This window comes from Pseudomonas sp. NPDC098747 (assembly GCF_044760045.1).
Lineage (GTDB): Bacteria > Pseudomonadota > Gammaproteobacteria > Pseudomonadales > Pseudomonadaceae > Aquipseudomonas.
On the sequence record NZ_JBIWAL010000007.1, the window covers coordinates 131,472 to 179,255 of the forward strand.

At 59.8% G+C, this 47,784-nt stretch carries 41 protein-coding genes and 1 pseudogene; all 42 read left to right on the top strand.

What is annotated here, in order from left to right:
- Positions 1 to 786: a flagellar basal-body rod protein FlgG gene (gene flgG, locus ACIQVE_RS06790; RefSeq protein ID WP_042558187.1), complete on the top strand. Its 786-nt coding sequence runs from the start codon at positions 1 to 3 to the stop codon at positions 784 to 786.
- A 52-nt stretch (positions 787 to 838) separates the two neighbouring features.
- The gene (gene flgH, locus ACIQVE_RS06795; protein ID WP_402805901.1) at positions 839 to 1,534 is read left to right on the top strand and encodes a flagellar basal body L-ring protein FlgH; all 696 of its coding nucleotides are present in this window, start codon (positions 839 to 841) and stop codon (positions 1,532 to 1,534) included.
- A 27-nt stretch (positions 1,535 to 1,561) separates the two neighbouring features.
- Entirely contained in the window at positions 1,562 to 2,650 is a 1,089-nt protein-coding gene (locus ACIQVE_RS06800) for a flagellar basal body P-ring protein FlgI (RefSeq protein WP_186532077.1), read from the top strand.
- Positions 2,651 to 2,661: 11 nt separating this feature from the next.
- Positions 2,662 to 3,951 carry a flagellar assembly peptidoglycan hydrolase FlgJ gene (gene flgJ / locus ACIQVE_RS06805; protein ID WP_402805904.1) on the top strand — a complete coding sequence of 430 codons (1,290 nt, stop codon included), beginning with the start codon at positions 2,662 to 2,664 and terminating at the stop codon, positions 3,949 to 3,951.
- A 23-nt stretch (positions 3,952 to 3,974) separates the two neighbouring features.
- Positions 3,975 to 6,020: a flagellar hook-associated protein FlgK gene (gene flgK, locus ACIQVE_RS06810; protein ID WP_402805907.1), complete on the top strand. Its 2,046-nt coding sequence runs from the start codon at positions 3,975 to 3,977 to the stop codon at positions 6,018 to 6,020.
- Between the two features lie 13 nt (positions 6,021 to 6,033).
- A complete protein-coding gene (locus ACIQVE_RS06815; RefSeq protein WP_402805910.1) occupies positions 6,034 to 7,602 on the top strand; it encodes a flagellar hook-associated protein 3 in 1,569 nt (522 codons plus the stop codon).
- Between the two features lie 114 nt (positions 7,603 to 7,716).
- Positions 7,717 to 11,319, top strand: a complete 3,603-nt coding sequence (locus ACIQVE_RS06820) for a glycosyltransferase (RefSeq protein ID WP_402805912.1) — start codon at positions 7,717 to 7,719, stop codon at positions 11,317 to 11,319.
- Positions 11,320 to 11,632: 313 nt separating this feature from the next.
- On the top strand, positions 11,633 to 12,406 hold the full coding sequence (rfbF, locus tag ACIQVE_RS06825; protein ID WP_210553709.1) for a glucose-1-phosphate cytidylyltransferase: 774 nt from the start codon (positions 11,633 to 11,635) through the stop codon (positions 12,404 to 12,406).
- Positions 12,388 to 13,470, top strand: a complete 1,083-nt coding sequence (rfbG, locus tag ACIQVE_RS06830; RefSeq protein WP_402805915.1) for a CDP-glucose 4,6-dehydratase — start codon at positions 12,388 to 12,390, stop codon at positions 13,468 to 13,470. The genes rfbF and rfbG overlap by 19 nt, the downstream gene beginning before the upstream one ends.
- The gene (locus tag ACIQVE_RS06835; RefSeq protein ID WP_402805917.1) at positions 13,467 to 14,027 is read left to right on the top strand and encodes a dTDP-4-dehydrorhamnose 3,5-epimerase family protein; all 561 of its coding nucleotides are present in this window, start codon (positions 13,467 to 13,469) and stop codon (positions 14,025 to 14,027) included. The genes rfbG and ACIQVE_RS06835 overlap by 4 nt, the downstream gene beginning before the upstream one ends.
- The gene (locus ACIQVE_RS06840) at positions 14,024 to 15,250 is read left to right on the top strand and encodes a methyltransferase domain-containing protein (protein ID WP_402805919.1); all 1,227 of its coding nucleotides are present in this window, start codon (positions 14,024 to 14,026) and stop codon (positions 15,248 to 15,250) included. The genes ACIQVE_RS06835 and ACIQVE_RS06840 overlap by 4 nt, the downstream gene beginning before the upstream one ends.
- Positions 15,247 to 16,098: an NAD-dependent epimerase/dehydratase family protein gene (locus ACIQVE_RS06845; RefSeq protein ID WP_402805922.1), complete on the top strand. Its 852-nt coding sequence runs from the start codon at positions 15,247 to 15,249 to the stop codon at positions 16,096 to 16,098. Before ACIQVE_RS06840 ends, ACIQVE_RS06845 begins: the two co-directional genes overlap by 4 nt.
- The gene (locus ACIQVE_RS06850; RefSeq protein ID WP_402805925.1) at positions 16,095 to 17,165 is read left to right on the top strand and encodes a class I SAM-dependent methyltransferase; all 1,071 of its coding nucleotides are present in this window, start codon (positions 16,095 to 16,097) and stop codon (positions 17,163 to 17,165) included. Before ACIQVE_RS06845 ends, ACIQVE_RS06850 begins: the two co-directional genes overlap by 4 nt.
- A gap of 17 nt (positions 17,166 to 17,182) precedes the next feature.
- On the top strand, positions 17,183 to 17,920 hold the full coding sequence (locus tag ACIQVE_RS06855) for a cephalosporin hydroxylase family protein (RefSeq protein WP_402805928.1): 738 nt from the start codon (positions 17,183 to 17,185) through the stop codon (positions 17,918 to 17,920).
- 55 nt (positions 17,921 to 17,975) lie between these two features.
- Positions 17,976 to 20,891 carry a TIGR00180 family glycosyltransferase gene (locus tag ACIQVE_RS06860; RefSeq protein WP_402805929.1) on the top strand — a complete coding sequence of 972 codons (2,916 nt, stop codon included), beginning with the start codon at positions 17,976 to 17,978 and terminating at the stop codon, positions 20,889 to 20,891.
- Positions 20,892 to 20,920: 29 nt separating this feature from the next.
- On the top strand, positions 20,921 to 21,922 hold the full coding sequence (gene pseB, locus ACIQVE_RS06865; RefSeq protein ID WP_402805931.1) for a UDP-N-acetylglucosamine 4,6-dehydratase (inverting): 1,002 nt from the start codon (positions 20,921 to 20,923) through the stop codon (positions 21,920 to 21,922).
- The gene (gene pseC / locus ACIQVE_RS06870) at positions 21,919 to 23,082 is read left to right on the top strand and encodes a UDP-4-amino-4,6-dideoxy-N-acetyl-beta-L-altrosamine transaminase (protein ID WP_402805934.1); all 1,164 of its coding nucleotides are present in this window, start codon (positions 21,919 to 21,921) and stop codon (positions 23,080 to 23,082) included. The genes pseB and pseC overlap by 4 nt, the downstream gene beginning before the upstream one ends.
- A gap of 6 nt (positions 23,083 to 23,088) precedes the next feature.
- The gene (pseF, locus tag ACIQVE_RS06875; RefSeq protein WP_402805936.1) at positions 23,089 to 23,784 is read left to right on the top strand and encodes a pseudaminic acid cytidylyltransferase; all 696 of its coding nucleotides are present in this window, start codon (positions 23,089 to 23,091) and stop codon (positions 23,782 to 23,784) included.
- A pseudogene (gene pseG, locus ACIQVE_RS06880) lies at positions 23,781 to 24,911 on the top strand (UDP-2,4-diacetamido-2,4,6-trideoxy-beta-L-altropyranose hydrolase); the annotation flags it as partial. The gene pseF and the pseudogene pseG, both read left to right, overlap by 4 nt.
- Before the next feature lie 11 nt (positions 24,912 to 24,922).
- Positions 24,923 to 25,975, top strand: coding sequence for a pseudaminic acid synthase (gene pseI, locus ACIQVE_RS06885; RefSeq protein ID WP_402805939.1), 1,053 nt, complete (start codon positions 24,923 to 24,925; stop codon positions 25,973 to 25,975).
- A 226-nt stretch (positions 25,976 to 26,201) separates the two neighbouring features.
- Positions 26,202 to 27,128, top strand: coding sequence for a ketoacyl-ACP synthase III (locus tag ACIQVE_RS06890; RefSeq protein ID WP_402805941.1), 927 nt, complete (start codon positions 26,202 to 26,204; stop codon positions 27,126 to 27,128).
- Between the two features lie 87 nt (positions 27,129 to 27,215).
- Positions 27,216 to 28,505 carry a motility associated factor glycosyltransferase family protein gene (locus ACIQVE_RS06895; protein ID WP_402805944.1) on the top strand — a complete coding sequence of 430 codons (1,290 nt, stop codon included), beginning with the start codon at positions 27,216 to 27,218 and terminating at the stop codon, positions 28,503 to 28,505.
- Positions 28,502 to 28,768, top strand: a complete 267-nt coding sequence (locus tag ACIQVE_RS06900) for a hypothetical protein (protein ID WP_402805946.1) — start codon at positions 28,502 to 28,504, stop codon at positions 28,766 to 28,768. The genes ACIQVE_RS06895 and ACIQVE_RS06900 overlap by 4 nt, the downstream gene beginning before the upstream one ends.
- Before the next feature lie 243 nt (positions 28,769 to 29,011).
- Positions 29,012 to 29,863 (top strand): flagellin domain-containing protein, encoded by an 852-nt coding sequence (locus ACIQVE_RS06905; RefSeq protein WP_402805949.1) that lies wholly within the window; start codon positions 29,012 to 29,014, stop codon positions 29,861 to 29,863.
- 73 nt (positions 29,864 to 29,936) lie between these two features.
- Positions 29,937 to 30,293 carry a flagellar protein FlaG gene (locus ACIQVE_RS06910; protein ID WP_402805952.1) on the top strand — a complete coding sequence of 119 codons (357 nt, stop codon included), beginning with the start codon at positions 29,937 to 29,939 and terminating at the stop codon, positions 30,291 to 30,293.
- An 82-nt stretch (positions 30,294 to 30,375) separates the two neighbouring features.
- Positions 30,376 to 31,839 carry a flagellar filament capping protein FliD gene (gene fliD / locus ACIQVE_RS06915; protein ID WP_402805955.1) on the top strand — a complete coding sequence of 488 codons (1,464 nt, stop codon included), beginning with the start codon at positions 30,376 to 30,378 and terminating at the stop codon, positions 31,837 to 31,839.
- A gap of 130 nt (positions 31,840 to 31,969) precedes the next feature.
- Positions 31,970 to 32,365, top strand: a complete 396-nt coding sequence (fliS, locus tag ACIQVE_RS06920; RefSeq protein WP_402805958.1) for a flagellar export chaperone FliS — start codon at positions 31,970 to 31,972, stop codon at positions 32,363 to 32,365.
- Between the two features lie 10 nt (positions 32,366 to 32,375).
- Positions 32,376 to 32,672 (top strand): flagellar protein FliT, encoded by a 297-nt coding sequence (locus ACIQVE_RS06925; protein ID WP_402805961.1) that lies wholly within the window; start codon positions 32,376 to 32,378, stop codon positions 32,670 to 32,672.
- A gap of 172 nt (positions 32,673 to 32,844) precedes the next feature.
- Positions 32,845 to 34,320: a sigma-54 dependent transcriptional regulator gene (locus tag ACIQVE_RS06930; RefSeq protein ID WP_402805964.1), complete on the top strand. Its 1,476-nt coding sequence runs from the start codon at positions 32,845 to 32,847 to the stop codon at positions 34,318 to 34,320.
- A 110-nt stretch (positions 34,321 to 34,430) separates the two neighbouring features.
- Positions 34,431 to 35,642: a sensor histidine kinase gene (locus ACIQVE_RS06935; RefSeq protein WP_402805967.1), complete on the top strand. Its 1,212-nt coding sequence runs from the start codon at positions 34,431 to 34,433 to the stop codon at positions 35,640 to 35,642.
- 5 nt (positions 35,643 to 35,647) lie between these two features.
- Positions 35,648 to 37,039: a sigma-54-dependent transcriptional regulator gene (locus ACIQVE_RS06940; RefSeq protein ID WP_402805970.1), complete on the top strand. Its 1,392-nt coding sequence runs from the start codon at positions 35,648 to 35,650 to the stop codon at positions 37,037 to 37,039.
- A 127-nt stretch (positions 37,040 to 37,166) separates the two neighbouring features.
- On the top strand, positions 37,167 to 37,496 hold the full coding sequence (fliE, locus tag ACIQVE_RS06945; RefSeq protein ID WP_402805973.1) for a flagellar hook-basal body complex protein FliE: 330 nt from the start codon (positions 37,167 to 37,169) through the stop codon (positions 37,494 to 37,496).
- A gap of 15 nt (positions 37,497 to 37,511) precedes the next feature.
- Positions 37,512 to 39,299, top strand: a complete 1,788-nt coding sequence (gene fliF, locus ACIQVE_RS06950) for a flagellar basal-body MS-ring/collar protein FliF (RefSeq protein WP_402805976.1) — start codon at positions 37,512 to 37,514, stop codon at positions 39,297 to 39,299.
- Complete coding sequence (fliG, locus tag ACIQVE_RS06955; RefSeq protein WP_402805978.1) at positions 39,292 to 40,311, top strand: flagellar motor switch protein FliG; 1,020 nt, start codon at positions 39,292 to 39,294, stop codon at positions 40,309 to 40,311. Before fliF ends, fliG begins: the two co-directional genes overlap by 8 nt.
- A gap of 4 nt (positions 40,312 to 40,315) precedes the next feature.
- Entirely contained in the window at positions 40,316 to 41,122 is an 807-nt protein-coding gene (gene fliH, locus ACIQVE_RS06960) for a flagellar assembly protein FliH (protein WP_402805981.1), read from the top strand.
- Positions 41,112 to 42,470, top strand: coding sequence for a flagellar protein export ATPase FliI (fliI, locus tag ACIQVE_RS06965; RefSeq protein ID WP_402805984.1), 1,359 nt, complete (start codon positions 41,112 to 41,114; stop codon positions 42,468 to 42,470). The genes fliH and fliI overlap by 11 nt, the downstream gene beginning before the upstream one ends.
- 6 nt (positions 42,471 to 42,476) lie before the next feature.
- Entirely contained in the window at positions 42,477 to 42,926 is a 450-nt protein-coding gene (gene fliJ / locus ACIQVE_RS06970; RefSeq protein ID WP_402805987.1) for a flagellar export protein FliJ, read from the top strand.
- A gap of 69 nt (positions 42,927 to 42,995) precedes the next feature.
- Complete coding sequence (locus tag ACIQVE_RS06975) at positions 42,996 to 43,301, top strand: STAS domain-containing protein (RefSeq protein WP_402805990.1); 306 nt, start codon at positions 42,996 to 42,998, stop codon at positions 43,299 to 43,301.
- Between the two features lie 5 nt (positions 43,302 to 43,306).
- Complete coding sequence (locus ACIQVE_RS06980; protein ID WP_402805993.1) at positions 43,307 to 45,010, top strand: SpoIIE family protein phosphatase; 1,704 nt, start codon at positions 43,307 to 43,309, stop codon at positions 45,008 to 45,010.
- Between the two features lie 31 nt (positions 45,011 to 45,041).
- Complete coding sequence (locus tag ACIQVE_RS06985; protein WP_402805995.1) at positions 45,042 to 45,389, top strand: Hpt domain-containing protein; 348 nt, start codon at positions 45,042 to 45,044, stop codon at positions 45,387 to 45,389.
- Between the two features lie 105 nt (positions 45,390 to 45,494).
- Positions 45,495 to 46,862 carry a flagellar hook-length control protein FliK gene (locus tag ACIQVE_RS06990; RefSeq protein ID WP_402805998.1) on the top strand — a complete coding sequence of 456 codons (1,368 nt, stop codon included), beginning with the start codon at positions 45,495 to 45,497 and terminating at the stop codon, positions 46,860 to 46,862.
- A 369-nt stretch (positions 46,863 to 47,231) separates the two neighbouring features.
- Positions 47,232 to 47,735 carry a flagellar basal body-associated protein FliL gene (gene fliL / locus ACIQVE_RS06995; protein ID WP_150602913.1) on the top strand — a complete coding sequence of 168 codons (504 nt, stop codon included), beginning with the start codon at positions 47,232 to 47,234 and terminating at the stop codon, positions 47,733 to 47,735.
- The last annotated feature ends 49 nt before the right edge of the window (positions 47,736 to 47,784 follow it).

Here is a 47,784-nt window from a genome sequence, read left to right on the forward strand (position 1 = left end):
ATGCTTCCGGCTCTATGGGTTGCCAAAACGGGTCTGTCCGCTCAGGACACCAACCTGACCACCATTTCCAACAACCTGGCGAACGTCTCGACCACGGGTTTCAAACGTGACCGCGCCGAGTTCCAGGACTTGCTCTATCAGATCAAACGCCAGCCAGGCGCCCAGTCGACTCAGGACAGCGAACTGCCGTCAGGTCTGCAAGTGGGTACCGGTGTGCGCATCGTCGGCACCCAGAAAAATTTCACCGCCGGCAGCCTGCAAACCACCGAGCAGCCGCTGGACATGGCCATCAACGGTCGCGGTTTTTTCCAGATCCTGCAGCCGGACGGCACCACTTCCTACACCCGTGACGGTACGTTCCACCTCGATTCCAATGGCCAGATCGTCAACGCCAGTGGTTTCGCTCTGGAGCCTGCGATCGTTATCCCTAACGACGCGCAAACCTTCACCGTCGGCAATGACGGCACGGTTTCCGTCACGCTGCCCGGCAACGCTGCCTCGCAAGTGATCGGCAACCTGCAGACCGCTGACTTCATCAACCCGGCCGGTCTGCAAGCCGTGGGCAACAACCTGTTCCTGGAAACCGCCGCTTCCGGCGCGCCGCAAGTCGGTACTCCGGGTCTGGCCGGTTTCGGTACCACGCTGCAGAACACACTGGAAACATCCAACGTCAGCACCGTTGAAGAGATGGTCAACATGATCACCACTCAGCGCGCTTACGAGATGAACTCCAAGGTGATCTCCACCGCCGACCAGATGCTCTCGTTCGTAACGCAGAATCTGTAATCAAGTCTATGAGGCGGCCATGAGGTCGCCTGCAATACCGTGAGGTAGGGTCATGAATCGCTTTGTATCTGTTCTGGCATTGAGTGGGGTCGTCTCGCTCGCGGGCTGCGTCGCCCCGACGCCCAAGCCCAATGACCCTTACTACGCTCCGGTGTTGCCGCGCACGCCGTTGCCGGCGGCTGCCAATAATGGCTCGATCTATCAGGCCGGCTTCGAGCAGAACCTGTACAGCGACCGCAAGGCATTCCGGGTCGGTGACATCATCACCATCACCCTGAACGAGCGCACCCAGGCGAGCAAGAACGCCAACTCGCAGATGGACAAGAACAGCGACAACTCGGTCGGTCTGTCCTCGTTGTTCGGTTCCAGCCTGACCACCAACAACCCGATTGGTGGCGGCGACCTGAGCCTGAACGCCGGCTACAGCGCCGACCGTTCGACCAAGGGTGACGCCAAGTCGGGGCAGAGCAACAGCCTGACCGGTTCGATCACCGTGACCGTCGCCGACGTGCTGCCCAACGGCATCATCGCCGTGCGCGGCGAGAAGTGGCTGACGCTGAACACCGGTGATGAGTTGGTGCGAATTGCCGGCATGGTCCGTGCCGATGACATCGCTACCGACAACACCGTGTCGTCGACCCGGGTCGCCGATGCACGCATCACCTATTCGGGTACCGGCGCGTTTGCCGACACGAGTCAGCCAGGCTGGTTCGACCGCTTCTTCCTCAGCCCGCTGTTCCCTTTCTAGGTGGCTACGTTGAATTTCAAGAGCCTCATGCTGGCCGCCGTTATGTTGTCGGTGACCTTCAATGCACAAGCCGAGCGGCTGAAAGATATCGCCAGTATTTCTGGCGTGCGTTCCAACCAATTGATCGGCTATGGCCTGGTGGTCGGGCTTAACGGCACCGGCGACCAGACGACGCAGACGCCATTTACCCTGCAGACCTTCAACAACATGCTCTCGCAGTTCGGTATCAAGGTACCGCCGGGATCGGGCAACGTGCAGTTGAAGAACGTCGCGGCGGTTTCGATCAGTGCCGATCTGCCGGCGTTTGCCAAGCCGGGTCAGCAGGTCGACATCACCGTTTCGTCGATCGGTAACTCCAAGAGCCTGCGCGGCGGCACACTGTTGCTGACCCCGCTCAAGGGTATCGACGGCAACGTCTACGCCATCGCTCAGGGCAACCTTGTCGTCGGTGGTTTCGACGCCGAAGGTCGTGACGGTTCGAAGATCACCGTCAACGTTCCGTCGGCCGGTCGCATCCCTGGCGGTGCGTCGGTTGAGCGTTCGGTGCCGAGCGGTTTCAACCAGGGCAACAGCCTGACGCTGAACCTCAATCGCTCCGACTTCACCACCGCCAAACGCATCGTCGACAAGATCAACGACATGCTTGGCCCTGGCGTCGCACAAGCCATCGACGGCGGTTCGATTCGCGTGACCGCGCCGCTCGATCCGAGCCAGCGAGTCGACTACCTGTCGATCCTGGAAAACCTCGAAGTCGATCCGGGTCAGGCCGTCGCCAAAGTCATCATCAACTCGCGTACCGGTACCATCGTCATCGGCCAGAACGTGAAGGTTTCGCCTGCCGCCGTGACTCACGGCAGTCTGACCGTGACCATCACCGAAGACCCGATCGTCAGCCAGCCTGGCCCGTTGTCCAACGGCCAGACCGCTGTCGTGCCGCGTTCGCGAGTGAATGCCGAACAGGAAGCCAAGCCGATGTTCAAGTTCGGCCCGGGCACCACCCTCGACGAGATCGTCCGTGCGGTGAACCAGGTCGGCGCGGCACCGGGTGACTTGATGGCGATTCTTGAAGCACTGAAGCAGGCCGGCGCGTTGCAAGCCGACCTGATCGTGATCTGAGGACGGCCACTATGGATATGCGCAAAAGCGGTCTGGTCGGTAGCAGCGATTCGGGTTCCTACTCCGACCTCAATCGTCTGAATCAGCTCAAGGTCGGCGACAAGGACAGCGACACGAACATGCGCAAAGTTGCGCAGGAATTCGAATCGCTGTTTATCGGTGAAATGCTCAAGTCGATGCGCTCGGCCACCAATGCGTTGGGCGAAGATAATCCGCTGAACACGCCGGCAGCCAAGCAGTATCAGGAAATGTACGACCAGCAGTTGGCTGTTTCCATGTCCCGCGAGGGCGGTGGTATTGGCCTGGCCGACGTGCTGATGCGCCAGATGTCGAAGAACAAACCGATGGCGCCGGGCGAGGCTGAAGCCGCTTCCGCCGCCAAGCAGGCAGCCGCGAAAGCCGCTGCCGCTAATGTCGCCACACCGATTGCCGCCGGCACCGTCGGCACTGGCCCGTTGTCACGCCTCAATGGTGAGCGTCCGCTGTGGGCCTCGCGTTCGGTGCATGCGCCGAACACCCAGCTCGCGCACAGCAATGACATGGCGCTGATCAACCAGCGTCGTCTGGCCTTGCCGCCGAAACTGGCTGATCGTTTGCTCGCAGGGCTGGTGCCGTCGGCCACGCCTGCCGCAACAACTCAATTGCCGCAACGCGCCACGACTGCTGCCATCACTGGTGCAGGCCCGCTGTACAACGGCGACTGGCTGGCGCGTGCCGAGGCTGAAAAAGCCTCCGGCGAGCAGATGCAGGTTTACGGCCGTGCGATGGCGCAGATTCCGCTGGCGCCAGCGAAAAAAGCCTTCAGCTCTGCCGACGCATTCGTCAACACCATGCTGCCGATGGCCAAGGAAGCCGCCGACCGTATCGGCGTCGATCCGCGTTACCTGGTGGCGCAAGCCGCACTGGAAACCGGTTGGGGAAAATCGGTCATGCGCGCACAGGACGGCAGCAGCAGCCACAACCTGTTCGGCATCAAGGCGAGCAGCAACTGGCAGGGCGATTCGGCCCGGGCAATCACCAGCGAGTTCCGCAATGGCGCGATGGTCAAGGAGACGGCCGAGTTCCGTTCCTATGCCTCCTACAAGGACAGTTTCCACGATCTGGTGACTTTGCTGCAGTCCAATAATCGCTATCAAGAAGTGCTGAAGTCGGCCGATAACCCAGAACAGTTTGTACGCGAGTTGCAGAAGGCCGGTTACGCAACCGACCCGAACTACGCGAGCAAGATTTCGCAGATAGCCAAGCAGATGAACAGTTTTGAAAACTACGCTGCGGCGGGCGTTTCCACCACGCCTTTATAGGCACAAGGTATAAGGTCTGAACCATGAGTTTGCTCAATATCGGGATGTCGGGGCTGTCGGCTAGCCAGTCCTCTTTGGCTACGACAGGCAACAACATTGCCAACGTCGACACCGCCGGTTATTCGCGCCAGCAAACCGTGCAGGGCACCAAATCCTCGCAGCAGTTCGGCAGCGTTTTCATCGGCACGGGCACAACCCTGGCCGACGTGCGCCGGGTCTACAACTCGTACCTGGAAACCCAGTTGCACACCGCGACTTCGCTCAGCAGCGAATCGGCGTCGTATCTGGCGCAAGCCAAACCACTGGACGGCACGCTGTCCGACGTCAACACCGGCCTCACCGGTGTGCTGCAGAAATTCTTCACCTCGATGCAGGGCGTATCGACTTCGGCCACCGATGACACTTCCCGTCAATCGGTGCTGACCGGCGCACAGGCGCTGACCGGTCGCTTCAACTCCATCGCCAAGCAGTTGACTGACCAGAACACCACGATCAACGGCAGCCTGAGCGACATGACTGCCCAGGTGAACAAACTGGCCAACTCGATCGCCGCGCTCAACCAGAAGATCGGCGAAATTTCCACCAGCGGTGGCGCGCCGAACGATCTGCTCGACAGCCGTAACGAGGCCGTGCGTCAGTTGTCCGAACTGACCGGCGCGCAAGTCGTCGAGCGCGGCACCAGTTTCGATGTGTATGTCGGCAGTGGCCAGCCGCTGGTCATCGGCAACACCACCAACTCCCTCAGCGCCGTGCCGAGCAAGGATGACCCGACGCGCCTGGGCATCCAGATGGATCGCGGTTCGAGCACCATCGACATCACTTCGGTGATCAGCGGTGGCGAAATCGGTGGCTTGCTGACCTATCGCAAAGAAGTGCTCGACCCGTCGCTCAACGAGCTGGGGCGTGTGGCGCTGGTCGTCGCCGATCAGATCAACAGCCAGCAAGCCCAGGGCATCGACAAGAACGGTGACTTCGGCGCGGCGATTTTCAACAATATCAACAGTGCCGCGCTGATCAGCCAGCGCAGCATTGCGCAGTCGGGCAACAGCGCAGGCTCGGGCAACCTTGACGTCACCATCAAGGACACCGGCAAGCTGACCAGCAGCGACTACCAGGTGACGTTCACCAGCGCCACCGATTACACCGTCAAGCGTTCCGACGGCACCGACATGGGCGCCTTCAGCACCAACACGACGCCACCGCCGGTGATCGACGGCTTCAGCCTGGCCCTCAAGGGTGGCGCGTTGAGCGCGGGCGACAGCTTCAAAGTGACGCCGACCCGTAACGCGGCAGCGAGCATCCAGACCGTACTCACCGATCCGAAGAAAATCGCTGCAGCGGGTCCGTTGACCGGTGTCGCCAGCGCCAACGGTCTGGGCACTTTTACCCAGCCGACGCTCAGCAGCAAGATCGATATCTACAACCCGACTGCCCAGGCTGACATGCAGGCAGCGCTGAAGAATTCGACGCCGGTCAAGCTGGTGTTCGGTGCGGTCTCCGGGGGCAGTCAGTCTTACACCTTTGTGGATGCCAAGGGCGGTCTCATCAGCAGCGGCACTATCGTTCCTGGTCAATCGAACACGCTGGACCTGAAAGTCGGCATCGTTGATGCCAGCGGCAACCCGGTGCTGGACACCAGTGTTACGCCGAACGTACAGAAAACCTTCTCCGTGCAGACCACCGTCGGCGGCACGCCGAAGCCCGGCGAAACCTTCACCATGAACATGACCGGCGCGTCGTCTTCGGATAACCGCAATGCCCAGGCGCTGGTTGGCCTGCAAACGAATCAGACCGTCGACACCGGTTCGGCGAGCAAAGGCATCAGCCTCACCGACGCCTACAACAAACTCGTGACCAACGTCGGTACCAAGACCGCCCAAGGCAAGTCCGACGTTGAAGCCACCACGGCGATCCTGACGCAGGCTGCCGGCGCGCGGGATTCGCTGTCCGGGGTCAACCTGGATGAAGAAACCGGCAACCTGGTCAAATACCAGCAGTACTACACAGCGTCTTCGCAGATCATCAAAGCTGCGCAGGAAACTTTCGCCACGCTGATCAACAGCCTTTAAGGAGTCGTAATTCATGCGCATTTCCACCGCCCAGTATTACGGAACGCAAGCTGCGGACTATCAGCGTAACTTCAACAAGGCGCTGGCCACTGCCAGCGAGGCGAGCAACCTGCAACGCATCAACACCGCTGCTGATGATCCGGTCGGTGCCGCACGTTTGCTGCAACTGGGCCAGCAGGCGGCGATGCTGGATCAGTACACCACCAACATCAGCAGCACGAAGAGTGCGCTGACCGTGCAGGAATCCACGCTGGATGCCATCACCACGGCGTTGAGCCGCGCCAAGGAAATCTCTCTGGCCGCCAACAACGGTACGATCACTGACAAGGACCGCCAGGCGTACGCGTCGGAACTGGGCGAGATCCAGAAACAAGTGCTGGGCCTGATGAACTCTAAGGACGCCAACGGCAACTACCTGTTCTCCGGTTCGAAAACCGACACCGCACCGTATTCGCAAAATACCGACGGCACCTACTCCTACAACGGTGACCAGACCACCATCAATCTGGGCATCGGCGATGGCCTGGCGGTCGGCACCAACACCACTGGTTGGGATGCGTTCCAGCAGACCATCAATACCGGTCGCACCAACACCACCATGACTGCACCCGCGGTGGATGATGGTCGCGTCGTACTGTCCAACGGTACCGTTGGCACCGCTGCCACCTATAACTCGACGTTCACCAGTGGTCAGCCGTACACCGTGGCCTTCGTCAGCAGCACGCAGATGAAGATCACCGACGCCCAGGGTAACGACGTGACTGCTGACGCCAGCAAGAACGGCGTGATCAGCAACACCAGCGGCAGCAACCAGAGCTTCAGCTTCCGCGGTGTCGACATGAAGCTGAACCTCAACCTGAAGGCCGGTGACACCAACCCGGATGCGGTCATTGCCGGGCACAGCTTTCAACTGGCGGTGACACCGGACACGTTCACCACTTCGCGTAGCCCGGGCAATGCTTCGACGGCGGTGATCACCGGTTCCAGCATCACCGACCAGGCGGCCTATACCGCGGCATTCCCGCAGGGTGGGGCGATCCTCAAGTTCACCAGCGCCACTGCGTTCGACCTGTACGCTGCGCCGGTAACCGCTGACAGCAAGCCTGTGTCTTCGGGCACTGTGGCCGGTAGCAACGCGACGGCAGCCGGTGTGACATTCGCCTTGGGTAGCGCCCCGGCAGCCGGCGATCAATTTTCGATTCAGCCGAACAACCACCAGACTCAGAACGTACTCGACACCCTGGGTCAGATGATTACCGCGCTGAACACGCCGATCGATGGCGACCCGGTGGCCAAGCAGAAGCTGCAAGGCGCCATGGAGGCCGGTATCGGCAACATCGACGCCGCCGCCAATCAGATCGGCACCGCTGTCACTTCCATTGGTGCCCGTGGCCAGTCGCTGGATATGCAGTCGGTCACCAACGACAGCCTGAGCACAGCGAACACCACGACCCAAGGCTCGATCCGTGATTCGGATCCTGCTGAAGTCATGACCCGCCTGACCTTGCAACAGACCATGTTGCAGGCCGCGCAACTGGCGTTCAGCAAGATCAGTCAGTTGGGCCTGTTCAACAAGATCTGACGGTAACGGGCGCGCAAGCGCCCGCTAGCTCGGCTCTTTAGTTTCCAATGTCTTTTTTCGCGGTTTCAGAGGGCTCGCAGTTCCGGGCGGGTTCCCGCCGCTTGCGAGTCCGCCGTGAATTCACTTCCCCTTGTCAGCCTTGTCATTCCTGCGTTCAATTCGCGCTTTTTCGAGCGGGCATTGCGCAGCGCCGTCAGTCAGGGCTATGGCAATCTTGAAATCATTGTGTGCGATGACAGTCGCGGCAGTGAGATCGAAGACATCGTTACGTCGGTTGTCGAGCAGGCCGGCGTCGCCGTGCGTTATGTGCGTAATCCGCACACGTTGGGAATGGTCGGCAATCTGAAAGCCTGCCTGGATCAGGTGCAGGGCGAGTTCATCAAGTTCTTGTGTGACGACGATCATCTGTTTGCCAGCTGTGTCGAGTATCAGGCTCGCGTGCTGGCCGAGCGTGACGAGGTCAATCTGGTGCTGGCCCAGCGTCTGCTTTGGGACGCCGACGATATGGTGCTGCCTTCACGTCTGGAAAATACGCCACTGTCACCGATCAGTGGTTTGTTCAAGGGTGACGACTTGCTGGCAATCTTCGAGGCGTTCCCGGCGAACATCCTCGGTGGTTTCAGCAGTGCCATGTTCCGTCGCACCGATGTTCTGGAGTTGTTGCCGGCGCTGACGCAGCCCGAGCACTGCTTTGTGGCTAGCCTCGATTTTGCGCTGTTTGTGTGTTTGATGCGGCGCGGCAACGTGGTCGTGTCCAACCATGTATTGAGTGTCGAACGCCTGTATCCCGATCGTCTGAGCGGCCAGCAAGCCATGAAGGACGCGCTCGAAATCGAGCGGCAATGGCTGACGCAAATGCTCAAGGCGCGCGCCGGAGAATCCGCGCCTGCAAAGGGTTGGGTGCGTTATGTGCCGTTGCCCAAGGCAGATGATTCGCCACGGGTCTGGGAAGAATTGCCGCTGAGCCGCACGCTCGGCACGAAACAGAGCGCTCAGATATGGGCGGTCGGCAGTAGCAGCCTGAGTTTTTCCGAACTCTATACGCAATGGCTGGAGTGCCGCACGCTCAGTGACGTCCAGCGCAGACTATTGCCGGACACGCTGGCAGGCTGGCCGTCAACGCCGCGAATCGTGCCAGTCGTGGTTGATGAACAGGGCAGTTCCGCGGCGCTGGAACGTACGCTGGAGAGTCTCGCCGCGCAGGTCTATGCGCCCGAGCTGACACTGGTGTTGTCTTCCACTTGCGCTGAGCCGGTACTGGACGGACGTGTATTCCATTTGCCGCTGCAGGATGATCGCCTGCAACAGATCAATGAATTGCTGCCACAGTTGCAGGGAGCCGACTGGTTTTATCTGCTGCGTGCCGGTGATCGTCTGGTGCCCCCTGCCTTGCTGATGATGGCCGAGCGAATCGCCTTCAACAGCGATTTGCAGTGTCTATACAGCGATGAAGGCAGTTTGCGGGCGGGTGAGTCGGTGGAGCCGGCATTCAAACCTGACTTCAACCTCGATCTGATGCGCACCTACCCTTATGTCGGCCGCACCCTGGCGTTTCAGCGCAATGCCTTTGTGGCGCTCGGCGGTTTCGATTCGACGTTCACTGAGTTGGCGCCTCACGACCTGTTGTGGCGGATGGTCGAAGATCAGGGCACTCAGGTGGTCGGGCATCTGGCCGAGATTGCTATCGAGTCGACATTCGATTTGGCCGAGTGGCTATCGCTGCCGCAAGTGACTGAAAACAACCCGCGATTGCTGACGGCCCATCTTGATCGTCTGGGGATCGCCCACGACATGCGTCGCGGCAGCGTCGAGCTGCTCAATCGAGTCGATTACCGGCATGTGAATCGGCCGTTGGTCTCGATCATCATTTCTACCCGCGACAAGATTTCAGCGTTGCAACGTTGTGTCGAGAGCCTGCTGGAAAAAACCGCGTACAGCGAGTACGAGCTGTTGCTGGTCGACAACGGCAGCGAGACAGCCGAGGCCCAAGCCTGGCTGGCCGGTATGGCGCAACTGGGCAGCGATCGGGTGCGAGTGCTGACGTACCCGCAGCAGGGTAACGTCGCAGCCTTGCGCAATTTTGCCGCTGCCCAGGCGCGGGGCGAGTACGTGCTGCTACTCAACCCCTTTTCGGTGATCACTCAAGGTGACTGGCTCGACGAGTTGCTCAACCACGCCCAGCGTCCGGAAGTGGGCATCGTCGGTGCCAAGCTGTTCAATCCCGATGGCTATGTTTTGCATGCCGGGCTGGTGCTGGGCTTGCAGGGGCCGGCCGGTGTGCCGTTCTATGGTCAGGCGATGCAGTCCGCGGGGTACATGTTCCGGTTGCAGGCGGTTCAGGACCTCAGCGCCGTCGGGGCTGATTGCCTGATGGTGCGCAAGTCGGTGTTCGATGCGGTTGACGGTCTGGATGAGCAGGGCCTGCCGCGCACGCTGCACGAAGTGGACCTGGCCCTGCGCGTCGCCCGGCAAGGGTATCTGGTGGTCTGGACCCCGTACGCGGTGCTGGCGCTCGGCGCGCAGCCAGTCGAATCGGTCATTGATGAAGCAGCCATCTCACACAGCGAGCAGGAAAAAACCTTCTACAAGCGCTGGCTGCCGGTGGTTGCCCGTGACCCGGCCTACAACCCCAACCTATCGTTGAATGGGGCCACCCGTTCGAGTTTCACGCTCGAGCCGGGTTTGCGCAGTGGGTGGAGCCCTTTGCGCAATAACACTTTGCCGAAGATTCTCGGGTTGCCAATCAATGCCTCCGCCGTCGGTCACTATCGTGTCACCCAACCGCTGATTGAACTCGAAGCCGCAGGCAGGGTGCAGGGGCAGATTCGCTATAGCGTGAACCTGCCACCGATTGTTGAAATCGAGCGTCTGTCACCTGATGTGATTGTTCTGCAAGGCCGTTATTCCGAAGCGCCGATCAACGAGATGCCAGTGCTGCGCGACTACTTCAATGCGCGGCGAATCTATGAGCTGGATGACTACGTCATCGATGTTCCCCATCGCAATGCGCATATCCGCAACATGCCGGACAAGCATCAGATGGAGCGCCTGGTTCGCCGTGCGATCGGCATGTGCGATCGCGTCGTCGTCTCGACTCAGCCGTTGGCCAACGCATTGGCGGATATGCATCACGACATTCGTGTGGTGCCAAACATGTTGGCCAAAGAATTCTGGAGCAGCCTGAGCAGCCAGCGCCGGACCTCGAAAAAACCGCGCGTCGGCTGGGGCGGCGGCACCAGCCACCACGGTGACCTGGCGGTGATCGCGGATGTCGTGCGCGAACTCGCGGATGAAGTCGACTGGGTGTTTTTCGGCATGTGCCCGGACGACCTGCTCCCGTACATGCATGAGTTCCACGGGGTAATCGCCCTCGACGCGTATCCGGCGAAACTGGCCAGCCTCAATCTCGATCTGGCCTTGGCACCGCTGGAATTCCACATCTTCAACGACTGCAAGAGCAATCTGCGTCTGCTGGAGTATGGCGCTTGCGGTTACCCGGTGATTTGCACCAACACCGAGGCCTACCAAGGCTATCTGCCGTGCACGCGGATCAAGACCAACACCACGGATGAATGGCTGCAGGCAATCCGCATGCACCTGGCCGACCCGGATGCCAGCTATCGCATGGGTGACGATTTGCGCGAAGTCGTGCTGCGCGACTACATCTTGCGCGGCGATAACTTGCGTTATTGGGAAAGCGGCTGGCTGGCGGATTGATGCCCGCCAAGAGTGATGCGTTTGCCATGTTTGGCTGATAACTAAATCCAGCACTGTCGATCCTGCAATGGGGTTGATGACAAGCAATGCTGCGTAGGGCGAACCCGATTTCGGGTTCGCCTTTTTTTGGCCTGGCGCCCAGCGACACGGAACTCCTGTAGCTGGCGCGTTTCCTGCAAGTCCCCCTCAAATCGCCATAAAACGAGCGCTCGCGGGTATCCCACCTGCGCCCGAACCGGCAAAAAGGTTAGCCAGTAGGCCGCAAAGCTCAAGAAAGCTGTGCGCAGCCCGGTGACGAACGAGAGGGGAGACGATGAAGGCAGTTATTTTGGCGGGTGGCCTCGGCACGCGCATCAGTGAAGAGTCGCACCTCAAGCCCAAACCGATGATCGAGATCGGCGGCAAGCCAATTCTCTGGCACATCATGAAGCAGTATTCCGCCCACGGAATTCACGACTTCGTGATCTGTCTTGGCTACAAGGGCTACGCGATCAAGGACTTCTTCGCCAACTACTTCCTGCACACCTCCGACGTCACCTTCAACATGCGCGAAAACCGCATGGACGTGCACCAGAATTACAGCGAGCCATGGAGCGTCACGCTCATCGACACCGGCGAAGAAACCATGACCGGTGGCCGTCTCCTGCGCGCCGGTCGTTACCTGCAGGATGAAGAGGCGTTTTGCTTCACCTACGGCGACGGCGTTTCCGATCTGAACATTCGCGAACTGGTCGATTACCACAAGGCTCACGGTCGCTTGGCGACTGTCACTGCGGTGCAGCCACCCGGTCGATACGGTGCCCTCGAACGCCAAGGCGATCAGGTCCTCGGTTTCACCGAAAAACCCCGTGGCGACGGTGGCTGGATCAATGGTGGTTTCTTTGTACTGTCGCCAAAAGTGTTGCCGTACATCGCGGGTGATCAAACCACTTGGGAAGCCGAGCCATTGGCCCGCCTGGCCCAGGACGAACAGCTCAAAGCCTTCGAGCACGATGGCTTCTGGCAACCCATGGACACCCTGCGCGACAAGAATCACCTCGAAGCGCTGTGGCAGAGCGGGGAGGCCCCATGGAAGCAATGGGCCTGAGTGCGGATTTCTGGCGCGGCAAGCGTGTGCTGGTCACCGGCCACACCGGTTTCAAGGGCAGTTGGCTGACCCTGTGGCTGCAAAGCCTCGGCGCGCAAGTCAGCGGCTTTTCACTGGACCCGTCGACCGAGCCGAGCCTGTTCGAACTGGCGCGGGCACACGAAGGCATCAACGATCAGCGCGGTGATCTGCGTGATCTCGGCGCCTTGCTCGAAATCATCGCTGACACCGAGCCGGAGATTGTCCTGCACCTGGCGGCCCAGCCGCTGGTGCGCGAAGGCTATCGCGACCCGCTTGGCACGTATTCCAGCAACGTCATGGGCACGCTCAACCTGCTCGAAGCGATTCGTCAGGTTGGCTGCGTACGTGCCTGTGTGCTGGTGACCACCGACAAGGTTTACGCCAATAAGGAATGGCTGTGGCCGTACCGCGAGGACGAAGCACTCGGTGGCCATGATCCTTACAGCAGCAGCAAGGCCTGCTGCGAACTGTTGGCGCAGTCTTACGCGGCGTCTTTCTTCCCGGCAGACAAGTACTCCGAACACGGTCTGGCCCTGGCCACGGCGCGTGCCGGCAATGTTTTGGGCGGCGGTGACTTTGCCCCTGAGCGACTGATTCCCGATGTACTCAAAGCGTGGACGGCAGACGAACCGGTAACCCTGCGTTATCCGCAAGCCGTGCGCCCATGGCAACACGCGCTGGAGCCATTGGCCGGTTATCTGCAACTGGCTGCCGGCCTCTACGAGCAAGGCCCGGAGTACGCCGGTGCGTGGAACTTCGGCCCTGGCGAGGCGGACATGTGCAGCGTCGGCGAAGTGGTCGAATTGCTCGCCAGCCGCTGGCCGCAAGCGCGCGGTCTACGCATCGAGCCGAGCGAACTGCACGAGGCCGGTCTGCTGCGTCTGGACAGCAGCCGCGCACGCCAACTGCTCGGTTGGCAACCGCGCTGGACCTTGCAGCAATGCCTGACCCAGACCCTCGACTGGCATTTGGCATGGCAGAACGGCGACGACATGCGCGCCGTCACCCTCGGCCAACTGAACCTGTACCGAGGCGCGCTGTGAGCGAGTTTTCCTTGCAGGCATTGCCGCTGGCCGGGTTGTTCAGCGTTCAGCACAAACGCTTCGAAGATCAGCGCGGGCACTTCGCCCGGTTGTTCTGCGAGGGCAGTCTGAGTGCGTTTGGCAGTGAGTTTCATATCCGTCAGATCAACCATTCCTGCACTCGCGAGAAGGGCAGCGTGCGCGGTCTGCATTATCAGAACGCGAATGCGCCGGAAGCCAAACTGATCACCTGCCTGCGCGGCGAAGTGTGGGATGTGGCGGTCGATTTGCGTCCGGACTCGAAAACCTTTTTGCACTGGCATGCCGAGCACCTCAAAGCCGGCGATGGTCGCAGCCTGTTGATCCCGGCCGGGTTCGCCCACGGTTTCCAGACGCTGACCGAAGACGCCGAATTGCTTTACCTGCACAGCGCCGATTACGCGCCTGCGCATGAGGGCGGTCTGTCGGTGAACGATCCACGGCTGGCGATTGCCTGGCCGTTGCCTGTCAATAATTTGTCAGCGCGTGATTCCAGCCATCCCGCGCTCGATCAACACTTTGCTGGAGTGCGTCTATGAATTGCCGTGGGTGCGCCGCACCGCTGAGTCTGCCGCTGATCGACCTCGGCACCTCGCCACCGTCCAACGCCTACGTGCATGCCGATCGGCTTGAGCAGGCCGAGCAATGGGTGCCGCTGAAGGTCGCCGTGTGCCAGCAATGCTGGTTGGTGCAGACCGAGGATTACACCTCCGCCGACAGCCTGTTCGATGCCGAATACGCCTACTTCAGTTCGTTCTCCAGCACCTGGCTGGCCCATGCCGAGCGCTATGTGGCGGAAATGGTCGAGCGCTTCGGCCTGAGCGCTGACAGCCGCGTGGTCGAAGTTGCGGCCAACGACGGTTACCTGTTGCAGTACGTCGCCGGTCGCGGCATTCCGTGTCTGGGCGTCGAGCCGACCCGCAGTACTGCGCAAGCGGCGCGGGAAAAGGGGGTGGAAATTCGTGAGCTGTTCTTTGGTCGCGACACCGCCGCACAACTGAAAAGCGAAGGCTGGGGTGCTGACCTGATGGCCGCCAACAACGTGCTCGCGCATGTGCCGGACATCAACGATTTCCTCGGTGGCTTCGCCACCTTGCTCAAGCCAACTGGCGTGGCCACGTTCGAATTCCCGCAACTGCTGACGCTGATGGCCGGCGCGCAGTTCGACACGCTCTATCACGAGCACTATTCGTATCTGTCGCTGACGGCCGTGCAAACCCTGTGCGAACGAAACGATCTGGAAGTATTCGACGTCAGCCAGTTGAGCACTCACGGCGGATCGCTGCGGGTGTTCGTGCAGCGCAAGGACGGTGAGCGTCGCCCGGTGCAACCAGCGGTGCAACAACAGTTGCAGGCTGAATTTGATGCAGGGGTGAAAACGCCCGAGTACTACGCGACCCTCGCGCCTGCCGCCGAACGGATCAAGCATCAACTGCTGCGCTTTCTGTTGCAGGCCAAGGCTGACGGTAAACGTGTGGTCGGTTACGGCGCGGCGGCGAAGGGCAACACCTTGCTCAACTACGCCGGGGTCAAACCGGACCTGCTCGCCTGGGTGGCCGATGCCAACCCGCACAAGCAGGGCAAGTTTCTGCCGGGCAGTCGCATCCCGATTGTTGCGCCGGCGCAGATCGATATCGAAAAACCGGACTACGTGCTGGTGCTGCCATGGAACCTACTGCACGAAGTCAGCCAGCAACTGGCGCAGGTGCGTCAGTGGGACGGCCGCTTCCTGATTGCGGTGCCTGAGTTGACAGTGCTGTGAAGGTCCTCGTAACGGGAGCCACGGGCTTCGTCGGTCGGCATCTGGTCGCGGCATTGCTGGCGCGCGGTTGCGCTGTTCGTGCTGTGGCGCGCAACGCAGAAACGGCGCAAGGCATGCCATGGATCAACGACGTCGAATTCGTCGCGGCGGATATTCACGCCGACGATCTCGATCTCGCCGCGTTGACCGAGGGCGTCGATGCGCTGGCGCATCTGGCCTGGCCGGGGTTGCCGAACTATCGGGCGCTGTTCCATTTCGAGCACAACCTGATGGCCGATTACCGCTTTATCAAAAGTGCGGTCGAGGCGGGGGTGAAGCAGGTTCTGGTTACCGGCACCTGCTTCGAATACGGCATGCAAAGCGGCCCGCTCAGCGAAAACACTGAGCCAAGGCCGAGCAATCCGTACGGTCTGGCCAAGCACACCTTGCACCTGTTTTTGCAGAACTTGCAGCAAGCGCATCCGTTCACTCTGCAATGGGCGAGGCTGTTTTACCTGCATGGCGAGGGGCAGAACCCCAACAGTTTGCTGGCGGCGCTGGACCGTGCGATCGATGCCGGTGAGGCGTCGTTCAACATGTCTGCGGGCGAGCAGTTGCGCGATTTTCTGCCAATCGAGACCGCTGCCGGTTACCTCGTCGCGATCTTGCATCAACGCGACTTCGACGGCGTGATCAACTGCGCCAGTGGCCAGCCGGTCGCGGTGCGTTCGCTGGTCGAACAGCGCCTGCGTGAACGCGGCAAGTCCATCGAACTGAGCCTCGGCCACTACCCATACCCGACCCACGAACCACTGGCGTTCTGGGCGGTGACCGAACGTTTGCAACAGTTGTTGGGAGCGTCGCAATGAGGCACGAGTTGTATCGGGTCACTGACCTGCCGGTGCTGCAGAACCGCACCTTTGCCGACGCCGAGTCGGCGCAGGCTTCGGCCAGTGCCGACATGCTGCTGGTGCAGGACGAGCGCAGCGGCTTGATCTTCAACGCCGCATTCGACGCCGACAAGCTCAGCTACGACGCCGATTACCAGAACGAGCAAGCGCATTCCGGCCAGTTCCAGAAGCACCTGAGCGATGTTGAAGGCATCATCGCCAAGCACTTCAAGGGCCAGGAACTGATCGAGGTCGGCTGCGGCAAGGGCTACTTTCTTGAGTTGCTCAAGGGCCTTGGTTACTCGATCACCGGCATCGACCCGGCTTATGAAGGCGAGAACGCCGACGTGATCAAGGCGCCGTTCACCCGTGGTCTTGGCCTGGCGGCTGACGCCATCGTGCTGCGCCATGTGCTGGAGCACATCGAGGATCCCGTGAGTTTCCTCTCGGTGATCGGCGAAGCCAATCAGGGTGGGCAGATCTACATCGAAGTGCCGTGCTTCGACTGGATCCTTGAGCACAAAGCCTGGTTCGATCTGTTCTATGAACACGTCAATTATTTCCGCCTCGATGACCTGCGCCGGATGTTCGGCACTGTGCATGAGGCCGGTCACCTGTTCGGTGGCCAGTACCTGTACATCGTCGCCGACCTTGCAACCTTGCGATTGACTCCGGGACAACCGGTGCCACGCCTGACGCTGCCTGAAGGTTTCACCGCCAGCCTCGACCGCGCGGTGCAGATCATTCAGGCCGCGCCCGAGCAGGGTTCGGCTATCTGGGGTGCCTCGTCCAAAGGCGTGATCTATTCGCTGTTCCTGCAACGTGCGGGCGTGGCGGTGGATCGTGTGGTGGATATCAACCCGGCCAAACAGGGTCGTTATCTGCCGTTGAGCGGTGCCCGCGTGTCCTCGCCGCAAGAGGCCATGGACGCATTGCCCGAAGGCGCCAACCTGTTTGTGATGAACTCCAATTACCTCGAAGAAATCAAGCGGATGACCGGTGGACGCTACGTCTATCACGCCGTCGATAGCGCTTCGTTCCAGTGACCATTGAGACTTTGAACATGACCGACAACAGCATCAACCAAGCCTTCGAAGCCGAATGCCGCGAACAGATCGCCCAGCAAGGCGACGACCAGAAACTCACCGGCCTGGCCCGGGATTTCTTCAACGAGTCCGCTAAACACAAGTACAGCTACCACTTTTCGTGGATGGGTCGCCCAATCATCCAGCTACCACAAGACATGATGGCGATGCAGGAGATCATCTGGCAGGTCAAGCCGGATCTGGTCATCGAGTGCGGAATCGCTCACGGTGGTTCGATCATCTATTACGCGTCTCTGCTGGAGCTGCAAGGCCACGGCGAAGTGCTGGGCATCGACCTCGATATTCGTCCGCACAACCGTGAAGCGATTGAAAGCCACCCGATGGCCAAGCGCATCAAGATGATCGAAGGTTCGAGCATCGACGCGGCCATCGCCGCCCAAGTGCAGGCTGCCGCCAAAGGCAAGAAAGTCATTCTGGTTCTCGACTCCAACCACACCCACGATCACGTCCTTGAAGAGCTGCGCCTTTACGCACCACTGGTGTCGGTCGACAGCTACTGCGTGGTCATGGACACCGTGGTTGAAGATATGCCGGTCGATTTCTTCCCGGATCGTCCGTGGGGCCCGGGCGATAACCCGAAAACCGCCGTGTGGAAATACCTCGAAGAGAACAAGGATTTCGAGATCGATCAGCAGTTGCAAAACAAGCTGCTGATCACCGTGGCGCCGGACGGCTATCTGCGTCGCGTTCGTTAATTCGCAACATCATCAATGCGCTATTTCGGCGAGTCGCCGGTTGTGGAGAGAAGTTATGCAAGGCAAGTACAGTTCTGAACCAGCGCTGCCGCTCAACGAGCTGTTGACAGTGGTACTGATTACTCACAATCGGCCGGCGTTTCTGCGTCGGGCGGTGAAGTACTACAGCAGTTTGCCCTGCAGAATCCTGGTTCTTGACTCCACACCTGATCGGCCGGAAGGTGATTTTTCCTCGGTCGATTATCACCATGTGCCGCAGTTCGCCTATTGGGGTATGCAGGCCAAACTGGCTTACGGCGTGGAGCAATTGACCACGCCGTACATGGTGCTGGCGGCCGACGACGATTTCATCCTGCATGAATCTTTGGCCGAGTCGGTCAACTTCCTGGAAGCCAACCGCGACTATGGTCTGTGCCACGGCTACTGCCTGATGTACCTGGCGCTGGCCGGTAGCGTCAGCTACTACCGCCGCGACAAGAAAATCTGCGAAGACTACGCGTCGGAGCGTGCCGAGGATCGTGTTCTCGACTTCATGCACCAGTACGTGCCGCCGTTCTATGGCGTGTGCCGTACCTCGATCATCAAGGACTGGTACGCGGCATTGCCGCCGGGCACCAGTTTCGAATGGCAGGAGATCGGTCACACCTACTACCTGCTGGCGAACGCCAAGGCGCGCATCCTGCCGATTCCGTATGTCGTGCGCGAGATCAACATCGGTTTCTCCGACCACAACACCGAGGTCTACCACGTGCTGTCGTACACCGATACCAAATCGGTGACCGAGCGCGAAGCCTTCGCCGAATTCCTCGCCTCTTTGCCGACCGGTATCACCGATCTCGATCAGGCGCAGCGCAAGGCGTTGGCCCTGGAAAGCTTCGCGGCCATGACGGACAGCCTGGAATCCGGGCGTGCGTTGACGACCGAGCTGATTTTCGAGTCCACCTGGAGCAACTTTACCAAGGCACCCGAGCGCAAATTCGGGCCACGCCAATACGTCGAGATGCCTTTCTACAACGAGCGCTTTTTTGACTTGCTGACCCAGTTCGAGTTTTTGCTGCACGCGATGCCGGCCGGTCGCATTCAACTGGAAAAACTCGAGGGTGTCTGGACCCGGCAGGAATACCTGCTGCAGGCACGCAATAACGATACGGCGGAAAGTGTCGTCGACCGGTTGTGGCAGGCCCATGACAGCAACGCGTTCAACCGCGCTGTGCTCAAGCGTCTGTCGGCGCAACTGCAATCCCTCGGCGAAGACGAGCAAGCGCAGAAGATAGCTGAGTGGGATGCTCGTCTGGGGGCAGTGGCGGACACCGATCATTACCCGGTCTTCAGCAAGATGCGCTCGGGCCGTTTGCTCGACTGGCTGGCGGCCCGCAAGCCGGACGCCGAACAGGCAGCATTGATTGCCAAGCATCTGGCGGCGAACAATGGCGGTCCACAATTCGGCATTTTCCTGCTGGATCTGGACAACAACGTCGAGAAGCTGCAAGTGACACTCGACAGCCTCGTCGAAGGTCACAGCAAGGCTTTCAAAATCGTCGTCTTCACCACGGGCGAGCCGCAGAGTGCGACCACCGCACAGAACACCTTGCACTTTGTCCGGGTTACGCCGGGCAACCTCGTCGACAAACTGAACCTGAGCGCCGCGCAGTCTCCCTGCGACTGGTTGCTGCTGGCGAACGTGGGTGATGAATTCACGCCGAGTGGCCTGTTGCGCGCCGGTCTGGAGTTGATGTCGGCCACAGGGCTTCGCGCGGTGGCCACTGATGAGATCCAGCGCACTGAAGAAGGTGCGCTTGTGGACGTATTCCGCCCGGGCTTCAACCTGGATTTGCTGCAAAGCATCCCGTCGCTGATGGCACGCCATTGGCTTGTCCGTCGCGACGTGCTGCTGGAGGTTGGCGGTTATCAGGCCGACTTCAGCAAAGCGCTGGAGCTCGACCTGCTGCTGCGCATCATTGAGCAAGGTGGCCTCGACGGTCTGGCGCATCTCGACGAGCCGTTGTTGATCACACAAGCCGCAGCGCTGGAAGAAAACGCCCACGAGCGTCAGGCGTTGTTGCGCCATCTGGGCAATCGCGGCTACCAGGCCAAGGTGACTTCGGCGGCGCCGGGCACTTGGCAGATTGATTACCGCCACACTGAGCAACCGATGGTGTCGATCATTTTGCCGGTCATTGATGACTTGCCAGTGATGCGCCGTTGCCTGGAAGGCCTGCTGCTCAGAACCCGTTACAACCGCTATGAAGTACTGGTGGCGGCAAACGCTAATCAGTCGGCAGCGGTCAATGACTGGCTGGGTGCATTGCGCCATCCGAAAGTGAATGTCTTGCGTGCTGATCAGCCGCTCGGCGAGGTGGCGTTGTATAACGCTGCCAGCGAGCAGGCGCAGGGTGAATATCTGGTGCTGCTGGCCGCTGACGCAGAAGTCGTCAACCCGAACTGGCTCGATTCGTTGCTCAACCACGCCCAGCGTCCGGAAGTCGGGATCGTCGGTGCCAAACTGGTCAGCCGTGACGGGAAAATCGCCCAAGCGGGTTTGATCCTCGGCCTGAACGGTGGCGTCGGTTCGGCGTTCATCGGCGAGAAGCACAGCGCTGCGGGCTACATGCATCGTCAGGCAGTCGAGCAGAATTATTCCGCCGTGTCGAAGGTTTGCCTGATGGTGCGCAAAGAGTTGTTCAACGCAGTGGGTGGTCTGGACGAAGTGACCTTCGCCGACGGCTTCAGCGATGTCGATCTGTGCCTCAAGGCCGGGCAGGCCGGTTTCCTCACCGTGTGGACGCCGCTGGTCCAGGTGTTGCACACCGGTGAATTGCCGCAAGCCCCTGAAGCGCTGGCCGCATTGCGTGAGAAATGGAGCAGTGCTTTTGCCCAGGATCCGGCTTACAACGCCAATCTGGCCCTGACCGGCAAAGGCTTTACCTTGGCTGAAAACACTTCGATCAATTGGTCGCAGTTGCTTGCTTGAGTCCGTCGGACAGGGAACAGGAATTACACATGTTCAACGGAAAATCGATCTTCATCTCCGGCGGTACGGGCTCGTTCGGGCGCAACTTCATCCGTCGCTTGCTGGAGCAATACCAGCCCAAGCGCGTGGTGGTGTTCTCCCGTGATGAGCTCAAGCAATACGAAATGCAGCAGACGTTCAACGCGCCGTGCATGCGTTACTTCATCGGTGACGTGCGTGACGCTGACCGTTTGCGTCAGGCCATGCGCGGCATCGATTACGTGGTGCATGCCGCCGCGTTGAAGCAAGTGCCGGCGGCGGAGTACAACCCGACCGAATGCATTCGCACCAATGTCAACGGCGCGGAAAACATCATCGCTGCGGCCATCGACAACGGTGTGAAAAAGGTCGTGGCGCTGTCCACCGACAAGGCTGCCAGCCCGATCAACCTGTACGGCGCGACCAAGTTGCTCTCGGACAAATTGTTCGTCGCCGCCAACAACATCGCCGGCGAGCAGGAAACCCGGTTTGCCGTGGTGCGCTACGGCAACGTGGCGGGTTCGCGGGGCTCGGTGGTGCCGTTCTTCAGCAAGCTGATCGCCGATGGCGCGCAAGAGCTGCCGATCACCGACGAACGCATGACACGCTTCTGGATCACCCTCGATCACGGTGTGCAGTTCGTCCTCGACAGCTTCGCGCGGATGCACGGTGGCGAAGTGTTCGTGCCGAAGATCCCGTCGATCCGCATCGTCGATCTGGCGCGGGGCATGGCCGAACATCTGCCGCACAAAAACGTCGGCATTCGTCCGGGGGAAAAACTCCACGAGTTGATGGTGCCGCTGGACGATGCGCGGATGACTATTGAATTCGAGGATCACTACACCATCCAGCCGTCGATTCGCTTTACCAGCGTCGATGTCGATTTTGCCGTCGACAAACTCGGTGAGCGTGGGCGGGCGGTGAGCGAAGATTTTGAGTATCGCTCCGACACCAATCCGCACTTCCTCTCGGTCGGGCAGATCAGCGATCTGCACGCGAAGCTCTCGGTATGATCCCTTACGGTCGGCAGAGTCTCGATCAGTCGGACATTGATGCCGTCGTCGAGGTGTTGCAATCGGACTGGTTGACGCAAGGGCCGACCATCGAGCGCTTCGAGCAGGCGATGGCCGAGCGTTGCCAGGCCGATTTCGCCGTGGCGGTGTGCAACGCCACGGCGGCGCTGCACATTGCGTGTCTGGCGGCGGGGCTTGGCCCGGGCGACCGTCTGTGGACCACGCCGAACACCTTTCTGGCCTCTGCCAACTGCGGGCGTTACTGCGGCGCCGAGGTGGATTTTGTCGACATCGATCCGCTGACCTGGAACCTCGATGCTTACGCGTTGGCAGCGAAACTGGATCAGGCTGAACAGGACGGCAAACTGCCAAAAGTCTTGGTGGCGGTGGCCTTTTCCGGGCAGAGCTGCGACATGCGGCAGATTGCCGAACTGGCCGAGCGCTACAACTTCACCGTGATCGAAGATGCCTCCCACGCGGTCGGCGCTTCTTACGCCGGACGCCCGGTCGGTTGCGGTGAATTTGCGGCAATGACGGTGTTCAGTTTCCATCCGGTGAAGATCATCACCAGTGCCGAGGGCGGCATGGTCCTGACCAATCGCCCGGCGCTGGCCGAGCGTTTGCAACGCTTGCGCAGCCATGGCATGACCCGCGACCCGCAGCAGATGACCGAGCCCAGCCATGGCCCTTGGTTCTACCAGCAGATCGAGCTGGGCTTCAATTACCGGATCACCGATCTGCAAGCCGCGCTGGGCTTGTCGCAACTGGCAAAACTGGACGACTTCATCGCTCGACGCCGCGAGTTGGCAGCGCGGTACGAGCAGTTGCTGACGTACTTGCCGGTGACTTTGCCCAGCGCTCAACCGGACGCGGAATCAGCCTGGCATTTGTATGTGGTGCGCTTGCAGACCGAACGCATCAGTCTCAGTCATCGCCAGGTCTTCGAAGGCTTGCGCGCAGCCGGGATCGGCGTGAATCTGCACTACATTCCGGTGCATCTGCAGCCTTACTATCAAGCACTTGGTTTTGCCGAGGGCGACTTTCCCCAAGCCGAGCGCTATTACGCCGAAGCGATCAGCCTGCCGATGTTTCCGCTGCTGACCGAGGAGCAGCAGGATTACGTGGTCGAGCAATTGCGCCGGCTGCTGATTGAGGAGTAGGACAACGTGAGCAACATTGCAATCATCCCGGCGCGCGGGGGCAGCAAACGCATCCCGCGCAAGAACCTGGCGCTGTTCGCTGGCGTGCCGATGATTGTCCGCTCGATTCGTACGGCGCTTGATTCGGGCTTGTTCGATCAAGTCGTTGTCAGTACCGATGACGAGGAAATTGCCGAGGTCGTGCGGGCGCACGGCGCTGATGTGCCGTTTTTGCGTCCGGCCGATCTGGCGGATGATTTTACCGGCACCGCCGCAGTGATCGTGCATGCCTTGCAGCAACTGCCGAGTTTTGAATATGCCTGCTGCGTGTACGCCACGGCGCCGTTGTTGCAGGCGCGTTATCTGCGCGAGGGTTTTGAGCTGCTTGCACAGCATCCGGATAAATCCTTCGCCTTCTCCGTGTGCAACTTCGGGTTCCCGGTGCAGCGTGCGCTGACGCTGGACGGGGAGGGCGCGTTGACGGCGCTGTATCCCGAGTTTCGCAACAGCCGTTCGCAGGATCTGCCCGAGGCGTTTCAGGATGCCGGGCAGTTTTACTGGGGACGCAGTGATGCGTGGCTGCGCGGCGAGGTGGTCTATTCGCCGGCCAGTCTGCCGGTGATTCTGCCCCGGCATCTGGTGCAGGACATCGACACACCCGAAGACTGGAAGCGTGCCGAATACCTTTACGCCGCGCTCAAGGCCGGCGGAGAGTTGCAATGAGAATCCTGATTCGCGCCGACGCTTCACCGACCATCGGCAGCGGCCACATTGCCCGTTGCCTGACCCTGGCCCGGGTGCTGCGTGCGCAAGGCAGTCATGTCGCGTTTGCCTGTCGTGAGTTGCCGGGGCATCGGCTCGATGCACTGAGCGCTGAGGGATTCGAAACGTTCGCACTGCCTGAACGCTATCCCGATGAAGACCCGCGACAAGCCATCGAATCGATGCTGCCGTGGCAGGCGGATATCGACGCCTTGGGCGCGGTGCTGGAGGGGCGCGCGGAATTCGACTGGATCATCGTCGATCATTACGGCCTCGATCATCACTGGCAGACCGCCGCACGGCGTTGGGCGCCGCGTATTGCTGCGGTCGACGATCTCGCCACTCGGCGCTACAGCGTTGATCTGCTGCTCAATCAGAATTTGTCCGGTCTCAGCGAAAATTACGCGCCGTTGTTGCCCGAGGGCTGCCGCACATTGCTCGGCCCGCGCTATGCCATGCTGCGTGAAGAGTTCAACTGCCCGGCGATCCAGATCAAGCCCAAGGCCCGGCGCGTACTGGTGAATTTCGGCGGTTTCGATGCGGCGATGCAGACCCATCACGCCATGCTCGCGCTGACGGACTTCCCTGAGCTGGACGTTGATTTCGTCGCCGGTGTCGACAACCCGGCATGGGCGCAGATGCAGGCACTGGCGCAAACGCGGCCGAACTGGCGTCTGCACAGTTTTGTCAGTGATTTCCAGCAACGCATGACCGAGGCCGATCTGTTTATCGGCGCCGGTGGCGGCACCAGTTGGGAGCGCGCGGCTTTGGGCCTGCCGACGATCTGTATAGCGGTGTCGAATAACCAGCAGGTCAACGGTGAAGTCATGGCGGCAGCCGGCGCGCATGTGTTCATGGGCGCGCGCGAGCAGGTCAGTGTCGCGCAGTTGCGTGATGCGATCAGCTTTGTCGCAGGCAACTTTTATCTGCGCCAGAGCCTGGCCGAACGTTCTCGGCAAATGGTCGACGGACGCGGTGCATTGCGAGTCGCCGCTGCATTGGCCGATGCTGTGCTCAAGTTAAGTCACACCACGCTGGACGATGCGCAGCTGTTGCCCGACGGGCTGAACGCCAGTTTGAATAAAAGGGAACACCGTTCATGAGTAGTTTCAAGATTGGCGACCGTCTGATCGGTGCCGACGCGCCGCCGTTCATCATTGCCGAGATGAGCGGCAACCATAACCAGTCGCTGGACGTCGCCCTGCAAATCGTCGAAGCCGCCGCCAAGGCAGGCGCGCACGCCTTGAAGCTGCAAACCTACACCGCCCAGACCATGACTCTGGATCTGGCGGAGGGCGAGTTCTTCATCAAGGACCCGGGCAGCCTGTGGGCCGGCACCTCTTTGTATGACTTGTACGAGCAGGCCCACACACCGTGGGAATGGCATGCGCCGATCTTCGCCCGCGCCAAGGAACTGGGGATGCTCGCGTTCTCGACTCCGTTCGACGACACCGCCGTGGATTTCCTCGAAAGCCTCGACGTGCCGGCGTACAAAATCGCCAGTTTCGAAAACACCGATCTGCCGTTGATCCGTCGTGTTGCCGCCACTGGCAAACCGCTGATCATCTCCACCGGCATGGCCAGCATCGCCGAACTCGATGAAACCGTGCGCGCCGCCCGTGAGGCCGGTTGCAAGGATCTGGTGCTACTCAAGTGCACCAGCACTTATCCGGCGACTCCGGCAAACAGCAATGTGCGAACGATCCCGCATCTGCGTGAATTGTTCGGTTGCGAGGTGGGGCTGTCCGATCACTCGATGGGTGTTGGCGTCTCGGTAGCGGCCGTGGCGCTCGGTGCGACGGTGGTGGAAAAGCACTTCACCCTCGACCGTTCGGCGGGCGGGGTTGATGCCAGTTTCTCGCTGGAGCCGGCCGAGATGGCCAGTCTGGTGCTGGAAACCGAACGTGCCTGGCAGGCGTTGGGCAGGGTGCAATACGGCGCTACCGAAGCCGAACTCAAGTCGGTGGTTTATCGCCGCTCGCTGTACGTGACCGCCGACATGGCCGTCGGTGAGCCCTTTACGCGGGACAACCTGCGCGCCATTCGCCCCGGCCTCGGTCTGCCGCCCAAGCACACCGATGCTGTCCTCGGGCGCTGCGCTCGCGCGCCGATCAAGCGCGGTACGCCGCTGGATTGGTCGCTGGTCGAATAACCCAATCTGTAGTGGATTCGGCAAAATAGCGTGACCTGCGAGTCATAACGCGCATCTTCACTGTATTGTATTGATCGGGGAGATGGCGCCTGGCCCGTTTTCGGTTCCAGTGATAGCCCTTTGCGCTCCCCTTGGTTGCCCGTCGTGGCAACCATTTTCTGTTTGTCGGCGCCCCTCGAATCCTTGCGAGCGGTGGTCTTGGGCTGTTTTTTATTGGGAAGCCGTAATGATTGGCATAAAAAGCATTGCGAGCTACGTTCCTGTAGCCGGCGTGGACAATTACGCACAAGGTGCAAAATTCGAGAAGGATGAAGACTTCATCCTTGGCAAGATTGGCTCGGCGTTCCTGCCTCGCAAAGATGCTGAACAGGAAACTTCCGATCTGTGCGTGGAAGCGGCCAATGCGCTGTTTGCCAGCAACCCTGAACTGAAGCGTGAATCGATCGATGCCTTGATCGTCGTCACCCAGAACGGTGATGAAGAAGGCCTGCCACACACCGCAGCTATCGTGCAGGACAAGCTCGGTTTGCCGACCACTGTCGCCGCGTTCGATATTTCCCTGGGCTGCTCCGGTTACGTCTACGGCATCTACGCGATCAAGGGCTTCATGGAAGCCGCAGGCCTGAAGAACGGCCTGCTGATTACCGCTGACCCGTATTCGAAAATCGTTGACCCGGAAGATCGCAACACCACCATGCTGTTCGGTGATGCCGCCACTGCAACCTGGATGGGTGAGGATCCGACCTGGGCGCTGGGTAAGGCCAAGTTCGGCACCGACGGTTCCGGCGCGCCACACCTGAAAGTCACCGATGGCGTGTTCTTCATGAACGGTCGTCAGGTGTTCAACTTCGCGCTGCTCAAAGTCCCGGCGCACTTGCACGAGTTGCTTGATGATTCTGGCCTCAAGGCTGATGACATCGATGCGTTCTGCATTCACCAGGGCAGTGCGGCGATTGTCGATGCCGTGGCGCGGCGCTTTGAAGGCGAGCCTGAGAAGTTCATCAAGGACATGGTCGAGACTGGCAACACCGTGTCGTCGAGTATTCCGCTGCTATTGGAAAAACACGTACTCGATTCCGCCTGGCAGCGCGTTGCGCTCAGTGGTTTCGGTGTCGGTCTGTCGTGGGGCTCGGCGATCATCTTTCGCCCCTGAGCCTGATTAAAAACGGCGGATACAAAAATAGCGTTCAAGGTTAACCTTGAACGCTATTTTTTTGCCTGAAACGGAGCGCGAGGCGCCATGAGCGAGTTTTTCCAAGCCAACGCCGAAGTCCTTCAGCGGCGCTGGCCGGTGCTGTTCGAACGCTTGATGGCCGAAGACAGTGCGGCGGTTCAAGCCGACTTGATTCAGGGGCTGGGCTCGACCCTGAGCGTCAATGGCGTTCAACTCACCAGTCGCCATGACCGCAATCATGAAGCCCGTGTTCAGGCAGCCAGCCTGGTGGATAAAGCGCAATTGCATGTCTACGGCACCGGCCTCGGCGATTTGCCTGCGGTGTTGCTGGAGCGCGCCGGACTTGAGCGGTTGTACGTGCATATCCTCAATGGCGCGTTGTTTGCGCTGGTCGTGCAGTTGCTCGATCAGCGTCAGTGGCTGGAGGATCCGCGCGTGGAGCTGTTTTACGCCGGTGATCTGTCTGACATCTGCACGCCGTTTTTTGCCCTGCCGACCGAGATGCTGCTGGCCGATGACTTCAACGCAAAGATCCGTGATCGACTGGTCAGTGAAGTGCACCTGACTTTCAACAATCGTGAATTCGATCCGCAGTCGCCGGTCATTCAGCAGCGCTTGCAAGATTGCTTACCGGTGTTGCTCGGCGATGACGATGTGGCGCAACTGTTCGGCACTTGCACCGACCGAGAGGTCTACGTGATTGCCACAGGGCCGACCCTGGAGGGGCATTTCGAGCGGTTGGCAGCGCTGCGTCAGCAAGCGGATCGGCCATTGTTCATCTGTGTCGACACGGCCTATCGGCCGCTACGTGAACACGGGATCGCGCCTGATCTGGTGGTGAGCATTGATCAGCTCATCAGCTTCCGTCATCTGCCATTTGAAGAGTCCGAAGGTATTCCTCTGGTGTACCTGCCCATGAGCGATCCCGAGGTTTTGCGCGCCTGGAAGGGCAAGCGCTACGGCGGCTATTCCGCAAGCCCGGTTTATGCCGCATTGCGCGAGGCATATCCGCGAGGCGAACTGCATGTCGGCGGCAGTGTGATTCACCCGGCGGTAGACTTGGCCGTGAAACTGGGCGCGACGCGCATCACCCTGTTCGGCGCCGACTTCGCCTTCCCGATGAACAAGACCCATGCTGGCTGGAATGACGGTGAGCTTGGGCCGAGTGTGCATCAGGCACGGCATTGGGTGCGTGACGGGAATGGCCAGCGCGTCAGCACCCAACTCAACTTTCGCGGCTATTTATGCGTTCTCGAACGCTATATCGCCGCCCATCCCCAAGTTGAGTTTTTCAATAGCAGCAGAGCGGGCGCGCTAATTGCCGGGACGCGGTTCAATCAGGAGTTTGTGCAATGACGGTGATGGCGCAATGCATCAATGAGTGCCGTCAGTGCGCGGGCCTGTTTCGAATGGGACGTGATGTCGAGGCAGCGCTAAACATGGTCGACGTCTTTGAGAGTGCGCAGCGATTGCTGCAGTTCGCGCCTGCGGATACCCGGCAGGTGTGGGCACAGTTGCTGACGCAAATGCTCGATTGTCAGGAGCGCCAGGATTGGTTGGGGCTCGCCGACTATATGGAGTACGAACTGATCGAACTGCTGCAAACGGTGCCGGCCTGAAGGCGGGCAACCGCGCTGGCCCGCAGGTTTGCGCAGTGGTCGGTTTAATGGCGTCATTTTTTCGAAAGTGAGGGGCGGCTAAGCCTTTGTTTTCTCTGGGGTGGCAGGGTGATGGCAAATATTTTTTAAAAAGCCCTCAAGCAACCTGCATTCCCGACGATAACTATTACGAAGGTTCTCTAGGCCATACCCGGCGGTTGCCAGGGCCGGAAGCCGCAGTACCCAACCAACGAGGAATTCGTCATGGCTTTAACAGTAAACACCAACACCACATCGTTGAACGTTCAGAAAAACCTGAACAAAGCTTCTGACGCTCTGTCGACTTCGATGCAGCGCCTGTCTTCCGGCCTGAAAATCAACAGCGCTAAAGACGACGCCGCTGGCCTGCAGATCTCCACCCGTATGCAATCGCAAATCCGCGGTGGCAACCAGGCTATCCAGAACGCCAACGACGGTATCTCCGTTGCCCAGACCGCTGAAGGCGCTCTGCAAGCGACTACCGACATCCTGCAGCGTATGCGTGAACTGGCTGTTAAAGCACGTACCGGCACCAACGGCACTGCTGACCAGAAAGCAACCAACCTTGAATTCGCCGACATGTCCGACGAAATCAGCCGTATCGCTGCTTCCACCAACCTGAACGGCAAAAACCTGCTGGACGGTTCGGCTGGTACTGTGACTCTGCAAGTTGGCGCAAACACCGGTACTGCCAACCACATCGACCTGGTACTGAGCTCCAAGTTCGACGCCGTGAGCCTGTCCGTAGACAAAGGCACTCTGGCTCTGACCGGTGCTGACGTTGCAACCGCTGGTACCAACATCGACAACGCTATCACTGCAATCGACGCTGCTATCGCTGCGATCGGTGATACCCGTGCCAGCCTGGGTGCTTCGCAAAACCGTCTGACCAGCACCATCTCCAACCTGCAGAACATCGTTGAAAACACCACTGCTGCACAGGGTCGTGTACAAGACACCGACTTCGCCGCAGAAACTGCTAACCTGACCAAGCAGCAAACTCTGCAGCAGGCTTCGACCTCCGTTCTGGCTCAAGCCAACCAACTGCCTTCCGCTGTACTGAAACTGCTTCAGTAATTTCGGAACAAGTTTGGGCGGGGGAGTGCGCTAGTCGTGCTCTCTCGCCTTTTTACGTCAGGAGGTGATGAGCATGGACATGAGCGTCAAGCTTAACCTGTCTTATCCGGCTCCCAAGCCAGTAACGCCGGTTGCTGACAAACCGTCAGAGACGCCTGAAGTTACCAAGGCTCAAGCTCCGGTCGCTGCCAAGAGTCAGGATACGGACGATGCCAAGTTGAAACTGGCAGTGCAGGAGATCGAGAAGTTTGTTCAATCGATCAAGCGCAATCTGGAGTTCTCTATCGATGAGCATTCCGGGAAGGTCATCGTCAAGGTGATCGCAAGCGAGACGGGTGAAATCGTTCGACAGATTCCCTCCGCAGAAGCCCTCAAGCTGGCAGACAGCCTCGCCAACGCAAGTCACGTGTTGTTCGACGCCAAGGCCTGATAGCTGGCATGAATAATGTTTGTACGTTCTCAAGATGCGTGTAACGGTCAAAAGAATGGCAACAATCTGAAGGGAGATGCACATGGCAAGTCCAATTCTACCGGGTTCCGGACTGGGTTCCGGCCTGGACATCGGGGCGATCGTTACTGCGCTGGTCAATGCCGACAAGGCACCCAAGCAGACGCAAATCGATACCGCGACCAAAGCCAACACACTGAAGATTTCCGGTGTCGGTTCGTTGAAAAGCGCGCTGACCGCGTTCCAGACGGCGATGAACAATCTGGGTAGCAAGACCAATCCTGCGTTTGCCGGCTTCACTGCGACTTCGGCCAATACCGCCGTTCTGAACGCCACCGCCGATAGCACCGCGGTTTCGGGTAATTACAGCGTTGTCGTGAACCAGCTGGCCACCGGCTCGAAAATCGCCAGTGCCTCCTTCGCCGGCGGCGCCGCCAGTGCCATTCCGACTGGTACCTTGAAAATCAGTCAGAATGGCACTGATTACAACGTCGACATCCCGGCCAACGCCACTTTGCAGACCACCCGTGACGCCATCAACAAGGCTCAGGGCGCCAACGGCATCTCCGCCAACATTGTGACCGACAGCACCGGTGCTTCGCGTCTGGTGATCAGTTCGAACAAGACCGGCGAAGGCTCTGACCTCACCGTTAGCGGTATTGCCGGTCTGGAAATCGATGGCACCCAGCCGCTGGGGTCTAACCCTGCACCAGGTGCTGCGGGCGCCGTCAACGGCGTCGCACAAAATGCCAAGTTGACCATCGACGGCCTTCAGGTCACCAGCAAGAGCAACACGGTGACCGGTGCAATCAGTGGCCTGACCCTGAATCTGACAACGGTCAGCGCTGGCGCGCCAGCGGCGGGCACCCCGACTGTTATTGGCGTGGATGCCAACACCAAGGGGCTGCAGGCATCGATTCAGTCGTTTGTCGACGCTTACAACACGTTGAAAACTACCATCGATACCTTGTCCAAGGCGACGCCGGACGAAGATGGCAAGCTGACCGTGCAAGCGGCGTTCACTGGCGATGCGATGCCGCGCTCGCTGATTGCCAGCGTTCGTGCCGAGTTGACGGCAACGGGTGCTGGCGGTCCGTTGGCCGTACTGTCCCAACTGGGTGTGATGACCGACCGCAACACCGGTAACCTGAAGTTTGATACCGCCGCCTTCACCAAGACCATGGATCAGCCAGGCATGACGGGTCAGGTCCAGCAATTGTTCACGGGTACCGACGACACCAATGGTCTGTTGGCGCGTATGAGCAAAGCGGTGGATCCGTACCTCAATCCGCCAGCGAATGATAAACTCGGCACCAGTTTGCTTGATCAGCGCATGGCCATCCTCACCAAGAACACACGCAGCCTGACCAACCAGCAAGTGGCGTTGGACGTGCGTGTCGCCAACCTGACCAAGGTGTTGACTGCCAAATACAACGCCATGGACTTGCTGGTAGGGCAGATGAAGGCCACAGCCAGCAACATCACGTCATTCTTTAGCACGCTGAACGCTCAGCAATCCGCGAAGTAACACGCAAACACGACAAAAACCCGGCTACGCTTTATCGGCGTGCGCCGGGTTTTTGTCTTTTTGATCTAAAGTTCTGTGATTCGTTGGCGATACACTGGTTATACGAGTCATTGTGGCAATGAGGTAGAGCATGAATCCAATGTTAGCCCTTCGGCAATATCAGAAAGTCGGCGCACACGCGCAGACGTCCGAAGCGAGCCCGCACCGTCTGGTGCAAATGTTGATGGAAGGTGGCCTGGAGCGCATCGCTCAGGCCAAAGGCGCCATCGAACGCAAGGATATTTCTGCCAAGTGCACAGCCATCAGCAAGGCCGTTGGCATCATCGGCGGCCTGTGTGAAGGCTTGGATCTGGAGAACAGTGCCGATTCGGTGGGTGAGCTCAACCAGCTTTACATCTACATGATGAAGCGACTCGCTGAGGCCAACGTCAAGAGTGATCCGCGTATTCTCGACGAAGTTGCCGGTCTGCTGCGCACCGTAAAGGAAGGCTGGGACGGCATCGCTCCATCAGGCCCCCAGTTTTAAGGAGATCACCATGAGTCTTGTATTGCAGCGAATTGCCGATACCCGTGAAGCGTTGGTCGGTGCCTTGGCCGAGCGCAATTGGGAGGCCATTGGCGAGTTGGATCTGGCTTGCCGTTCCTGCATGGAAGACGTCTTGAGTGAGGCTTCGATGGATGAGGTCGCGTTGCGCGACAACCTTGAGGAGTTGCTCCACGTCTACAAAGAGCTTCTTGAGGTGGCCATGGGTGAGCGGCAGGCGATAGCCAACGAGATGTCGCAGATCACCCAAGCGCAGAAGGCGGCAAAGGTTTACCATCTGTTTGGCTAATTAACCTCCAGTTAATCCAAACATGTGCGCCATAAATTTGACTGTGCACGGTTTTTTGACTTAACTAGTGGCTGTTTTCAGATTTCAGGCGTCTACAGGCACATGGTGTCCTGCAAGCGTCTCGCTTGCCCCATTTTTCGGGCATTGAGTTGACTAGGGAAGTTGCTATTGCATGTGGCGTGAAACCAAAATTCTGCTGATCGATGACGATAGCGTTCGCCGCCGCGACCTGGCGGTGATTCTAAATTTTCTCGGCGAAGAAAATTTACCCTGCGGCAGCCATGACTGGCAGCAGGCAGTCGGCTCTTTGTCGTCTAGTCGTGAGGTCATTTGCGTACTGATCGGGACTGTAAATGCTCCTGGTGCGCTTTTGGGCTTGTTAAAGACACTCTCAACCTGGGATGAGTTCCTTCCGGTTTTGTTGATGGGCGATAATTCTTCCGTTGACTTGCCTGAAGACCAGCGTCGCCGAGTGCTTTCGACCCTTGAAATGCCGCCCAGCTACAGCAAATTGCTCGACTCCCTGCACCGTGCCCAGGTCTATCGCGAGATGTACGACCAGGCCCGAGAGCGCGGCCGTCATCGCGAACCCAATCTGTTCCGCAGCCTCGTCGGTACTAGCCGGGCGATTCAGCACGTGCGTCAGATGATGCAGCAAGTGGCCGACACCGATGCCAGCGTGCTGATCCTCGGCGAGTCCGGCACCGGCAAGGAAGTGGTTGCGCGCAACCTGCATTACCACTCCAAGCGCCGCGACGGGCCATTCGTACCCGTCAACTGCGGGGCGATCCCGGCCGAGTTGCTGGAAAGTGAATTGTTCGGCCACGAGAAGGGCGCCTTCACTGGCGCCATCACCAGTCGTGCCGGTCGCTTCGAACTGGCCAACGGCGGTACGCTGTTCCTCGACGAAATTGGCGATATGCCGCTGCCGATGCAGGTCAAACTGCTGCGCGTGCTGCAAGAGCGTACCTTCGAACGCGTGGGCAGCAACAAGACCCAGAGCGTCGACGTGCGCATCATCGCCGCGACCCACAAGAATCTCGAAAGCATGATCGAGATCGGCACATTCCGCGAAGACCTCTACTATCGTCTGAACGTGTTCCCGATCGAGATGGCGCCGCTGCGTGAGCGTGTCGAAGACATCCCGCTGCTGATGAACGAACTGATCTCGCGCATGGAGCACGAAAAGCGCGGTTCGATCCGTTTCAACTCGGCGGCGATCATGTCGCTGTGCCGTCACGGCTGGCCGGGCAACGTCCGCGAACTGGCCAACCTGGTGGAGCGCATGGCGATCATGCATCCGTACGGGGTGATTGGCGTGGTCGAGTTGCCGAAGAAATTCCGCTACGTCGACGACGAAGACGAGCAATTGGTCGACAGCCTGCGCAGCGATCTCGAAGAGCGCGTGGCCATCAACGGCCATACGCCGGACTTCACCGCCAACGCCATGTTGCCGCCCGAAGGTCTGGACCTGAAGGACTATCTCGGTGGTCTTGAGCAAGGCCTGATTCAACAGGCGCTGGACGATGCCAATGGCATTGTGGCGCGTGCGGCAGAGCGCTTGCGTATTCGTCGTACCACGCTGGTGGAGAAGATGCGCAAGTACGGCATGAGCCGGCGCGATGGCGACGAACAGGCAGATGATTGACGCCTGTTTTTCAACTCCTTCATTTATAAGCAGTTTTTTTTAGGCACGGGTATTGCTACATCCCTCGCAACGTTCCGTTTAACTGACGGTCAGCCAAGCGAGAGAGCACAATGCCCCAAGTCGCCCAGATCTCTTCTGCCTCCAATCCCGAGGGGCAACCCTCGTCCGTAGAGCAGACAAGCCGCCAGGGTCTTGAGCAGGCATTCGAGCTGTTCAACCAGATGTCGAGTCAGCTGACTGATTCCTACAGCATGCTGGAAGCACGGGTCACCGAGCTCAAGGGTGAGCTGGCCGTGGTCAGTGCCCAGCGCATGCAGGAACTGGCGGAAAAAGAACGTCTGGCCAACCGTCTGCAAAACCTCCTTGATCTGTTGCCCGGTGGCGTCATCGTGATTGACGGTCACGGCATCGTGCGCGAAGCCAATCCTGCCGCCATCGACTTGCTCGCTCTGCCGCTGGAGGGCGAGTTGTGGCGCCATGTCATCGCCCGCTGCTTCGCCCCGCGTGAAGACGACGGTCACGAAATTTCCTTGAAAAACGGTCGGCGCCTGTCGATTTCCACGCGCTCGCTGGATGCTGAGCCTGGGCAATTGGTGTTGCTCAACGACCTGACAGAAACCCGTCATCTGCAAGATCAACTGGCGCGGCACGAACGGCTGTCGTCGCTGGGACGAATGGTTGCTTCGCTGGCTCATCAGATCCGCACGCCGTTGTCTGCCGCTTTGCTCTACGCCAGTCATTTGACTGAGCAGGAGCTGCCGGTCGCCACCCAGCAACGTTTCGCCGGGCGTCTCAAAGAGCGGCTGCACGAACTGGAGCATCAGGTGCGCGACATGCTGGTCTTCGCTCGCGGCGAATTGCCGCTGACTGATCGCCTCACGCCCAATGCCTTGATGCAGGCGCTGCAAGCTGCGGCGCTGACCCACGTACAGGATCTGCCGATTCGCTGGCAGTGCGACAGCCATGCCGGCGAGTTGCTGTGCAATCGTGACACGTTGGTCGGAGCGCTTTTGAATCTGATCGAAAACGCGATCCAGGCCAGCGCCGGCGAGGTGCGCTTGAAGGTGCATTGCTACACCCGCGACAACACCCTGCGTCTATGTGTCAGCGATACCGGCAGCGGGATCGAACCTGCGGTGCTGGCGCGGCTCGGCGAGCCTTTTTTTACGACCAAAGTTACCGGCACCGGCCTGGGCCTGACCGTGGTCAAAGCAGTGGCGCGAGCACATCAGGGAGAATTGCAGCTGCGTTCGCGAGTCGGGCGCGGCACGTGCGCGCAGGTGAGCCTGCCGCTGTTTTGCGCTGTACACGGAGCTGAGTAAAAGACATGGGCATCAAGGTTTTGCTGGTCGAAGATGACCGTTCTTTGCGCGAAGCGCTGGCCGACACGTTGCTGTTGGCCGGCCATGATTATCACGCGGTCGGCAGCGCTGAAGAGGCGTTGACGGCGGTGGCGCGCGAAGCGTTCAGTCTGGTGGTCAGCGACGTCAACATGCCCGGTATGGATGGTCATCAATTGCTCTCGCTGCTGCGTGCGCGTCAGCCGCAGTTGCCGGTGTTACTGATGACTGCCCACGGTGCCGTCGAGCGCGCCGTCGATGCAATGCGTCAAGGTGCTGCGGATTATCTGGTCAAGCCGTTCGAGCCCAAGGCCTTGCTCGATCTGGTGTCGCGACATGCGCTGGGCAGCATCGGTGCAACGGATGTCGAAGGCCCGATTGCAGTCGAGCCGGCCAGTGCTCAGCTTCTCGAGCTGTCGGCGCGAGTTGCCCGCAGTGATTCCACGGTGTTGATCTCCGGCGAGTCCGGTACCGGCAAGGAAGTGCTGGCGCGCTACATTCATCAGCAATCCCATCGCGCCGCTCAACCGTTCATTGCAATCAACTGCGCCGCGATCCCCGACAACATGCTCGAGGCCACGCTGTTCGGTCACGAGAAAGGCTCGTTCACCGGCGCCATTGCTGCGCAGCCCGGCAAGTTCGAACAGGCTGATGGCGGCACCATTCTGCTCGACGAAATTTCCGAAATGCCCCTCGGCCTGCAGGCCAAACTGCTGCGAGTGTTGCAAGAGCGTGAAGTCGAACGGGTCGGTGGGCGCAAACCAATTACCTTGGATATCCGTGTGGTCGCCACGACCAATCGGGATCTGGCCGCAGAAGTGGCGGCGGGGCGCTTTCGTGAAGACCTTTTCTACCGTCTATCGGTTTTCCCCCTGGCGTGGCGTCCACTTCGCGAGCGCACTGCCGATATCTTGCCGCTGGCTGAGCGGTTGCTGGCCAAACACGTCAATAAAATGAAGCATGCCGCGGCGAAACTTTCGCCTGAGGCGCAAGCATGCCTGACCGCGTACCCATGGCCGGGCAATGTGCGTGAGCTGGATAACGCGATTCAGCGTGCGTTGATCCTGCAGCAGGGGGGCGTGATCCAGCCGCAGGATTTCTGTCTGGCGGGGCCAGCGATGTTTGCTGCATTGCCTGTGTCAGCACCGACGCCCGCAGTGATTCGTGAAATCGAAATCGATGCGGATTCGGCCGGTGCCTTGGGTGATGACCTGCGCCGCCGGGAGTTTCAGATGATCATCGACACCCTGCGCAGCGAGCGCGGCCGACGCAAGGAAGCGGCGGAAAAACTTGGCATCAGCCCGCGCACCCTGCGCTACAAGCTGGCGCAAATGCGTGATGCGGGGATGGACGTCGAAGGTTATCTGTTCGCCACTTGATCGCTGGCGCAATGTTTGAACACGCTTTTCTGAAAGGGCCGGCCTTGAGCTGGCACCCTTGTTGCTAATACCTGTGAACCCGCCGAGTGAGTGTCAAAAAATTGCGGGCCGCCCAAGAGAGTAGACCATGAGCCAAGGTATTGAATTCAATCGATTGATGATGGACATGAAGGCTATGAAAATAGACGCCATGTCTGCGCCCAAATCGACTGCCGCTGTCCCTGAACTGGCGGGCAGCAGTTTTTCCGACATGCTCGGTCAGGCGATCAACAAAGTCAGCGGTACCCAGCAGGCGTCGACTCAGTTGGCCAACGCATTTGAGGTGGGCAAAAGCGGCGTCGATCTGACGGACGTGATGATCGCTTCGCAAAAAGCCAGCGTGTCGTTCCAGGCTCTGACCCAGGTGCGCAACAAACTGGTTCAGGCTTACCAAGACATCATGCAGATGCCGGTTTAAGGACGAGATTGAGTCATGGCAGAAGCAGTCGCCGATAACGTTCCGGCCAAGGCCACCCCGATAGACGGCAAACCGCCGCTGTTCGGCTTGTCCTTCCTGGAAAACCTCTCCCAGATGACCGTGCTGCGTCAGGTGGGCCTGTTGGTCGGCCTGGCTGCGAGCGTGGCGATCGGCTTTGCCGTGGTGCTGTGGTCGCAGCAGCCGGATTACCGTCCGTTGTACGGCAGCCTTGCCGGTCTGGACGCCAAACAGGTCATGGAAACCCTGGCCGCAGCAGACATTCCTTACACCGTCGAACCGAACTCCGGTGCCTTGCTGGTCAAGGCCGATGACTTGTCCCGTGCGCGGCTCAAGCTCGCAGCCGCTGGTGTCACTCCCAGCGACGGCAACATCGGTTTTGAAATCCTCGACAAGGAACAGGGGCTGGGCACCAGCCAGTTCATGGAAGCGACACGTTATCGTCGCGGCCTCGAAGGTGAACTGGCGCGAACCATCTCCAGCCTGAACAACGTCAAGGGTGCCCGCGTGCACCTGGCGATCCCGAAGAGTTCGGTGTTCGTGCGTGATGAGCGCAAGCCGAGCGCTTCGGTTCTGGTGGAGCTGTACTCCGGTCGTTCGCTGGAGCCCGGTCAGGTAGTGGCGATCATCAATCTGGTGGCGACTTCCGTTCCAGAATTGAGCAAATCGCAGATCACCGTCGTCGACCAGAAGGGCAATCTGCTCTCTGATCAGGCGGAAAACTCCGAAATGACCATGGCCGGCAAGCAGTTCGATTACAGCCGCCGCATGGAAAGCATGCTGACCCAGCGCGTACACAATATTCTGCAACCTGTACTGGGCAACGATCGCTACAAGGCTGAAGTCTCGGCCGATATCGATTTCAATGCTGTCGAGTCCACTGCCGAACAGTTCAACCCGGATCAACCGGCGTTGCGCAGCGAGCAGTCGGTGAACGAACAACGCACCGCCAGCAATGGCCCGCAAGGTGTGCCGGGTGCCTTGAGCAACCAGCCACCGTCGCCGGCTTCGGCGCCGCAAACCACTGCGGGTGCAGCCGCTCCGGCCGCCATGGTGCAGCCAGGTCAGCCATTGGTTGACGCCAACGGCCAGCAGATCATGGACCCGGCCACCGGTCAGCCGATGCTCGCGCCATACCCGGCAGACAAGCGTCAACAGTCCACCAAGAACTTCGAGCTTGATCGTTCCATCAGCCACACCAAACAGCAGCAGGGTCGCCTGAATCGCCTGTCGGTGTCTGTGGTAGTCGACGATCAGGTCAAGGTCAACGCGGCCAACGGTGAAACCACCCGCGCGCCGTGGACCGCCGACGAATTGGGGCGCTTCACGCGTCTGGTGCAGGACGCGGTCGGCTTCGATGCCAGCCGTGGCGACAGCGTCAGCGTGATCAACATGCCGTTCTCCGCCGAACGCGGTGAAGTGATTGCCGAAATTCCGTTCTACTCCCAGCCATGGTTCTGGGACATCGTCAAACAAGTGCTGGGTGTGTTGTTCATCCTGGTGCTGGTGTTTGGTGTGCTGCGTCCGGTGCTCAACAACATCACCGGCGGCGGCAAAGGCAAGGAGCTGGCCGGTTTGGGCAGCGACGTGGAACTCGGTGGCATGGGCGGCCTGGACGGCGAACTTTCCAACGACCGCGTGAGCCTCGGTGGCCCGCAGAGCATTCTGTTGCCGAGCCCGAGCGAGGGTTATGACGCGCAACTGAATGCAATCAAGAGCCTGGTGGCTGAAGATCCGGGTCGTGTGGCTCAGGTCGTGAAAGAGTGGATTAACGCAGATGAGTGATAACCGAGCCGCAATCGCTAAACTGACCAAGGTCGACAAAGCCGCGATTCTGCTGCTGTCCCTTGGCTCGACCGATGCTGCGCAAGTGCTGCGCCACATGGGCCCGAAAGAGGTTCAGCGAGTGGGTGTGGCCATGGCCCAGATGGGCAACGTCCATCGTGAGCAAGTCGAACAGGTCATGAGCGAGTTCGTCGACATCGTCGGCGACCAGACCAGCCTGGGCGTCGGTTCCGACGACTACGTACGCAAAATGCTCACCCAGGCATTGGGCGAAGACAAGGCCAACGGCCTGATCGACCGCATCCTGCTCGGTGGCAACACCAGCGGTCTCGACAGCCTGAAATGGATGGAACCGCGCGCCGTTGCCGACGTGATCCGTTACGAACACCCGCAGATTCAAGCGATCGTGGTCGCGTACCTCGACCCGGATCAGGCCGGTGAAGTGCTCGGCAATTTCGACCACAAGGTGCGTCTGGACATCATCCTGCGCGTCTCGTCGTTGAACACCGTGCAACCGGCGGCATTGAAAGAACTCAACCAGATTCTCGAGAAGCAGTTCTCCGGCAACTCGAATGCCTCGCGCACCACCCTGGGTGGCATCAAGCGCGCGGCCGACATCATGAACTTCCTCGACAGCTCGATCGAAGGCCAGCTCATGGACTCGATCCGCGAAGTCGACGAAGACCTGTCCGGTCAGATCGAAGACCTCATGTTCGTGTTCAACAACCTCGCCGATGTCGACGACCGCGGTATTCAGGCGCTATTGCGCGAAGTGTCCTCCGACGTGTTGGTACTGGCCCTCAAGGGTTCGGACGAAGGCGTCAAAGAGAAGATCTTCAAGAACATGTCCAAACGTGCCGCCGAACTGCTGCGCGACGACCTCGAGGCCAAAGGCCCGGTGCGCGTCAGCGACGTCGAAACCGCGCAGAAGGAAATCCTCACCATCGCCCGCCGTATGGCCGAAGCCGGAGAAATCGTGCTCGGTGGCAAGGGTGGCGAGGAAATGATCTAAGCCCATGGACAAGCACGACGACGATGTGACGGATCTGATCCGTGCCCGCGATGTCCGCGGTTTCGAGTCCTGGGCGTTGCCAAGCTTCGATCCGCCAAAACCGGAACCTGAGCCGGCGCCCGAGCCTGAACCGCCGGAAATGGAAGAAGTGCCGCTGGAAGAAGTCCAGCCGCTGACCTTGGAAGAACTCGAAAGCATCCGTCAGGAGGCTTATAACGAAGGCTTCGCGACCGGCGAAAAAGAAGGTTTTCACAGCACCACGCTGAAGGTGCGCCAAGAGGCCGAAGTGGCTTTGGCAGCGAAACTGGCCAGCCTTGAGCAATTGATGGCGAACCTGTTCGAGCCCATCGCCGAGCAAGATACGCAGATCGAAAAATCACTGGTCGACCTCGTTCAGCACATCACCAAGCAGGTGATCAAGCGCGAGCTGGCCATCGACTCGAGCCAGATCGAACACGTCATGCGCGACGCCCTCAAGCTGTTGCCGCTGGGTGTCGACAATGTCCGTCTGTTCGTCAATCCGCAGGACTTCGAACAGGCCAAAGCCTTGCGCGAACGTCACGAAGAAACCTGGCGCATTGTCGAGGACGAAGCGCTGATGCCGGGCGGTTGTCGGGTTGAAACGGCGCACAGCCGCATCGATGCAAGCATTGAATCGCGTGTGACGCAGGTCATGGACAAACTGTTCGATCAGTTGCACGAACAGGCCCTGCACCCGGCCGAGCCGGACTTGAGCCTGGACATCGCCGAAGACGTCAAACCGGCGACTGCCCCAGACGAGCCGCTCGCGGACGACCCTGATGCGCCTTGAACGCACCAGTTTCGCCAAGCGCCTGAGCACTTACGCCGAGGCCACCGAAATTGCCGGCGCGCCGATTCTTGAAGGTCGCCTGCTGCGCATGGTCGGCCTCACGCTGGAAGCCGAAGGCCTGCGCGCCGCCATGGGCACGCGCTGCCTGGTGATCAACGATGACAGCTACCATCCTTCGCAGGTGGAAGCGGAAGTCATGGGCTTCTCCGGTAGCAAAGTCTTTCTGATGCCGGTCGGCAGCGTTGCCGGTATCGCGCCGGGCGCCCGCGTGGTGCCTTTGGCCGATACAGGCCGTTTGCCGATGGGCATGAGCATGCTCGGTCGTGTGCTCGATGGCGCCGGTCGTGCGCTGGACGGCAAGGGCGGCATGAAAGCCGAAGACTGGGTGCCGATGGACGGCCCGACGATCAACCCGCTCAACCGTGACCCGATCAGCGTACCGCTGGACGTCGGCATCCGTTGTATCAATGGTTTGCTGACGGTCGGTCGTGGCCAGCGTCTGGGTTTGTTCGCCGGTACCGGTGTCGGTAAATCGGTGTTGCTGGGCATGATGACCCGCTTCACCGAGGCCGACATTATCGTCGTCGGCCTGATCGGTGAGCGGGGTCGCGAGGTCAAGGAATTCATCGAGCACAGCCTCGGCGAAGAAGGCCTCAAGCGTTCGGTGGTCGTCGCGTCGCCTGCGGACGACGCACCATTGATGCGTTTGCGCGCGGCGATGTACTGCACCCGGATCGCCGAGTATTTTCGCGACAAGGGCAAGAACGTCCTGTTGCTGATGGATTCGCTGACCCGTTTCGCCCAGGCCCAGCGGGAAATCGCCTTGGCCATCGGCGAACCGCCAGCGACCAAGGGTTATCCGCCGTCGGTGTTTGCCAAACTGCCGAAACTGGTGGAACGCGCCGGTAATGCGGAGAAGGGCGGGGGTTCGATCACCGCGTTCTACACCGTATTGTCCGAAGGCGACGACCAGCAGGATCCGATTGCCGACTCGGCGCGGGGCGTGCTCGATGGGCACATCGTGCTGTCACGGCGTCTGGCCGAGGAAGGGCACTATCCGGCCATCGATATCGAAGCGTCGATCAGCCGGGTAATGCCGGCGGTGGTCTCGGCGGAACACATGCAGCGCGCGCAATATTTCAAGCAGCTGTGGTCGCGTTATCAGCAGAGTCGCGACTTGATCAGCGTCGGTGCCTACGTCGCCGGTGGCGACCGCGAGACCGACCTGGCGATTTCCCTGCAAGCGCAGTTGGTCAGGTACCAGCGTCAAGGCCTGAACGACAAAATCAACATGGGCGAAAGCCAGGCGTATCTCGAAACCCTGTTCGCCCCTGCGGCGGGCGGGTAACCGTTTATGGCCGTCAGCCGAGCCGCGCGCCTGGCGCCGGTGGTGGACATGGCCGAACAGGCCGAGAAAACCGCCGTGCAGCGCCTGGGTTACTTTCAGGGCCAGGTCAAGGTTGCTGAAAGCAAACTCGCCGACCTGAACGCCTTTCGTCTGGATTACTCCGAGCAGTGGATCGTACGCGGCAGCACGGGCGTGAGCGGGCAATGGCTGCTCGGGTTTCAGGGGTTTCTCGCGCAACTCGATACCGCCGTTGATCAACAGCGCCAGAGCCTGGTTTGGCACCAGAACAATCTCGAGAAGGCGCGTGACGAATGGCAGCAGGCGTTCGCCAAGGTCGAAGGCCTGCGCAAGCTGGTGCAGCGTTACCGAGAAGAGGCGCAACGCCTTGAAGACAAGCGCGAGCAGAAGTTGCTGGATGAGTTGTCCCAGCGCCTACCCCGTCACGATCCTTTTTAAGCACCTTGCCCCAACCCCTCTCAGGTGCTAAACCTTGTACACGTTCGTCAATGACAAGGAAGCCAGTCAATGTCAGTCGTTACAGCAGTCTCGCAGGATGGGAAAAAACTGACGATTTCGGTCAAGGGGCGCTTCGATTTCGGGAAGCATCAGGAGTTTCGCAACTCCTACGAGAGAGTCGAGCCAAAACCGAATTCCTACGAACTTAATCTGAAAGAAACCACCTACCTCGACAGCTCCGCTCTCGGGATGCTGCTGCTTTTGCGTGATCATGCCGGCGGCGACGAATCAAATATTCGCGTCGTCAACTCTAACTCCGACGTGCGCAAGATCCTCGCTATCTCCAACTTCGACAAACTCTTCGACATCAGTTGACGGCCATGCAGGCACAAGAGCCGCTGACGATCCTGATCGCCGAAGACAGTGCCGCCGACCGGTTGCTGCTGTCGACCATCGTCCGCCGTCAGGGCCATGAAGTGTTGACGGCGGCCAATGGTAGCGAAGCCGTCGATATCTTTCGTCGCCAGCTCCCCAGTCTGGTGTTGATGGACGCGATGATGCCGGTGATGGACGGCTTCGAAGCCGCGCGGCAAATCAAGGCGCTGGCCGGTGAAACCCTGGTGCCGATCATCTTTCTGACCTCGCTTACTGAAAGTGAAGCGCTGGCGCGCTGTCTGGAGGCTGGCGGTGACGACTTTCTGGCGAAGCCCTACAACCAGGTGATACTCGCCGCCAAAATCAAGGCGATGGATCGTTTGCGTCGCTTGCAGGCCACGGTGCTGCATCAGCGCGACCTGATCGCCAAACATCACGACTACCTGCTCAACGAACAACGCGTCGCCAAAGCGGTATTCGACAAGGTCGCGCACTCGGGTTGCTTGAGTGCGCCCAATATCCGTTATCTGCAATCGCCCTACGCGCTGTTCAACGGCGATCTGTTACTTGCCGCCTATACGCCGGCGGGCGATATGCATGTGCTGCTCGGCGATTTTACCGGGCACGGCTTACCGGCCGCAGTAGGGGCGATGCCCTTGGCGGAAGTGTTTTATGGCATGACAGCCAAGGGTTACGGCTTGTCCGAAACCCTGCGCGAAATGAACGCCAAGCTCAAACGCATTTTGCCGGTAGACATGTTTTGCTGCGCGACGCTGCTGTGCCTGAGTTTTCAACGGTGCTCGGTCGAGGTGTGGAACGGCGGCATGCCTGATGGCTATCTGCACCGTATCGACAGCGGCGAACGTGTACCGTTGAGCGCACGGCATCTGCCGCTGGGTGTGCTCAGCCCGCAGGCATTTGATGACTGTACGCAAGTACATCCGATGGCCGTCGGTGACCGGGTGTTTCTGTTGTCCGACGGGGTGATCGACACCAGTGACGCCAACGATCAACTGTTCGGCGTCGAGCGTTTACAGCAAGTCTTTGCCGCCAATCGCGAGCCGGATCGGCTGTTCGAGGATATCGAGCGGGCGCTGCGCGATTTTCGCGGCGAGGCTCGCGACGATGTGAGCATGGTCGAGGTCAGCCTGCTGGACCCGGCGCGGGTTCAACCGACGGTGCCGGTGTATTCCGACAGCGGCCAATCGAGCCCTTTGGACTGGTCGGTGAGCTTCGAATTTCGTGGCACCACGCTCAAGCGTTACAACCCGTTGCCCTACCTTTTGCAGTTGCTTTTGGAAGTGCATGGGCTGCGCACGCAAAGCGGCGCGTTGTATAGCGTGCTCGCCGAGTTGTATTCCAATGCGCTGGAGCACGGGGTGTTGGGGCTCGATTCCAGTCTCAAACGCGATGCCGCAGGATTTGCCCTCTATTATGAACAGCGCAACGCGCGTCTTGAGGCCCTGCAGGACGGCTATGTGCGTGTGCAGTTGCAGGTCAGGCCGCAAGGAGCGGGCGGTTGTCTGGTCATTCGTGTCGACGACAGCGGCAAAGGCTTTGATGTTGCGCGGGTGATGGAGCGACCGCTGGACGGTGTCCGTTTGTCGGGGCGTGGTGTCAGCGTAGTCCGTCAATTGGGGCACAACGCCAGTTGGTCGGACGAAGGTCGTAGTGCCCACGTGGAGTTTTTCTGGGAGGTTGAGGCATAATCGGCGCAATTCTTGATCAAGGAGTGAACAAGTGGCAGATAAACAAGTTGATCGCGAGGTACTGGATACCTTGCGCGAAGTGATGGAAGGCGGTTATCCGGACCTGCTGGATACCTTCCTGAGCGATTCCGAAAGCCGTTTGCATGAGCTGCAAAAGACTGCTGATGCCAAGGTTTTATCGGACGTTGCTCACAGCTTCAAGGGCAGCGCCAGCAATATGGGTGCTGTTCGACTGGCAGCGCTGTGCCAAGAGCTTGAATCCGACGCAAAAAACAAGACCCCGGCAGAAAACGTCAAACTGGTGGCTGAAATCAGCGGCGAGTTTGCTGATGTGCGTCCTGTTTACGAAAACGAGCTCAAGCACGTAACCCTTCATTGAATCCTGCCGTCCGGCGCTTTTCGCAAGTGCCTGGCCAACCTGGCCCGGCACTTGCTAATAACTCCGTAACTGTACCTACGATCCCAGTGCAGCGGAGACCGTTTCATGCCTGCGACCCCCAATATTCTTCTTCAAAGCGCTGCCCAGGCCAAGGCTCAAGCCGCCTCTGCCAAAACGTCGGCAGTGGCCGCAGACGCCGGGGACAAGGCTTCAAGCTTCGCTCAAGTGTTCGCCGACCAGGGCGCGAGCAAGCCTGCCGTCTCTGCTGACAATTCGGTGAAAGCGACACGCGACAAGGTGGCGGATACCAGCGGCAAAAAGGACGTCGGCACCGATCAGTCTGCCGCTCCCGAGCCGACGGTTGCCGATAGCGGCAAGGCGTTGCCTGCTGATCAAACGGCAACGAGCGACGACAAGGCTGCCAGCGACGAAACCGTTGATACCGCGCAGACTCCGGTGGCCGACGCCGCTGTGGTTGACCCAGCGCTGGATCCAGCGTTGGCTGCCGTCGTGCAGCCGACCGTGACGGCGCCCGTGGTAGCGGCTCCGGTGGTAGACGCGGCCACCCCGGCGAAAGCCGAAACCCCGGCAGTGGCCGTGCTGCCGAGTGTGGTCAAAGACCCGGCGGTCAGCGCCGACAGTGATTTCGATCCTTCGGCCGACCCGCTCGACTCGCTACCTGCCGTGCGTATGGCGATGGAGCAGGGCGGTCATATTTCCGCCGCCAGCCAAGCGCAGCCGAAAGCTGCGCCTGCGCAGGCTCAGGCCGACGGTGAATTGACCTCGGCTCAAAATTTTGCTGCGGGCATGGCGAGCATGCTCGACGTGCAGACCGGCAAGGACAGCACCAGCCAGGGCGGCGAAAAAGCCTTCAGCGGCCTGCTCGATGACGGCCTCAAAGACCTCAAGTCTGCCACCAGCGATACCCGCGTCGATGACTTCGCCAACCGACTGGCGGCGTTGACCCAGGCCGCTACGCCGAAGACCGCGAACGCTGTGCCGGTCAATCAACCGATTGCCATGCATCAGAGTGGCTGGACCGAAGAAGTGGTCAACCGCGTCATGTATCTGTCGAGCGTCAATCTGAAGGCGGCCGACATTCAGTTGCAGCCAGCCGAATTGGGTCGTCTGGATATCCGCGTGAACATGGTTCCTGACCAGCAGACCCAGGTGACGTTCATGAGCGCGCACCCGAGTGTGCGTGAAGCGCTCGATGGGCAGATGCATCGCCTGCGTGAGATGTTCAACCAGCAGGGCATGGGGCAGGTCGACGTCAACGTGTCCGACCAGAACCGTGGCTGGCAGGGCCAGCAAGGTCAGGAGCAGGCGCAACAAGGCCAGAGCGGTCGCACCAGCACTGACGGTGGACGCCTTGATTCGGCGGATGAAGAATTGGCGGCTGCCGCTGTTGCTGAAGCAGCCGTTCAAACCACCAGCGTAATTGGCAGCAGCGCTGTCGACTATTACGCGTGATTGATCAAGAGCCCCTCACCCTAGCCCTCTCCCGGCGGGAGAGGGGACTGATCGGGGGATGTTCAGGCTGTTCGCCGACCTGATCGTTCTGCACTGAATCCGTTCGACGGTTGCCGACCTTTTGCGCTGAATCCTTTTGGCGTTCGCCGACCTGACTGTTTTTGCCCCGAATTCATAATCGACTCGGTATTTCAGGTCGACGTTTGACGCAAGACAACTCGGTCGGCCCCCTCTCCCTCCGGGAGAGGGCTGGGGTGAGGGTGGCTTCTGACTTTCGCTTGTCTCTGCGACCTCCGACACTTCTGGCATAACACTTGCTCTTGCCTTGCCGTGCGACTGTGAAAACCCGAATAGTGACGGATTATTGGCATGGCGAAGAGCGAAACAGCAGCAGTAAAAGACCCCGCAACCAAAGGCAAACTCAAGCTGATCATAGTGATCGTGCTGGCGTTGTTGTTGGCCATTGGTGCGTCCGTGGGGGCGACCTGGTTCTTCATGCACAGCGCTCAGAGCAAGCCTGCCGATGCCGCCGAAGCTGCGCCGGTCGGCAAGCAGCCGGCGATTTTCGAGCCGATGGCGCCAGCCTTTGTCGCCAACTACAACCAGAACGGCCGTCAGCGCTACATGCAGGTGAGCATCACCATGCTGGCGCGTAACCAGGCCGATCTGGAAGCGCTGAAAGTGCACATGCCGGTGATCCGCAACAACCTGGTGATGCTCTTCTCCGGTCAGGACTTCGCAACATTGGCGACCCCGGTCGGCCAGGAAATGTTACGCCAGAAGGCCACGGCCAGCGTGCAGGAAGTGGCGCAGAAAGAGCTGGGCAAAGTGGTGATCGAACAGTTGCTTTTCACTAATTTCGTACTGCAGTAGGAACACGACATGGCCGGGCAGGATCTGCTGTCCCAGGAGGAAATCGCTG

Excerpts from the sequence above, each read along its gene's own strand:
- flgG (WP_042558187.1), top strand. The coding sequence starts at position 1 with ATGCTTCCGGCTCTATGGGTTGCCAAAACGGGTCTGTCCGCTCAGGAC.
- flgH (WP_402805901.1), top strand. The coding sequence starts at position 839 with ATGAATCGCTTTGTATCTGTTCTGGCATTGAGTGGGGTCGTCTCGCTC.
- ACIQVE_RS06800 (WP_186532077.1), top strand. The coding sequence starts at position 1,562 with ATGCTGGCCGCCGTTATGTTGTCGGTGACCTTCAATGCACAAGCCGAG.
- flgJ (WP_402805904.1), top strand. The coding sequence starts at position 2,662 with ATGGATATGCGCAAAAGCGGTCTGGTCGGTAGCAGCGATTCGGGTTCC.
- flgK (WP_402805907.1), top strand. The coding sequence starts at position 3,975 with ATGAGTTTGCTCAATATCGGGATGTCGGGGCTGTCGGCTAGCCAGTCC.
- ACIQVE_RS06815 (WP_402805910.1), top strand. The coding sequence starts at position 6,034 with ATGCGCATTTCCACCGCCCAGTATTACGGAACGCAAGCTGCGGACTAT.
- rfbF (WP_210553709.1), top strand. The coding sequence starts at position 11,633 with ATGAAGGCAGTTATTTTGGCGGGTGGCCTCGGCACGCGCATCAGTGAA.
- rfbG (WP_402805915.1), top strand. The coding sequence starts at position 12,388 with ATGGAAGCAATGGGCCTGAGTGCGGATTTCTGGCGCGGCAAGCGTGTG.
- ACIQVE_RS06840 (WP_402805919.1), top strand. The coding sequence starts at position 14,024 with ATGAATTGCCGTGGGTGCGCCGCACCGCTGAGTCTGCCGCTGATCGAC.
- ACIQVE_RS06850 (WP_402805925.1), top strand. The coding sequence starts at position 16,095 with ATGAGGCACGAGTTGTATCGGGTCACTGACCTGCCGGTGCTGCAGAAC.
- ACIQVE_RS06855 (WP_402805928.1), top strand. The coding sequence starts at position 17,183 with ATGACCGACAACAGCATCAACCAAGCCTTCGAAGCCGAATGCCGCGAA.
- ACIQVE_RS06860 (WP_402805929.1), top strand. The coding sequence starts at position 17,976 with ATGCAAGGCAAGTACAGTTCTGAACCAGCGCTGCCGCTCAACGAGCTG.
- pseB (WP_402805931.1), top strand. The coding sequence starts at position 20,921 with ATGTTCAACGGAAAATCGATCTTCATCTCCGGCGGTACGGGCTCGTTC.
- pseC (WP_402805934.1), top strand. The coding sequence starts at position 21,919 with ATGATCCCTTACGGTCGGCAGAGTCTCGATCAGTCGGACATTGATGCC.
- pseI (WP_402805939.1), top strand. The coding sequence starts at position 24,923 with ATGAGTAGTTTCAAGATTGGCGACCGTCTGATCGGTGCCGACGCGCCG.
- ACIQVE_RS06890 (WP_402805941.1), top strand. The coding sequence starts at position 26,202 with ATGATTGGCATAAAAAGCATTGCGAGCTACGTTCCTGTAGCCGGCGTG.
- ACIQVE_RS06895 (WP_402805944.1), top strand. The coding sequence starts at position 27,216 with ATGAGCGAGTTTTTCCAAGCCAACGCCGAAGTCCTTCAGCGGCGCTGG.
- ACIQVE_RS06900 (WP_402805946.1), top strand. The coding sequence starts at position 28,502 with ATGACGGTGATGGCGCAATGCATCAATGAGTGCCGTCAGTGCGCGGGC.
- ACIQVE_RS06905 (WP_402805949.1), top strand. The coding sequence starts at position 29,012 with ATGGCTTTAACAGTAAACACCAACACCACATCGTTGAACGTTCAGAAA.
- ACIQVE_RS06910 (WP_402805952.1), top strand. The coding sequence starts at position 29,937 with ATGGACATGAGCGTCAAGCTTAACCTGTCTTATCCGGCTCCCAAGCCA.
- fliD (WP_402805955.1), top strand. The coding sequence starts at position 30,376 with ATGGCAAGTCCAATTCTACCGGGTTCCGGACTGGGTTCCGGCCTGGAC.
- fliS (WP_402805958.1), top strand. The coding sequence starts at position 31,970 with ATGAATCCAATGTTAGCCCTTCGGCAATATCAGAAAGTCGGCGCACAC.
- ACIQVE_RS06925 (WP_402805961.1), top strand. The coding sequence starts at position 32,376 with ATGAGTCTTGTATTGCAGCGAATTGCCGATACCCGTGAAGCGTTGGTC.
- ACIQVE_RS06930 (WP_402805964.1), top strand. The coding sequence starts at position 32,845 with ATGTGGCGTGAAACCAAAATTCTGCTGATCGATGACGATAGCGTTCGC.
- ACIQVE_RS06935 (WP_402805967.1), top strand. The coding sequence starts at position 34,431 with ATGCCCCAAGTCGCCCAGATCTCTTCTGCCTCCAATCCCGAGGGGCAA.
- ACIQVE_RS06940 (WP_402805970.1), top strand. The coding sequence starts at position 35,648 with ATGGGCATCAAGGTTTTGCTGGTCGAAGATGACCGTTCTTTGCGCGAA.
- fliE (WP_402805973.1), top strand. The coding sequence starts at position 37,167 with ATGAGCCAAGGTATTGAATTCAATCGATTGATGATGGACATGAAGGCT.
- fliF (WP_402805976.1), top strand. The coding sequence starts at position 37,512 with ATGGCAGAAGCAGTCGCCGATAACGTTCCGGCCAAGGCCACCCCGATA.
- fliG (WP_402805978.1), top strand. The coding sequence starts at position 39,292 with ATGAGTGATAACCGAGCCGCAATCGCTAAACTGACCAAGGTCGACAAA.
- fliH (WP_402805981.1), top strand. The coding sequence starts at position 40,316 with ATGGACAAGCACGACGACGATGTGACGGATCTGATCCGTGCCCGCGAT.
- fliI (WP_402805984.1), top strand. The coding sequence starts at position 41,112 with ATGCGCCTTGAACGCACCAGTTTCGCCAAGCGCCTGAGCACTTACGCC.
- fliJ (WP_402805987.1), top strand. The coding sequence starts at position 42,477 with ATGGCCGTCAGCCGAGCCGCGCGCCTGGCGCCGGTGGTGGACATGGCC.
- ACIQVE_RS06975 (WP_402805990.1), top strand. The coding sequence starts at position 42,996 with ATGTCAGTCGTTACAGCAGTCTCGCAGGATGGGAAAAAACTGACGATT.
- ACIQVE_RS06980 (WP_402805993.1), top strand. The coding sequence starts at position 43,307 with ATGCAGGCACAAGAGCCGCTGACGATCCTGATCGCCGAAGACAGTGCC.
- ACIQVE_RS06990 (WP_402805998.1), top strand. The coding sequence starts at position 45,495 with ATGCCTGCGACCCCCAATATTCTTCTTCAAAGCGCTGCCCAGGCCAAG.
- fliL (WP_150602913.1), top strand. The coding sequence starts at position 47,232 with ATGGCGAAGAGCGAAACAGCAGCAGTAAAAGACCCCGCAACCAAAGGC.